The organism is Microcoleus sp. A6-C6 (assembly GCF_036705955.1).
GTDB lineage: Bacteria > Cyanobacteriota > Cyanobacteriia > Cyanobacteriales > Microcoleaceae > Microcoleus.
In genome coordinates, this window is sequence record NZ_JAUBVR010000011.1 from 57,672 (window position 1) to 113,089 (window position 55,418).

The window sequence follows — 55,418 nt, forward strand, 5'->3', positions numbered from 1 at the left end:
TCATCAGAGCCAAACCTCGGTTTAGCCAAGCTTCCCAATTGTTCGGGACGAGTTTGAGAGCGCGATCGTAGGCAGCCACAGCCTCAGGGTAGCGCGAGGCTTGCAGTAATACGCTGCCTTGCCTATACCACATCGCGGGCAAATTTGGATGAATTTGGGTGGCTTTTTTGTAACAGGTTGCTGCTTTATCCCACTCCTGCAATTCCTCTAAAACTCTGCCCTGCTGATACCAAGCTTCGTGCTTTTCTGGATTGATTTCAATTGCTTTGTCGAAAGTTGCGATCGCCTCCGGGTGATTCTGCAAACTTAACAGTGCTGTCCCGCGGAGCATCCAGGCCCAATATTCTTCGGGGTTAATGGCGATCGCTCGATCGCAACAGGCCACCGTTTCTGCCCAGGAGTGCAGTTGCTTGTAAGCTTTGCCCAGATTCAGCCACGCCCGAGTCCAATCCGGCTTAATTTGCACCGCTTTTCCGTAGCAAATGATTGCCGCTTCGTACCTTCCCGAGGCGTACTGTCTATTACCCCGATCGTAATCTGGAAATGCTGCAAAAATTCTTAAAATCGGCGGCAGCAAAGCTGGTTGGGGGTTTGAGGAGTTTTCCGTGGCATTCGTCGAGAAGTCTGGCATACGCCTTACATATATAAAATTTAGTGGGTTAACAAGCTTGCGGTCTTAATATATTAACTTATGCTTTATTTTAACTCGTTGCTGTTTTGAAACCAATCTACCATATCAGGTCTGGTCTGCTGTGACAAATTATGTTTACTTAACTGTATGTGTATAAAATTATGCACTCCCCCCACTTTCGGTAGACGACTGTACAATACAGGCAGGACCAAAATAAATATGTCCTGATTCAGATTTCAAATCAAATTTAATATGTTATTTGTGCACGCACTTTTAGATTTCACGGACTGCTTTACAGATCGTAATTCGGGGTCGATCGACCTTTCCTGCAATTATTGGTACGAAGGCCGTTGTCCTCAAAGCGGCGAGCTGCTGAGACTGCCCCGCAATCGAATGTCTGAGGAGATCGCCAGGGGCTTGATGCAATACCTGGCTGCTGACAATTCCTGCACTACCGAGGGCAAGATGTACGGCATATTGCTGGTGGAGATGCCTTGGGGGGAACAGCGGATTCTGAAAGCATTTTCCGGGATGCTGAACGGTTGCAGCGTTGTTGACGGCTGGGTGCCGCCGATTCCAGGACGATCGCGAGTTGCATTCGAGGAAGCCCGCACGTTGGCCCAATTGGAGGCGATGAAACAGGAACTGATTGCACTGAATCAACTCCCGCAGCGACAGGATTATACGGCTTTATTGGGCGAGTTTGAATTGCAATTGCAAGTTTTGAATGAGCGCCACCGCAATTGCAAGCAGCAGCGAGACGAAAAACGCCAGTTGCTATGTCAAACTATCGCAGGAGAAACACTCTTAATTGCATTGGAAGAACTGAATCAAGCCAGCCGTTTGGAGGGAATTGAACGGAGGCAATTGAAACGGCAGCGGGATCAAATATTGCAGCCACTAAAACAATTAATTGAAGCTGCTGACGGGCGGATGCGGACGCTGAAACAGCAGCGAAAAGAACTTTCCCGCGAACTTCAGACGCAGATGCACGCGGCTTACACTCTGGTGAATTTTTTGGGAAAATCGCGATCGATCCAGGAATTGATGCCAGCTAATTCTATTCCCACTGGCACCGGTGACTGCTGCGCGCCAAAATTGCTGCACTGCGCGGCAGTACACAATTTGAAACCGCTAGCAATGGCTGAGTTTTGGTGGGGGCCGCCATCGGGGGATAAGGTTCAGGGAGAATTTTACGGTGCTTGTGGCGATCGATGTCAGCCACTCATGGGTTTTTTGCTGTCAGGATTGTCGCCAAATCCAAGTATTTCGCAACCGAAAGCTTACCCGGATTTTCAATCGTCGGCTAATCACAAAACTCGGTCACAAGTCCGATCGCAAACATTTTCACATCAGCATTTTAGTGGCGGGTTAGAAGCCCGCCCCACAAGTGAGAAAAATTCTGGTGGAACGGGCATCTTGCCTGTTACCGATCGCAGTACAATCACTGATTACCAGCAAATGCTGCCGATTGTTTATGAAGATAAATGGTTGATTGCGATCAACAAACCCTCAGCTTTGCTGTCAGTTCCCGGCCGTTATTTGGCAAATCAAGATAGCGTGCTAAGTCGCTTGCGGAACTTGTTACCGGATGGGTTAGAACTGACTGCGGTGCATCGCTTAGATTTAGGAACATCTGGGATTTTGCTGCTAACACGGGACAAAGAAACCGCCAGTCAAATCAGGCAGCAATTTGAGAAACGCCAGGTTCACAAAGTTTATGAAGCAGTGCTTTCGGGGACTGTCAACATAGAGGCGGGGACGATCGAACTGCCGATCGCCGAAGACGCGGAAAATTCCCTGCTTCAGCAAGTTGATTGGGAGTTCGGAAAACCCAGCGTTACTCGCTTTCGGGTAATGGCGCAACAGGGAAATTACGATCGCGTGGAGTTTTTGCCACTGACGGGGCGCACGCATCAATTGAGGGTTCATGCAGCGGATGTTCGAGGGTTGGGAATACCGATTTTGGGCGATCGACTGTACGGATGTCGCGCTGCTGCAAGTCGGCTACACTTGCACGCGCGGGAGCTTTCCTTTGAGCATCCGCAGTTGGGATCGAGGCTGCACTTACGGGCGGCGACGCCATTTTGAGAAAAGGGCGATCGCGCACAACGAGCGATAATTGATCGCAAATGTGTGATGCCGTTAGTATTGCGGGCGATCGATGATCGATTCAAGTTATGCTCATAAGCGATCGAACTCTGAATTTCCCTGATTCTTCAGTTGAAAAAATACCAAAACCATGAATACCCCAACAACTTCTCCACTCCTACTCAGTCCCTTCAAATTGGGAGATTTATCCTTAAAAAACCGGGTAGTCATGGCACCCCTGACACGGAGCAGAGCTGGTGAAACGCGGATGCCCAATGCTTTGATGGCAGAGTATTACGCTCAGCGGGCCTCCGCTGGTTTAATCATTACAGAAGCTACGGTGATTTCTACTCAAGCTAATGGTTGGCTGAATACGCCCGGTATTTATTCAGACGAGCAAGGCGAAGCTTGGAAACAAGTTGTGACTGCGGTTCATGCCCGCGAAACACCAATTTTCATGCAGCTTTGGCACTGCGGGCGGGCTTCCCACAGTAATTTTCATGAAAACAATCAATTACCAGTTGCAGCGTCTGCCATCAAAATCAACGGAGAAGGCATTCATACCCCTGCGGGCAAACAACCCTACGAAACTCCCCGCGCTCTCTTAACAGATGAAATTTCGCTGGTTGTGGAAGATTATCGCAAGGCCACAGAACGGGCAAAAATGGCAGGTTTTGACGGTGTAGAAATTCACGCGGCTAACGGCTATTTAATTGACACGTTCCTGCAAACTAAAACCAATCACCGCACTGATTCCTATGGCGGCAAAGTCGAAAATCGCTACCGTTTTCTTAAAGAAATTGTGGAGGCGATTCTGACAGTATTGCCTGCCAACCGAGTTGGAGTTAGACTTTCTCCCAACGGTGTTTACAATGATATGGGTTCTCCCGAATATCGGGAAGATTTTCTGTATTTCGCGGGTCAGTTAAATGCCTATGATTTAGCTTATCTTCACCTGATGGATGGTTTAGCTTTTGGCTTTCATGAATTGGGCACGCCGATGGTGATAGGAGAGTTTCGCGATGTGTTTTCCAAGCCGCTGATTGGCAACTGCGGATATACTCAAGAACAGGCTGAAACGGCCTTGAGCAGCGAAGTTGCGGATTTAATTGCTTTTGGTCGGGATTTTATCAGCAATCCAGATTTGGTAGAGCGTTTTGCTAATGGTTGGCCGCTCAATCCGCCTGCGGAAGTTGGCGTCTGGTATTCTTTTGGCCCGGAAGGTTATATTGACTTTCCTACTTATCAGGAACCGGCAGCTATTTCTTAGTTTAGTCGATCGCACGGGGCGGAGCGATATCAAGTATCGCAACCGCTTTCGTGGGTTAGGAAGCCATGCCAGTAAGATATGCAAAACTCCCAATCAGTCGCCTAACTTGAGCCAAAGCTTCTTCGCCTGCAATCGGTTGCACTGAAGCATCCCGAACCTCGTCTCTGCGTCTTTTTGCTTCAGTAATCCAAACTGCCTGAATTGCTGAGTCGGTGTCGAATTCTCAGCTTTCTACCAATTTGTCTGCAAGGAGTGCCCTTGATTCATTAAGTAAAGATAATATTTATTCTGTCAGTTGCTCGATCGACTGCATAGCTCCTCGCAGAATACTAAAGTCTAAACTTATTGTAACAGTTGAGATCTAGAACGTTTGGGCCTATCCTATTAACCTGAGGGTATCTCAAAAGATCCGAGCTGCTAGCTCAGCTTTTGAGATACCCCAAAATAATCAGTAGCGATCGAAGCATTTTTAAGAAAATGGCACAAAATCACAAGTCAACGGTTATCATTACCGGCGCATCCTCCGGCGTCGGATTATACGGCGCTAAAGCCCTTGCAGACAAAGGATGGCACGTAGTCATGGCCTGTCGCGACGTGCGCAAAGCCGGAGATGCCGCCCAAGAGTTGGGCATACCTCAAGGCAGTTTCACGATTATGCAGATTGACTTGGGCGATTTGGAAAGCGTGCGCCGATTTGCTAGGGAATTCAAGTCAAGCAACAAGCCTCTAGACGCTTTGGTGTGCAACGCGGCTATCTATATGCCTTTGATTAAGGAACCGCTGCGAAGCCCTGAAGGTTACGAGTTGACGATGACTACCAATCACCTTGGTCATTTCCTACTATGCAACCTGATGATGGATAGTATGAAGCCTTCGTATTATCAAGATGCCAGAATCGTGATTTTGGGAACTGTAACTCACAATCCAGACGAGTTGGGCGGCAAGATTCCGCCACGCCCGGATTTGGGCAAGTTTGAGGGTTTTGAAGCGGGTTTCAAAGACTCGATTTCGATGGTTGATGGCAAGAAGTTTGAACCAGTCAAGGCTTACAAAGATAGCAAAGTTTGTAACGTGCTGACGATGCGGGAACTGCACCGCCGCTTTCACGAATCCACGGGGATTAATTTCACTTCGCTGTATCCGGGATGCGTCGCGGATACGCCACTTTTCCGCAATCACTACCCTTTATTTCAGAAGCTTTTCCCGCTGTTTCAGAAGAATATCACCGGCGGTTATGTGTCGCAGGAGTTGGCGGGCGAAAGGTTAGCGATGGTGGTTGCAGATCCAGAATACAAGCAATCTGGCGCTTATTGGAGTTGGGGAAATCGGCAGAAAAAAGATGGCAAATCTTTTGTGCAGAAGGTTTCTCCGCAAGCCCGCGATGATGAAAAAGCTGAGCGGATGTGGGAGTTGAGCGCTAAGTTGGTGGGATTGGCTGACGGGGCCCAAATGGGTGCTGCTAGTGCGGGTCGTTCTGCATAATTCATCTCGTTTCCGGTTGCATCGGAATTATATATTTGAATCGTCGTCAAGAGTGCGATTTCAAGAGTGCGATCGTCCCCGATCGCGAGTGTCAATCACGCGAGTGGGGACGATCGCACTACAAATGCAAAAATGAGCATATATTGTAGGGTGCGTCAAGCCAAAAATCTAATTATTTCTTACACAACCTAAGTCTGACGCACCTTATACATCAAAATTTATGAACAGAATATTTCGCGCGATCGCTCTGATTTTAATCGTATTAAGCTGCATTGCTGCTGTTTTAATTCAGCCATCGCGATCGGCCTTAACCGCACCAACTCCAGCGCAGCAATTCGGGAATCGAGGAGGAAATGTCGCTCAAACAACTAATTTTGAACGGCACTTTCAAGATTTAGGGGTTGAAGGGGCGATCGCCATTTATGACTTCAATAGCGATCGGCTTTACCAACACAACCCGCAACGCAACAGCACAGCTTTTTTACCCGCATCTACATTTAAAATTCTCAACTCCCTGATTTCCTTAGAAACCGGCGTAATTTCCAATGAACTTGCAATTCTAACTTGGGATGGAATTCAAAGGCAAATTCCCGCCTGGAATCGAGACTTGAATATGAGAGAAGCCATCAAACTTTCCGCCGTCTGGTTTTACCAAGTTCTCGCGCGCCGAGTCGGACACGAACAAATGCAAAAATGGGTAGCCAAAGCCGATTATGGCAACCAAAACATTGGGAAAAAAGATGATATTGATAAATTTTGGTTAGAAGGAGAACTGCGAATCACACCCAACCAGCAAATTCAATTCTTGCGCCGTCTCCACAAAAACGATTTACCATTTTCCGAGCGATCGCTCTCTCTAGTTAAAGATATCATGATTGTCGAACAAACTCCCGATTACACAATCAGGGCAAAAACAGGCTGGGCAGGTTTTGGAGAACAAACAAAGGCTCAAATTGGCTGGTATGTCGGTTATTTAGAGCAGAATAAAAATGCTTACTTTTTTGCCACAAACATTGACATTCGCAGTACAAAGGATGGAGCAGCTAGAATCGAGTTAACGCGCCGTTGCTTGAAGGATCTGGCACTGCTTTAAATGCTTTATCTGTTCTCTAATAAAAAGCGTGTCAATAATTTTTCTAAAATCTTACCATTTCATATCTTGAAAAACATTTGCGTGTATCTGTGTTAATCTGCGGTTTCCCGATCGCTCAAAAAATCACGCAATAAGTTTACCAATTAGCAATTACCTTTTTCCCAATCTTACCAAAATTCAAAATCTTTTTAATACTTAACAATTTATTTTGCGAAATGCAGGTGACAACTGCTGTATCAAAAGGCTAAGCTAGTTGCAAGCTTTGGAACTAAGCACGAACCGCAGCCAATTTCACTCGCCTTTAAAATATGGCAAAAGAATTAGCAATAGACACTCGCGGACTCACCAAACAATTCGATCGCCATATTGCCGTCAATGACATCGATTTGCAAGTCGCCGCCGGAGAAATTTGCGGGCTGATCGGCCCCAACGGTGCCGGCAAAACTACTTTGCTGCGAATGTTGGCCGCCGCTGAGGAACCGACTACAGGGGAAATTTACATCAACGGCTGTCCCTTGTTGCGCGATCGATCTAACCCCACTCTCAAACAGCACATCGGCTTTCTTCCCGACGACTTTCCCCTGTACGACGATTTGACTGTGTGGGATTATTTAGATTACTTTGCTCGACTCTACAACTTGCGACAGCCCCGCCGCCGAGAACGCATCTATGCAGTTTTAGAACTCGTGCAATTAACCAACAAACGCAACAGCTTAATTTCCACTCTGTCGCGGGGGATGAAACAGCGCCTGAGTTTGGGACGAACTATTATTCACGAACCGCTGTTGCTGCTGTTAGACGAACCAGTTTCGGGTTTAGATCCGATCGCGCGATCGCAATTTCGCGAAATTATCAAAGCTGTGCAACAAGCCGGCATGACCGTAGTCATATCATCCCACGTTCTCAGCGATTTAGCCGAACTTTGCACCTGGGTAGGGATTATGGAACTCGGTTATCTTGTCGAAAGCGCCCCTTTGCAAGAACTTTATAAACGCCTGGGAAAACAGCAAATTTTCATGGCAACTTTGGGCGATTTAGCAGCGCTGACATCGGAACTCAAAAACTTTCCTTGGGTAGAAAGTTGGGAAATCTTGCCGGAAACTCAGCAGGTGTGCGCTCATTTTTCGGGAAGCCGGGAAGATGCTGCACATTTATTGCGATCGCTCGTCAATGCTAACATTCCCCTCACGGAATTTCACTGCACTCAAGAAAACCTAGAAACTATCTTCCTCAAGATGGGACACAAACAAGCATCTTGACAGTTGACAGCGTTAATCAGTTGACAGTTGACAGTTGTCAGTTGACAGTTGTCAGTTGACAGTTGACAGTTGACAGTTGTCAGTTGACAGTTGAGGGCGACTTTTTCACTCATAACTCAAAACAATTACCTATGAACACAAACATACTAGATACAATTGGTAACTGGAATTCCCAGTTATTCCGAGAACTCAAAGGTCGGCTGAAAATGGGCAAAATTGCGATCGTCAGCGCCTTTTCCCTCAGCGCTCAACTGCTGCTAATCTTGTATTGGCGCGCCCAGCTACCCGTTGCCACTCCTGTCGGTAATTACATTGATTCCAGCAGATTTTGCACCGAATCAAATGACAATGGTAAGCGGATAATATGCATCAAAGATGCGGCAGGAAATTTTATCATTAACTGGCCGTCTTGGTGGCTACAAATATTTGTTGTGCTGAGCATATTTAGTGCGATCGCACTTTTAGTAGCCGGCACTTATCTACTCGTCAGCGACTTAGACAAAGAGGAACGTCGAGGCACACTCAACTTTATTCGCCTCAGTCCCCAATCTGCCACCACAATTTTTCTCGGCAAAATTCTCGGTGTCCCAATTTTACTGTATCTCGCAGCAATTCTGGCTGTACCGCTCCACGTCTACAGCGGATTAGCAGCTCAAATACCTCTGTATCATATTTTATGTTTCGACATAGCAATGGTAGCTAGCTGTGCTTTATTCTACAGCGGCGCGATGCTATTTGGCTTAACAACCAGTTGGTTGGGAGGGTTTCAACCTTGGTTGGCTAGCGCTGCGGTTTTGACTTTTATTACCACAGCTTTTTGTGCACCGTCAGTCGGCAATGCTGCTGATTTGCTGACATTTTTGTCTCCGGCTGCTGTCCTGAAACAGGTAGTTTATCAAGTTAGTCTGTCATCTGATTATAACCTTAATTGGTTCATCGGAGAGTTCGATCGCCTGAAATGGTTTCATTTGCATATTGGCGAAAATTTTGTATCTTTTACCGCCTTATCTTTATTGATTTGTGGGGTGGCAACCTACTGGATGTGGCAGGGATGGCAGCGCCGTTTCCCCAACCCCAGCGCCACTGTTTTGAGCAAGCGACAAAGTTATTTGCTGGTGATTTGCTATCAGTCAATAATTTTAGGGTTTGCACTCCAATCAAATAGGTACTCGATTGACGGTATCGCCTTTTTATTGATTCCAAATTTGATGGTATTTTTAGCTTTAATTGCGGCTTTAACCTCGGAAAGACAAGCTTTGTACGATTGGGCGAGATATCGGAAACAAATCGTTCCCAGCAGTCATAAATCGTGGCGCAGATACCCGATACTAGATTTAATTTGGAGTGAAAAAAGTCCGGCATCAGTTGCAATAGCAATCAATCTCCTCAGTTCGACAGTGATTTTAATACCTTGGCTGCTGGTGAATCCCAACGCTTTTCCGAGCATGATTACCTTCATCAATCTCATCCTGATTTACGCGGCTGTTACCCAACTATTCATGTTCGCAAAAATCCGAAACCAGGCAGTTTTGGCGGCTTGTACAGTCGGAGGCGCTATCTCTTTACCACCAATTATTTTGTATATGCTTTCCCTCACCCCAGAAAAAGCTCCTTTCATTTGGCTGTCTTTAGTATTTCCCGTCTTTGGATCGTCGGCCCTGGAGAGCGCGTCAGGACATACTATTTTGCTCTCAATCCTCGGCCAGTGGACTGTGTTGGTGCTGCTGAATTTGCAATTGAGGCGGCAACTCCGAATCGCTGGGGAATCGGCATCTAAAGCTTTGCTGAAGGCTTGAAAAAATAAAACGGCGGTTTCAAACCGCCTGCTATTTTGGAAACAGTCGGATGTTTCAATTGAGAAGGGAGTTAAGCCAGTCATGGACTTCTCCTTTTTTAATGCGATTTGATGATTCCGAATCAAAGGCATCTTTCAAAACTTCAGACATGACTATTTCATATGCGGGGTGATTGCGTTCTATTAAGTAGAGTTTTTCATAACTCAATTCTGTGATGTCTTCGAGAATAATTGGTTGCGTTGAAATTGCTTTAGGCAGTATACATTTATGAGCTTTTGTCCCAGAAAATTCACCGTGATTCATACTAGCTTTTTTCAATTAAGTGAGGTAGGTGGATCTGGATCGTAGTGCAAGTAATACCAATTTAAAAAATCCTTGCTACAATACTCTTCGTTGAGTTTGTTTCCTCAAATATTATCGCGCGTGCTGGTGCGTCGCTCGCTAGATTTTTCGTCTTTTTTTGAGTAAAATCGATGGCGACACTACGAATCTTTACTCTTTAGTCGGCGTCCGGCTGACATCGTTTGTGTAGACGCGGTTGAAACCGCCGATTTTTTTCGGTTTGTCACTAACTATACTTGCGGCCGCGCCACTGAGTAGGCTGATTTAAAGCAGAAATCAGAATTCGCACAAACGCCAGCGGATCGGCCAAAGGTGACAGCCAAAACAGCCATTTACCCGATGCTTGAGTTGTATCGTAACTCGGAGCGATCGCAAAACACAAAGCCGATCGCACCGCCACCAAAAATACATTCAATCCCCACAGCCAAAACAGCGGAAACGCGCCCACAGCAGGCACAGAACCAGACAACAAATACCACAGCACGATCGGCACCGGCAAACCTTGAACCGCCAACAACAGCCACAAATCGCCCCAAATTTGACCGCTAGAAGCAGCATCTTTCAAATCGAGCGATCGCCCCCACTCATTCCAAGTCTCGATCGCCCCCTCATACATCCGCACCTTCAACACCTTCGCCCCATCCAAAAAACCCACCTTAAAGCCCTTAGCAGCAGCATAGCGAGCCAAAGTCACATCATCGCAAAAAGAACCTTTTGCGACTTCATAGCCCCCTAAAGCCACCAAAACCTCGCGCTTACAGAGGAAACACTGACCGTTTGCCATCACCCGTTCCGGCACATCTCCCCCAGTTCCCGTCGGCCCGAACCGATAAACCAAAGTCATTAACAGCGCAGGTTGCAGCCACAACTCGACCGGATATTTGAGGATAAACTGCGGCGACAGCGAAATCAAATCATAATTTCCAGCAGCAGCCGTTTTGAGCAAACTCGCAATCAAACCCGGATGCGGCTGAGTATCCGCATCTATCCCCAAAATCCACTCGCACTTCTCGGAACTTGCCAAAAAACCCCAATTCAGCGCCCACGGACGACCAACCCAACCCGTCGGTAGCGGATCGTCGTTAATCAACCGAAACCGGGGGTCTTTTTCGGCGGCAGCTTTGACTAAATCCCCTGTTCCATCTACCGAATAGCTGTCAACTACGATCGCCTCTCGGAGCTCGTAACTTTGGCGGCTCAATCCTTCCAAACAAGGCGCAATTCTCTCTGCTTCGTTCAAAGTCGGCACCACCGCCGTACAAGCACCAAGCATATCCAGTGTCGGCGAATCCGGTTCTAGGGGCGGGATGCGCGATGGGCCTTTAATTAAGCGCGACATTAAAAGGGCGGCGGCGGGTAATTGCAGCAGCAGGAGTGCGATAGGGATGATGCTTGTCAAGAGATTTGGGAGGTTGGGGGCGATGGGGGAAATCAATTTAAAATAAGGAAGTTGATCAAATTTTGACTTAAAACATATTACAGCAATTGGGCTTGAAAATATCGCTGAAAAACCCGGTTTCGGCAAGAAACCGGGTTTTTAAAGTAGCTTAAACATTCCTGCTTAGATCGCAATAGGGTTCCTTTAAGCACAATCTGACTTTTAAAAGAGTGAAGTAGGGAGCCTCGGAAGCTTGATATTGTCGGAAAAAACTCACAATCTCACAACTGACGCAGGCCCGCAATAAATGGTGCATCAGAATTAGATTTTCGGTGATGATTGAGAATTACTTTTCCTGACGCACCCTACCGCTAATCTCTAGCTGAAAAAACCCGGTTTCTTGTCAAAACCGAGTTTTTAAACTAGCTGAAAAATTCGTGTAAATTTTTGCCAAATCAGCCGCGATTGCTCATTAGCCGCTTACTTACGCAAAGCGCCCACGCGCTGAGATGGAATTTCAGCTTTGAGAGCAGATTCCAAAGATGGAATTGCTTCAGTTACGTCATCTACTGCGGGTTTTGCAATCCTGCTTAACACGATCGCCGGAACTACACCCAGAAGCACAGCTAGCGATGTCGGGAACCAGAACCGAGAATCCAAGGAAGTGACAGTGATAATTGCTCCGAAAGCAAAGTTTACCAAATAAACAATTAAGGGCAAACTCAATTCCGATCGCTCTAATTTAATCGACGTTTTTCTCCAGAAGAAAGCTGCTACAGACATAAATAGAGCCCCCGTGCCCATCCATCCCGCCAAATTGCGGTAAGGCATCCCAAAGAAAGCCCCAAGTTCCTCAAACTCCCAAAAAGGTACAGAAGTTTGACTCATCGCCGGATCGAGTACAAAATCCCAAGCTGTCAATAATAGAGCGCCAAGGGCGATCGCCCCTATTTGGCGCACCCAGTTCAGTTCGCCTTTACCACCAGCGACTCCAGCGCGAGCAATTATATATGAAACCAGTCCTAGATAAAACCACGACAGGGGAATTGTAAACGGCACCAGCCCTGCAATTTTGTAGCCCAAACCGCTCAAATAGTGGTAATGGCCGAAGGGAAAACCGGTACTGGTTCCCAACAACTCGCTACTCAAAGATAAAAACACCGAAGGCACCAAAAATGCCAGAGTTGCGCCCAAACCCAACGTCCGAAAGGCATAGAGAGCAACCGCTGCTGCACCAAAAATGATATAAACTACTCCACCTCCAGCCATCCCCCATTGGAACAAAGTTTGTCCAGCGGGCGGTAAATTCATCACCAATTCGGGGCGGGGTAAAATCAGCAGCAACCCTGCCAATCCAAAAGCCATTGATAAGACGTGGGCTATCAGGCAAAAGCGCTCAGCAATCAAAAGTTGCTTCATAAGACTCCTCGAAAAAATATCAGATGCAGAAAGCACTCGTTAACAGTTTACAATCTTTAACAATCTTTAACAAAAAACCAACACAAACTGGGCACAGGCATTTTTCCAAGATTTACGCCCAGGGCCGAGAAACCCAGTTTATTAACGGATTGGCTGCAACAAGCCTAGACAAGATTGCAAAAATAGCTGGGACAGGCAAGATGCCCGTCCCACAAAGATGGTTTTTTCTGGTGGCTGGGACTGGCCGGAGAGCCCGTCCCAAAAATTTTTTCCCAGGCGAGGCAGAGCCTCTAGATATCGATACCCAGGAGAAGAACCAATGACCAATGACCAATGACCACTGACCAGTTTACTGCCAATTCCCCACCAGTACGAAAGGCGCCCAGAAATAGGGATTTTGATAATCTGGGTTTTGCAGCAGGGTTAATTGAGCGTTGCGGAGGGCTTCAGCTTTGCTGGTTTTAGCAGCAGCAAGCTGTCGGTAAAACTCAGTCATAAAAATAGCTGTAGATTCGTCGTTGACTTGCCAAAGGGTCGCGACTGTGCTGCGGGCACCCGATCGAATTGCGGCGCCAGCTAAACCCAAAGCCGCCCGGTTATCGCCGGAAGCAGTTTCGCAAGCACTCAATACCAAAAGCTCGATCGGCTGTTGTTTCTCCCCAGTGCGCGATCGCAGCAGTCGATCGAACTCCTTAACATTCACCCGCTCGTCCCAAGTCACAATAAAAGTATCCGCCGCATTCGAGCTAAACTGACCGTGAGTTGCCAAATGGACGATCGGGTAAGACAAAGCTTTCATGCGATCGCGCAACCGCCCGCTGACAAAATCTTGATTTAGCAGCGCACTCGCCGGCATCTGGGCTGAAATTTGTTCAATTTCCTGTTTCACCCCCGGCAAAGCCGAGAAGCCTTGACGCGCTTCCGACAGGCCACCAGTCAGCACTTTTAACTTGACTTGACTCAGCGGTTTCGGTGCCAGCAATTGCAGTCCCGGCGCCAAAGCAATACTGTACTTTTCTATCAAAAACTGTTCGCCATCGTGCAGCACCGCCATTGGCAGATTTCGCAAATAACCATCGAGCACAAATACCAGCGTTTTAATCCCGCTGGCAGTCAAATCCGCCTCTGCGGGGCGGATTAACCAGTCGTAAACCTGTTGAATAGGTGGCAACCTGTCGCGGACAAAAGCAGAAGGCCTAATGGTATTTTTAGCTAGTCTGAAGGCAGTTTCTAACTCGGCTTGAGACTTTTTAGTCGTGTAGCGGCGCAGGGGTTTGCCCGGAATTGATAAAATTACCTCCAAACGATCGCTTAAAATAATTGGATAAATCACCGCCGCCGTCGGATCGATTGCCTCGATCGACTTTGGTTTAGCATCAGCACAAGCATCCCGAAAAAAGTTATCCAATTCCGCCAACTGCAAAGATTCCACCGTTTGGCGCGCCTGTTTCAACTTATCTTGACTGGGGGATTCATCTTGCAAAAGCAGCCCGACTAATTCCCGATAAACCGGTTCGGCACTTTCCCGAAACGAAAATTGCACTTCGGGATTGACTGTCACCAAATCACCGCGCAGAGAAGACAGTACATTCACAGCTTGAGTATATTGAACGATCGCCCCTTCTGCATCTCCCTTAGCTTTCCGAATCCGTCCAAGTTGCCACAATAATTGGTAAGCAATATCGGGAGATTGAAACGCCGGTGCTAAACTCAAAGCCTGAATTGTCAAATTTTCGGCTTTCTCATACTGCTTTTGGGTTTCCGATAGTTTGCCTTTAGCTGCCAGAATGTAAGCTTGTATTCGTTTGTCGCCCAAACTGTTTGCTGGTTCCAGAGAGCGATCGAGCATTTTGTCAATATCGATAAAACTCAAAGTTTTCCCAGGCGACTGAGCTAATTTCATCAAGCTTTGAGCTAGATTAATTTTAGCATAAAGTCCCGCGCGATTCGACGGAAATTGAGCGACTTGAGGTTCGATGGAACGCCACAAAACTTGTGCTTCCGAAGCATTTTGGTTGTCGGCCAACAGACTCAACTGATTCAATCTCGCCTGCATCCCGATAGTTGATTTCCCCGGCATAGCCTCTGCCGATCGAGTATAATATTCTAAGGCAGAGCGTTCCAAATCAGCCCGTTGTGGCGCTTTCAAACTCGGTTGATTGCTTTTCGCCCGTTGAGTATTGCCCAGATTTAGATAAATTGCCGCTTCCTCTTCTTTCAGACTCAAATTGCGAGCCGCTTCCAGTCCTGTTAATAACAATTCATTGGAACGTTCGAGTTGTCCCAAAACCCGCATCACCCTTCCTAAAGCATTAATTGCTCGAGTTTTTTCCAGGGAAAACGATTGATTTTTTAAACTTGTCAAACCTGCGGGCAACACTTCGCAAGTTTTGTTTTCCAGGTTCAAAGAACCTAACAAAATTTTGCAAGCTCTGGGGTAAAGTCCGAGAGTTTCCCAAGCGCGACTTTGATTGATTTGAACTTGAAAAAGTTGGTTTTTGCGATCGATTTGCTCGAATATTTTAGCAGCTTGCGTCCAAATGTCGATCGCATCTTGAGTCTGCCCTCGTTCAAGTTGCAACTGTCCTTGAATGTTGAGAGTTTCCGCCAAAATCCGCTGTTGTTCGGGAGTTTTCGGTTGCGCCCGCACCACCGACAAACTCGAATTCACAGCTTTTTCTGCTGGTTCCCAAAGTGTTAACTGCCCGTAGGTTGCAGCTAAATTGCTCAATGCCGTGGCGCGATCGAGATTTTGACCTTTTGCCTCAAACTGCGCCGCCGCTTCCTGTAACAGCGGTACAGCTTCGGAAAAACGTTCCGCAGCGTACAGAGTTCGAGCTTGTCTCAGAATCTGCACTCCTTGTGGTGACTGAATCTGAGCAACTGCGGGAGGAATCGCCACGGCTAGCAGACAGGATATCAGAAATAAGATAATTGCTTGTCGGAGCGATCGGGTAAACTTCATATAAGCTTAGAGCACTTGTATTTTAAATCGATTGAAAACCCCAGGCCAAAACCTTTGGGAGCGTAGATGAGCACCAATATTTATCCCTGTTGATCCGCCTTGATCCGCAGTAAAAAACATCTTGTCAGCGCGGCGGACAAACAGAATGCGATCGAGGATGGCGATCGTCAGTAGCATTACCCGGATTGTATCCAACCAGTGTAACTTCTCCTTGAGCATTCACCACCCAACCCCGCGCCGGAACAACTTCCCAAGCTTTTTTTCCCGATTCTTCCCGCATTCCTTCTTCCCTCTTCCCTCTTCCTTCTTCTTCCTCCCTTCTTCCTTCTTCCTTCTTCCTTCTTCCTTCTTCTTCCACCCACGGAAACGCTGTTTCTGCGCTGCTGAGGGCATCGTTAGGACTCGGTGCCACTCCCCCTTTCCCAGTAACTGTAAACTCGTTCTCGCCCCCTTCAATGCAGGGATTTGCCGCAATTAATGCAGCCGGATCGACAACATTTTGCGGCAACTCTACTAAACCTTGAGCGGGATTCACCCCAGAGGCGCTGAATGTAACAGTCCCTTGCAAAGCCGGGCCGCTACTTTGGGAAATAGCCGCAATATCGCTGGTAGGAACTAGAGAAGTAGGACTTACTTGCAAATTTGTAAATTGAGCATCTGTTAATCCCAAATTGCCTCGAACCTGTTCACGAGTGGCTGCTGTAAACCCGAAAACATTGGGGACATTGATATTAACCCGACCACCCCCGGCCGATCGCGCATTAGCAGTAATATCGCTATTTTCCTTGGGGAGAGTAGCCAGAATATCGCTTTTAATATTGATACTGCCACCATCAGAAATACTCGCATCCGTTGTAATTCTGCTCCCTCGGCGCAACTGGATATCCCGTGCTTCGAGGTTAATATTTGCTCCTGCACCGGATTCAGTTCTACCGTCAATGCTGCTTTGGTTGTCAAGGGAAATTGAATCTGCTTTCACGTTAATGTTACCAGCCCGAGCCGAGCCCAAGGCTTGCAGATTGAGTGTTCCCCCATTCCGCAGAATCAATTGCCCGACATTCAAATTCAACGAACCTCCGTTAGCCGTAGCATTGGGATTTCTAACGCCAGAGGCAATCCCAACGGAAGTTTGAATTTGACTGTTAAATTGACCTTGACCCCCATTCCCAATTAGCTCTACACGCCCCGCATTGATTGTGATGCTTCCCGCTTCTCCTTTGCCTAAAGATGAAGTAGAAATAACTCCCCCACCCCGGAGAGTCAGTACAGGTGTAGAAATGTTCATACTTCCTCCCCGATTAGCAGCGTTGGCATCAGCGGAAATGAAACTGGGATTTCGACTCCCGTTCGCCAAAACTCCAGAAATACCCTCTATTGTTACTGACTCACTGGCCCTAACTGTCAAATTACCTCCGCGCCCGCCCGTTGTATTCAACGGTTGGTTGCCCACAATCGATCCGCTAGATAAACCAATTCCGCCTCCTTCAGAGATAATCAACCGCTTTGTGTCGATATTAATGTCCCCGGCTTGCCCATTCACACCAACCGCACTTGAGGCGATTAATGTTGCTACGGGACTTCCAGCGGGAGTCCGCAGCACTTCTACTGATTCAGAAGCTTTAATGTTGATATTTCCCGATGCTCCTCTATCGCGTGTAAAGCTAATAAAAACAGCATTATCGCGCACTCTTAAACGTTCTCCCTCAAAGCTGATATTTCCTCCGCTACCCGTACTCCCCAAAAGTGTACCGCTGTTGATTCCAGAACCGACTAGATCGAAAACCTCCGCACGGATGGTGATACTTCCAGCGTTGCCAGTAGCGAATGTGGGGCTACCCAATACAGTTCCATTGTCCATTAGCAATCGTCCCGTCTCGATCAAGATGTTTCCGGCATTTCCTATACCAGTAGTGCCAGAGATCAGAAGAATTTGTGGGTCAAAAGGCTTGAACGAGCCAGATACCAAATACCTAGCACCAAACACTCTATAGCTATCTAATCCAAGGCCGATCGTTTCTAATGAGTCGGTAGCGCGGATGTTGATAGCGCCTCCCGCACCACTTCCTAGTGTCATTGTGGAGATTTGCGCCCCACCTTGGGCCCGAAACTGTTGAGCGTTAATATCGATCGCCCTGCCGTCGATATTTCCCAGTGTCAGTGCATAAATTCGCGAACCACTCAGGCTGACATTTCCACCTCTAATATCCACTTTGCCACCACCCAGTCCGCTGGTGTTAATCAGCGATCCGTTGGTTATTTCAATGTTACCAAAGTTGGAAATATTGTCATAATTTAAATTCAAACCTAGCGCAGTTGGCTCGAAACTAACTAAACCCGGACTCGCCACACTACCCAAGTTAATTTGTCCGGTACTAGCAGTTAAATTACCGCCTGTGAGTTGGATATCACCGCCAACTAAGGCTAAAGTTTGACCGGGAGCTACTGCTAAACCAACAGCGTTGTCAATGGGAAGTTCCGGGGGAAAGAGCCGTTCTCCCTCAACCACAGCCCTTGACTGATTGACAATTGTACCGGGATTGTCTCTAAACCTTAAACCCACAGGAATATTAATTGCTAATAATGGTACTGCGTTGGGATTCGCAGCGTTGAATTCAAAACCATTATTAAACACAACACCCGCAGCAGAGGAACCAATAAATGAACCGCGCAAATCTAACCGAGCATTGGAGCCAAAAATAAGTCCTCTGGGATTGATTAAAAATAAATTAGCATTGCCTTGCACTCCCAATACACCTAAAATATTGGAAGGATTACCCCCAGTAACACGGGTGAAAATATTAGAAATGCCGTTAGGATTGACAAAATATGCTCCTCTGCCTGCACCGACGTTAAATTCCCGGAAACTGTGAAATAAATTTACGCCGCGAGTTGCGCCGCCAGTGATTCTATCTGAGGGTAAATTGTTGATAGTGTCGGGAACAGTGCGCGAACTTTCCGCGCCCAAGCTGCCATCGGGGACGATTTGGGCGAGGCTGAAACTGGGAAAAAAGCACAAGTAACAACTCACAAATAAAAGCTGAATCGTTGCTGAAATATAGTATTTGTCCCGGTTTTTTAGTTCATTAATTTTGGATAGTTGCCAGAAAAAGAGATATTGGAAAACCATAATCAACCTATTGTTAGCTAACATTCGGCGAGAAATTTTCAAGCATAAACTATTTTGAGATCATCGGGGCGGACAACCCGACACTTGCTGCTTCGTGCGCCCTGGAAATTGACCCGCATCGTCAGCAGCCACCAGCGTAACTTCTCCTTGAGCATTCACCACCCAACCCCGCGCCGGAACAACTTCCTGAGCTTTTTTCTCCATTTCTTCCCGCATTCCTTCTTCCCTCTTCCCTCTTCCTTCTTCTTCCTCCTTTCTTCCTTCTTCCTTCTTGCTTCTTCCTTCTTCTTCCACCCACGGAAACGGCGTTTCTGCGCCGCTGAGGGCATCGTTAGGACTTGGTGCCACTCCCCCTTTGCCAGTAACTGTAAACTCGTTCTCGTCCCCTTCAATGCAGGGATTAGCAGCAATTAACGCAGTAGGATCGACCACATTTTGCGGCAACTCTACTAAACCTTGAGCCGGATTCACCCCAGACGCGCCGAATGTTACTGTTCCTTGCAAAGCCGGGCCGGCACTTTGGGAAATCGCGGCGATGTCGCTGGTGGGAAGCAGAGAAGTAGGACTTACTTGCAAATCTGCAAATTGCGCGTCACTGAGATTCAACCTGCTTCTGACTTGTTCGCGCCCCACTGCTGCAAAGCCCAAGACATTGGGGACATTGACATTCACGCGGCCACCTTGGGCCGATCGCGCATTCGCAGTAATATCGCTATTTTCCTTGGGTAAAGCAGCCAGAAGACTGCTGTTAATATTGATATTTCCACCATCAGAAATACCAGCATCGGTAGTAATTAGGCTACCACGTCGCAACTGAATGTTTCGCGCTTGCAGGTTAATATTTGCTCCAGTACCTGATACAGTCGTGCCATCAATTATGCTTTTATTATCCAGAGCAATTGAGTCGGCGACAACGTTAATATTGCCAGCCCTACCTGTTCCTGAAGATTGAACATTAACCACTGCATTATCCCGAATAATCAATTGATTAGCATTCAAATTCAGCGACCCTGCATTTCCGGTAGCATTGGAATTAATAGCATTAAACGCCCTACCAGCCGAGGCTTCAATCCCACTCCTCAACCGACTGTTACTCCCAATACCTTGCACTTTTAAGCGATCGGCATTAATTGTAATATCTCCTGCATTTGCTATACCCAAAGAAGCCGCAGAAATAACGCCGCCATTCTGCACAGTTAGTTTAGGTGTTGAGAGGCGGATATCTCCACCCCTACCAGAACTTGCAGTTTGAGTAACAAAAGAACTTGCTACATAGCCCGCATTCCCCAAAAATCTTGACTCGCCGCTCACTTCTATAGACTCGGAGGCTCTCACTGTTAAATTTCCTCCAGTCCCCCCACTTGTAGAAAACAGGACTTCGCCAAAAATCGCACCAGTCGTTAAACTAATGGTGGCTCCATTAGAAACACTCAACCGCTTAGTGTCGATCGTAATATCCCCACCTTTTCCATTACCATCAAAAGTATTCGTGCCGAGCCGAGTTTGCCCTAAACCTACAGGGAGACTACCCGACAATTCCACAGATTCACTGGCTTTAATCGCAATATTCCCCGATGCTCCATCACTAAGGCTGAAGCTGGCAAAAGCACCGCCATCGCGCAGCATTAACCATTGGGCTTCAACAGTGATGTTTCCGCCTTGACCAGTGCTTTCGTTCGTTGTTCCGTTATAGAGCGTTGAACTGACGAGTTCGACGGTGTTGGCGCGGATAGTCAGATTTCCGCCATTCCCAGCACCAAAGGTGGGAGCACCGGCCACTACGCCATTGCTCATTAACAGCCGTCCGGCTTCAATGTTAATGTCCCCAGCTCTTCCACTACCAATAGTGCTAGTAAACAAAACAATTTGCGAAATAAAAGGGTTCCCTGTTCCAGATGTCTGAAAATTTTCTGTAAGCTGCTGATAGCCCTCAATTCCTAGGCCGATCATTTCTACCAAGTCAGTAGCGCGAATATTAATATTGCTCCCTTTCCCCTCTCCCAGTGTCGTGGTGAAAATTTGCGATCCTTGATCTATTCGTAAGTTTTGGGCATTGATGTCAATACCTCTACCATCAATATTTGCCAGGGTCAGTCCATAAATTCCTGAATTACTGAGAGTTACATTTCCACCCCTGATGTCAATTTTTCCACCTCCTAATCCGCTGGTATTTATCAATGCACCATTCATTTCAATATTGCCGAAGTTCTGAATATTGCTATAGTTGAAATTCAGACCTAAAGCTGTTGGTTCAAATTGCACTAAACCTGGACTTTTGACGCTTCCCAGAAGAATTTGTCCGCTACTGGCGGTAGCGATTCCCCCGTTGAATTGGATATTTCCCCCTACTAGCGCTAAGGTTTGACCGGGGTCTACTGCTAAACCAATATTCTTGAAAATTGGTACTGGTAAGGGAATGTCAGGCGGTGATGGGTTAGGAGCAATTGACTGATTGACAATTGTGCCGGGATTATCTCGAAATCTCAAACCCACAGGAATATTAATTGCTAACAATGGCACTGCATTAGAATTAGCTGCACTAAATTCAAAGCCATTATCAAAGAGAATACCGCTACCAGTTGAACCGATAAATGAACCGCGTAAATCTAACCTCGCATTAGGGCCGAAGAGAATTCCTTTGGGATTAAGTAAAAATAAGTTAGCATTTCCTTGCACTCCCAACACGCCTAAAATATTGGAAAGATTACCCCCAGTAACACGGGTAAAAATATTAGCAATGCCGTTAGGATTGGCAAAATATGCTCCTCTGCCTTCACCGACGTTAAATTCTCGGAAACTGTGAAAGAGATTAGAGCCGCGAGTTGCGCCACCAGTGATTTTATCTGAGGGTAAATTGTTGATAGTATCGGGAACAGTGCGCGAACTTTCCGCGCCCAAGCTGCTGTCGGGGACGATTTGGGCGAGGCCCGAAGTGGGAAAAAAGCACAAGTAACAACTCACAAATAAAAGCTGAATCGCTGCTGAGATATAGTATTTATCTCGGTTTTTGAATTCGTTGATTTTGGATAGTTGCCAGAAAAAGAGATGTTGGGAAACCATAATTAACCTATTGTTAGCTGACATTCTGCGAAAAATTTTCAAGCATAAACTATTTTGAGCTCATCGGGGCGGACAACCCGACACTTGCTGCTTCGTGCGCCCTGGAAATTGACCCGCATCGTCAGCAGCCACCAGCGTAACTTCTCCTTGAGCATTCACCACCCAACCCCGCGCCGGAACAACTTCCTGAGCTTTTTCCCCCCTTTCTTCCCTCGAACCTCTATCCGTTACATCCGTTAAATCCCGTACAGTGCTCGCTGCCGAATCCGTTACATCCGTTACAGAATCCGCTGCCGAACCTTCTGCTTCCACCCACGGAAACGGTGTTTCTGCGCTGCTGAGGGCATCATTAGGACTCGGCGGCACTCCCCCTTTTCCAGTAACAGTAAACTCGTTATCGGCCCCTTCGATGCAGGGATTTGCCGCAATTAACGCAGCCGGATTCACAACATTTTGCGGCAACTCTACTAAACCTTGAGCGGGATTCACCCCAGAAGAACTAAAATTAACAGTACCTTGCAAAGCCGGGCCCCCACTTTGGGAAATCGCGGCGATATCGCTACTCCGAAGCAGAGAAGTAGGACTTACTTGCAGGGCTGCAAATTGGGCGTCACTGAGATTCAACCTGCTTCTGACTTGTTCGCGGCTAACTGCTGCAAAGCCCAAGACATTTGGGACATTGACATTCACGCGGCCACCGGCGGCTGTGCGGGCGTTGGCGGTGATATCGCTGTTTTCTTGGGGAATAGCCAGCAAAGTATTGCTTTTGATGTTGATATTGCCGCCGTCAGAATTGCCTGCATCGGTGGTAATTCGACTCCCGCGCCGCAATTGGATGTTTTGTGCTTGCAGGTTAATATTTGCCCCTGTACCCGATACAGTTGTACCATCAATTCTGGCTTTGTTGTCAAGGTCGATCGCATTTGCGACAATATTGATATTACCAGCGCGCCCGGTTCCCGTAGCCTGCACCGTTACTGTAGCTCCATTTCTGACGGTTAGTCGATCGCGCGCCGTCAGATTCAACGAGCCAGCATTTGCTGTAGCATTGGGATTAGTACCAAAAGTCTTGCCAACCGAAGCATCAATTGTACTGACAAACAGACCGTTATTGCCGCTGCCGCTGACTAAAATGCGATCGGCATTAACAGTAATATTCCCCACATCTCCCCTACCCAAAGAACTCGTAGAAATAATCCCCCCATCCCGCACAGTTAGGCTGGGCGTATCAATCCGAATATCCCCGCCCCGACTAGAGCTCAAAGTTCCAGAAGTCAGCCCACTAGCATTTTGAATTCCGCTGGTCAAAAGTGGAGAAATACCGGAAATTTCCACTGATTCACTCGCCCTAACAGTTAAATTTCCCGCAGGCCCGCCATCCTGAGAAAACAAAAGCCTGCCAATCAATACACCCGTTCCTAATGTAAACGCAGAACCCCCAGAGAGACTCAACCGCTTCGTCTCAACATTAATATTACCAGCACGTCCGGTAGAACCGATAGTTAGTGTGCTAATTCCGGTTGACACAACTGTTCTCGGGCCGCGGTTAGACAATTCGATTGATTCAGCAGCTTTAACATTAATACTCCCAGACGGGCCGCTGCTGTAACTCGTAGTACCCAGAAGAGAACCGTCGCGCATAATTAATTGACTGACATCAATACTAATACCTCCTCCCGCCCCGGTACTTTCTTTCGCCGTCCCGTTGTTGACTCCAGAACCCACCATTTCAAAAGTATTGGCGCGAACAATCAAATTGCCGCCCCGGCCAGCACCAAAAGTTATCCCGCTACCCAGTACCCCATTGTTGAATAGCAAGCGTCCGGTGTCGAAGGTAATACTCCCCCCAGCACCAGCACCTGCACTAGCATTAAACAGCGTAAATAGCGGATCAAACGGGTCTGTGGTTCCCGATACCAGATATGTAATTGCCACCTTTTGAAAGGCATCAACTCCCAGCCCGCTCATTTCTATTGAATCAGCAGCGCGGAAATTGATATTACCTCCGGCACCATCTCCTAGAGTCAAAGTAGAAAATTGCGTGCCGTTTTGCGATCGCAACTTTTGGGCGTCGATATCGATACCTCTACCATCAATATTGCCCAGTGTAATCGCATAAAATCGCGCCGCGTCGAGGGTAATATTTCCACCTTTTAACTCTACTCTGCCGCCACCGATGCCGCTGGTGTTGATGAGTGTTCCATTGGATATTTGAATATTGCCGAAGTTCTGAATATTGTCATAATTCAAACTTAAACTTCCCTGCTGCCGGCCCGATGTCAGTGCCAAATTAACTAAACCGGGACTGGCTATGCTAGTGAGTGAAATTTGTCCGCCACTAGCGGTTAAATTGCCGCCTGGGATTTGGATATCGCCACCAATCAGTGCTAAAGTTTGACCTGGATCTACGGCTAAACCAACTTTATTTGTAATCGGAATTGGCATCGGAGATGCTGGCAGGTTGCTCTTTCCCGTCGCCGTCGATTGATTGACAATTGTACCGGGACTGTCTCTAAATCTTAAACCCACGGGAATATTAACTGTTAAAAGTGGCGGTGGTTGTGGGTTGGTGCTACTGAATTCAAAGCCGTTATTAAACACAACACTGTCAGCGGTTGTACCGATAAACGAACCGCGCAAATCTAACCGCGCATTTTGCCCGAATACAATCCCTTTCGGGTTAATTAAAAATAAATTAGCATTTCCTAAAACTCCCAGAATTCCTAAAATATTTGAGGATTTACCGCCCGTAACGCGGGTGAAAATGTTAGAAACACCGTTAGGATTTTCAAAATAAGTTCCCTGGCCTTCTTTGATATTGAATTCGCGGAAACTGTGAAAGAGATTCGAGCCGCGAGTTGCACCACCAGTGATTCTATCTGAGGGTAAATTGTTGATATTATTGGGAATTGTGCGCGAACTTTCTGCGCCCAAGCTGCTGTCGGGGATGATTTGGGCGAAGGTTTTCGAGGGAAATAGCAACAGAAAAGCAAACAGTAGGCTGGAAGACAGGCGAGACATAGCTTAAATCCTGTTATATAAATAATATCGTTTCCGGTTCCATCAGAATTATATATTTGGATTATATCAGTGCGATCGCCCCAGTGTTCGATTGACTCTCTTTCACCACTAAAGTGGACTTTTCCCAAATATAATAAAGATAGCTTTTTTCAGTGCGACGGCTGAGGAAATCTGTTGCTGTTTAAATATGTGTGTAGAATATGCGTCCGAACGTTGACTCTCAGAAGATAGAACGATTGATGCAAGTCTTGGGTAGAGAAGCTCAGGGTTCAGTGCTTAGAAGCAAAGTTGAGAACTTGATCGAACGTTTTGAACGTAACTCAGAGGAGGAACAGTCATGAGCTTGAATGAGTTGCCGGGAGCGGAGCTAATTCTACCTGGATTCGACGAGCTTCATCATGGTAAGACGAATACAGTTGGGTCATTGTTAGTCGCGATCGCAGCAACGCGCCTAGCCGAAGCCGGCTTAGATGTTCCTAAAGATCGTCTAGCAGCAGAGCCAGAACTGACCCTGTATGCTCTTCTGGAAGATGAACGAGATGATGCCTACCTCTATTACAATGCTTTGCTGAATCGCCTGAATAGCTTTTGCAACGCACTTGAACTTCGTTATATGTCTAGCAAAACCAATTGCAAGTTGTGAATGGCTCAGGCAATGTTGAGGTTACAGGCGATGTAATTTTGCGCGGAGCAGATTGTTTGGACATGACTTGCTATACTTTAGATAGGCTTTAGATAGGAAGGATTAATTAGGGAAACTCAAATGGCAATTAACACTTCTTTAGAGGAACGGCTTGCAGCAGTGGAAGCAGCGATCGCACAGTTGCAGAAGCAAATTGTGGCTTCTCAACCAACGAATTGGTTGCAACAAATTATAGGGTCTTTCAAAGATGAACCTGCCTTTGAGGAGCGACTTGCCTATGGACGAGCGATTCGCCAAGGGGATGAGTCTCTCCTCGAAGCTCAAGATGAGCTATGAAATATTTACTGGATACAGATCATCTGAGTATTCTTCAACGTCAAGCAGGGAGAGATTTTAGCAACCTTTCGACGCGCATAGCTCAGTACCCACTATCAGATTTTGCCGTATCGACTGTAATGTTTCATGAACAGATGCTTGGCTGTCACGCTTATATTAATCGTGCTCGTAACCCGGATGACGTAGTGAAAGGGTATACAATGATGGCGCGGCTCGTTAGTGACTTCAAAGTGTTGCCCCTTGTCTCATTCGATGCAGGTGCGGCTACAACATTTGATCGATTACAGTCACAACGGATTCAACTGGCTCTCGATGGATGCTCGGATCGCGGCAATTGCAATGTTCCGTGGGTTGATTTTGTTAACCCGTAATCATAGAGATTTTGGTAAAGTAACAGGGTTATTGATCGAAGATTGGACAGTTTAAAGCGTCAGTAGAAATAGTCGTCAATCTCGTTGCTTCTCGAATATTCATGCCTTCATACAGCCGATCGCCCATCAACGTTCTAATATAACGTCCGGTGGCGACATCCCACAACTTAATCGTGCGATCGAGGCCGCCACTTAATAAAATTTGACCGTCAGCGCTAAAGATGAAAGTGTTGGGCGAAGCGAAGCGTTCGATCGCACTCAACCCAACCTACAATTTAGAAAGCAAAGTAATTAATCCGAAAGTATAAGCCTTTTTCTTGGAAAGTTCGATCGCCCGATCGAGCATTAATCAAAGGAATACCATAATCTAGACGCACATTCAAGCGATCGCCCATTTGCCAAATCAGCCCCAAACCCGCACCCAACAACTTATCCGAGTCAGGATTCGGTTTTTCTCCCGAATGGTTCCACCCTACCCCAAAATCGATAAACGGAGCAACCTGCAACAATCCTTTGACTTTCGGCACCCGCCAAACCGGGATTCGCACTTCCGCAGATGCGATCGCACCGCTATCAGTTAACAGCAAATCTTGGCGATATCCGCGCACGCTTTGCACGCCACCGATCCCGATTTGTTCGAGGGAAAGCAGCGGGCGATCGGCTAATTGAATGTCAGAACGCACAATCAGCAAGGTTTCCGGTGCTAACAGCCGCACATACTGGGCTTGTCCCCGCCACGACAGAAAGCGACTATCAGGGCTGCTATCGTTCGCAGTAGCGCCCAAAAAATTGGTGCCGACGGAAAACTGCGATCGCGCCGCGAACACTTGACTGGTATTCCGCTGCACGTATTCCTGAAAAAACCGCACCGCCGAAACCCGCGTTTCGCCGCGCTCGTTGGCTCCCGCCGATAGCGCAAATCTTTCTCCCAACAGGAATGTATCGCTTTCTTGGCGCGATAAACTTACTCCCACAGCTAAATTGCGATCGGGCTTTTCGACAATCGGCTGGCGGTAAGTTAACTCGTAAGTGCGGGATTTCCCCTCAATTTCGGCCGCAGCAAAGGGTTCCTCGATCACGTTGGTGCTCGCAGCACTCGCAGCGAACCGAATCGTGCCGTTGCGCGCGTTGACGGGAACTGTGTAGCTACCGTTGAATTCGTTGCTGCCATCGGTGTTAGCATAGGAGACCTCTAACCCGTCGCCCAAACCGAGCAAATTCCCTTGATTGACGCGCACACCGCGCCGAAAACTGCCGACGCTGGGCGATCGATTGTTGTCTGCGAACACTTCACCACTAAAGCTGTCTGCTTCTTTGATCCGCACTTCCAATCGGCTGTTTTCCGGGCGGCTTCCGGCTTGCAATTCGGCGGAAATATTGGCAATTAAGGGGTCGAGTTGCAGCATTTGCAAGGCTTCCAGCAGGCGATCGCGGTTGAGTGGCCTTCTGGTGGCGCGTTCGAGGCGCGATCGCACGTAATTTGCATTTAAACGCTTGTTTCCACTAATCTCAATTGCATCTAATCCGCCTTCGATAATCTGAATTTTTACCACACCTCCTTCTCTGGGAAAGGTTTGGTTGGCGGGAATTAAAGCGCCGGAATTGATGTATCCTGCTGCTACGTATTTTTGAGTCACAGCCGCTTCTGCTGCGATCAGTTCGGCAAAGGTGATTTCGCGCCCCGCAAACTGTTTTGTCACTTCTGCAAGTTCGCGATCGCTAAAAGCTGTGTTTCCCTCAAATTCAAAGCGCAAAACCCGAATTGTACCCGGAATCCCCGGTCTCAAGTCGCCGGGAACTGGTGTGAGCGGGGTTGGTTGGAGGGGAGACGGTGGCGGAGGTTGCGGGGCTGTTGGTACAGGTAATTCCGGCTCTCTGGGTTGAATTGGGTTGGGCAGTTGGCTGAGCTGCGAGTCTCGATCGCCATCCAAACCCGTTTTTTTGGCGCTAATACTTTCTTCTAGTTTACCCTGGTTAGAAAGCTCGGTTTCTTGGGCTTTTGTGGCTAATGTGCGATCGACAGAATTGGCAACTTCCGGCTGTAAATCGGGACTCTCGACAGGTACAACTGGCGCCAAAGTCGATCGGTCTAATTCTTGGGCACGCAAGTCTTCGCGGTGGCTGATCTCGTCAGTGGGAAGCAAAGGTCGATCGGCTCCGCTGCTGACTGCTGCCAAATCCTCAACATTTGAGGTCAAGATTTCAACGTTGCTCGCGGATGTTTTAGCTGGTTTTCCCAACCAAAGTAATCCAAAGATTCCAGCAATTAAAAATAGTTTTTGCGATTGACAGTTCATATGATCGAGTTACTGTTTAGCTGCATTGGGTGGAAATATTTTAAGGAACCTGTGCACCCTATACTCAAAATTAATCTTAACCGAAAACAAGGTAACAACCGTCGCTGCTAACAGTTTCCCAACAGCTAAAAACCAAAAGCTCGATCGAGCTTTTCGTTCATCTGCCACAAATTACGCAGCAACCGGATGCCGATCCGCAAAAATATCTTAACAGTTGACAGTTGACAGGATTTGTCAATATCGTCTTTGTTACCAATTTTTTGGTTGCCATGATCGACTTTGGCGATCCATTTTTGTATTGGCTCGTATCCGACTCGGCGCGCCAGAACTTGGTCAAACCAAACGGCGGAAAATTTGATAGCTTCTCTCATATTCAAGTCTCGATTCTATGCGGGAATTTGCCTGGTAATTCCATCTCAAGTTATACCACTAATTTGACAAATCAATGCAAGAATATTAATATGGTGTGTCGCCATCGATAGTATCCAAAAAAAAGACGAAAAATAAGCAAGAGCGACGCACCATCGACAATATTTGAATAAACAAACTCAAATAAGAGTATTGTGGCAAGGATTTTTTTAAATTGGTATTAGACTATAGCCAGCTTTTAAGCAATAAAATGCTTGGATTTTTTGTCGGTTAATTACAGTTCGTTGTTGTGACAAAAGTATTTTCAACTCCTTGACTGTTGCATCAATTATTTCTTGATAGTTGAATTTCATAAAATATCCCTTAATTTTGTGGTCTTATAGCACTTATTCTGCAAAATGGTATTACCTTGAACTAATGACTAACGTAACTGCCAATTGCCAATGGAAAGGGAGAGGAAAAAAAATACTTTTCCTTTCCATTCAATCCGTTAGATCCCGTACATTGCCCGTTGCCGAAGTTCCTTTAGAAAAGTGACTAATGACTATAAATTTTCATGCTCAAATCTAGCCAAGTCGATCGCGTAATTGGAGCGCTAGTTGAAATATAATCAACTCCAGTTTCCGCAACACTTCTAATAGTTTCTAAAGTAACATTGCCGGAAGCTTCGATTTTTACCCGATCGCTCTCCTGTCTAATTATTGCCACAGCCTGCCGCATCAAATCACAAGACATATTATCTAACATGATAATATCAGCTTTGTGCTGCAATGCCGTTTGTACCTCAGCAAGGGTTTCTGTTTCAACTTCGATTGTCAGCGGATAGGGGATAGAATTGCGGATACGGGCGATCGCCTGTGCAATTCCTCCAGCCGCCGCGATATGATTGTCTTTAATCATCACCGCGTCATCTAATCCCATCCGGTGATTGCAAGCACCGCCTACTTGAGTAGCGTATTTTTCCAACAATCTCAATCCGGGCGTGGTTTTGCGAGTATCGACTAATTGCACGGGTAAATCGGCAATTTTGTCAACATATTTTTTAGTTAAAGTAGCGATGCCGCTCAAACGCATTGCTAAGTTTAATGCTACTCTTTCACCGGTTAGCAGTGCATCGAAATTGCCAGAAATCTCGGCAATTACTTGTCCTTTGTCGCACAATGTCCCTTCTGGTACTTGCGGGATGAAGCTAAGGCGACTGTCTAAAAGTTTAAAAGTGCGATCGGCAATTGGCAATCCAGCCACGACTCCAGCCTCTTTGACAACCCATTTAGCAGTACCTGGAACGCTCTCTGGGGGGAATAAGGCCGATGTTGTGCGATCGCCCCTACCGATATCTTCTAACAGCCAGTTGTGCAATAGGGAGTCCAAAACTATCCAAGGCGGCAATATTGCTGTCATGTTTTCTGTGTTATTCCTGCTACTAGGAACGATAGTCGATCGGGCGATTTTAGGCAAGTTGCAGAATGATGGTGGTGTGAGTGCGATCGGGGGCGATCGGGCTAGATGATGGGGTATTCTGTTGCTGACTATTGGGTTTTGGTGCTTTAATGGAGTAGATGGGCGATCGCGAGTAAAAACAATGATACAGCCAGTCATTTTAGAAAAACTAGAACAACTCCCTGAGTCTCTTCAGACAGAAGTGCTTCATTATATTGAGTTTTTGATTGAAAAGCAGGCTAAAAACTTAAGTCAAGAAAAGCCTACAAAGCGAGGCGGACTTGGAATTTGGAAAGGTAAAATCTGGATGTCTGATGATTTTGATGAACCTCTCGAAGATTTAAAGGATTAATTGTTGTAATTGGTAATATTGCTAATACGAACGTCTACTAGAAATACGAACTATGTACTTATCTGATAAAGAAGTTACCTTAAAGCTTACCTCTCGTCCCTTACGCCTTGTTTATTTAGTTCGCAATCGAGAGGACTTTCAAAATGCAATCATGCTCTACACCCATATCTGGGGAGGATTAACTAACGCAATTATACCAATTCATGAAAATGGTCAAGATATTGAGCTCTTGAAACAGAGAATTATCTCAATTAATCCTGACTTTATTTTTAGCTCCTACGCAAAGAGTCTGGAATCTATATATACAATTCTAGAAGAAACTCTACCAGTCAAGTGTATTTGTTTTATTAACACAGAGCAAGTTCAGCAGCATATTGAAGGAAAGAAAACGATTTTTTTGCGTAATTCTCCTCCTACAAGTTTGGATTGTACAAGTCTATCTCATATTGTTTATGTATTTCAAGAACTTCATAATACTCCTCTAGATGATAGCCGTATTTTGGGGGTAAAAAATTGCAACTTTTATGATTTTGAGCTATCAATACAATCGGGAAAAATATCTAACCGATATAGAACTTTTTTGATACAACATCTGGCAGCTAATTTTTTAAACGCACCTCAAGACTTTGAACAATTAATTAAAAATAGCTTGATGCTTGCAAACGACTATAATCCTATTTGTTTAACAAAAATTAAACTTGGCAAAATACAACCACTCGATCCAATTCAACGACGAATGGATTGTTCAAACCTATTAACTATTTTTTTGGGTGATGACCAAGATATTGATATTGCTGCTGCTTATTGGAATACTCGTTCCTTCAGTGATGAAATGACTAATAAGCTTTATTTGCCAAAATCAGAAGTGCTAGATAATATTGATAAATTAGCTCAAATAATTTTGGAGGGAATGCCTTCAATTGAGACAATATTAATTGTTATTAATACAGACATTGAAGCAGCACAAAATTTAGCCCAACAGGTATACGAAGCTTTTTTTATAGTTCCCCATTTCAGAGTAGAAATTATTTATCAAAATTTCCATTTAATTTTTTCCAGAGGTCAAGCTTATAGCGGGAGTCCTATCAATACAACTTATATTAAATTTGAAGATGGTTCGGTTCGCTTTAGCCCTCCAGTACCAATAGGACATCAAAATACAGAATTCTTGTTTGGCTGGGAAGCAGAAGTGCGTTTAGCATCCAGCAGCAGGTTATTGCTACCTTTCAATAAATCCTCTGCTGTTTTTCTATCGAATAGCCAGCATCAAATCGAATGGGCAGATACAAATCCTTATGGAATGGATCAGTTCCTAGGACTATCAACAAGAGTGAGTAGCGAGGGAATTACTGGAACTGTAAGCTCTAAACAAGACTGCTGCCTTTATATTCCTACTGATGAAATGGTAATTAGCCAAAGGTTTAAGGCTGCTAATTTAAAACTTGAAATTAATGAACACACCCGCTATGCGAAGGGGTTTATTAAACGTTTTGGAGGTTTTAGGAAAACAATTGATTTTGTCAACGATAATGGATTAGGAATCTGTAAAGCATTGGAACGTCGAACAGAGGACAATAATCGACAAGTTCAACAGGGAGGGTACAAGATATGTAATATTTATCAATGGCTTAACAATATAGGAATTAATGACCAAAAAGCTAAAAAGAAGTTTGTCTCAAAACACCTACCTGTATTATTATCAGTCGGTTTAGTTCGTCGTGGTTATAATCTGAGTTGCTCTCATTGTAATCTTACGACCTGGTATCCAATAGAACGAGTACAAGAATTTATTGAATGTGTGGGCTGTGCCGAATCTTTTCAGATTCCAGAACTGGAGAAGATAGACTTTACCTATAAGCTGAATGAATTAGCTTCACACTTTTTGAGGAATGGAGGTGACGCTGTACTGATAACCGCTGCTGTTTTGTATCAACTCATGCCTTATAGCTGGATTCAGTTTGGAGGAAATATTTATCGCCAACGTGAAAAAAATCCTTTTGCCGAAATTGATGTAATTGGGTTAGAAGCAGATACTTTGGTATTAGCAGAGTCGAAATCTTATAGCCACATTGAACAACAGCATCTCGAACAAATTAAAGAGTCTTTGAGAAAGACAATAGAAGTAGCTACTTTGGTCAAAGCACAGGTTGTTTTACTGAGTATTACTACAGCTTCATTCAACTCGGAATTACATACTTTACATACTGTTCCATCCAACTCGGAATTACATACTGTAGTAAGTGAAATTTCACATAAAGCTAAAGATTCGGGAATTGGTGTACATTTAGCTATAAATGGAAAATTGCATCCTTGGGGGAAAGAAGAAAAAAGCGAACTCTACCAGTGGATGAACAGTTTAGATCAACTACGAGTTAATGAAGAAACTCCAGAAGAACAGCTATTAAGTGTTTTTGTAGGAGAATTACCAACCCAGGGCTTTCTTTCTAGCAAGCCATTATTGGATGATGAAGTCATGCAGCGTTGGCGTTTGGAATTAGGGGTAAATCAAGCTAGCCCATAAACAGTGGCGATCGCCCACTATTGACTGCTAAAATAAGGGCGATCGCTTGTGATGATTGTGTTAAAATCAAGACGAGTGAAAGAGGCAATTATTATGACTATTCGTGATATGGCGATCACATTCCCTGTTTAAGCTACAGTAAAAGCTATATTTTATAGCACCACATTAGGTATATTTCCACTACCTAAAACCTGTGTAGCATCTAAAACTTCTATCCCTACCAATAACTCATTTTCCCCAATATTTAAAGCAATTTCGTCAGTTAACTGTAAGGTGCGACACTCATGCTTACCTTCTACAAGTCTAATGTAGAGAGCATCAATTTCCGAATCATAACTAATCTTCATAAATTTTTAGCTCAAAAATAGAATGTATACTACGATAGAATTAGTGAATCAGGTTTCGTAATGAAGTACCCACTGCATACAGTTTCCAAGCCAGTCTCAGGTAGCGAAGTTCAAAAACTTGCCCATGCCCTTAAGACTGGCGGTTATGTTGCAAATGAAGCTGCTTTAGCTTTGGCTCAACGGATTGCGGCTCGTCGCCATCGTCGGAAAGTTGCCAATGCCGCCGAGTAGTAAGTTTGCAGGATCTGATTTTTCCAATTTGCCTGTCAAACATTTGACCCCCGTGTTAAAATCAAGACGACTGAAAGAGGCAATTATTATGACTATTCGTGAGATCGCGATCGCCAAATTGCAGCAACTTCCAGAATCATTTTTGCCAGAAGTCAGCGAGTTCATAGACTTTGTGATGCACAAGCACCAAAATAGAATAGCTGAACCCAAACTCCCAGACGATATTGCTAAAGCTTGGGCAAAATGGTTCGAGGAGGTCGATCGCTTGGAAGTAACGACTAATCAGCCTGAGAGCGAATATCAGCAACTCCTACTCAACAAGTATCGGCAACAAGGTTTAGAGCTATGATCATATACGATGCACGGGTTTTACAACCAGCAATGGTTGGGTTTAAAATAAAGAGGCTATCAACCTATCCCGTATGAGTGAAACTATCTACATTGAAACCAGCATCTTGGGCTACCTAACAGCTCGATCGACCAAAAACCTAATCCTGGCTGCCAATATCGAGGTCACAAAAGATTGGTGGGAGTATCGCCGCAGTGCTTTCACACTGTACGTCTCACAGGCTGTCCTAAACGAGGTAGCACAAGGAGACGCAGAGATTGCGGTTCAACGTATGGAACTCCTTCGCGGTGTTCCATTGCTAGAATTAGATCGAGCTGTCCAAGACTTAGCCGCACAATTTCTTGCACGCAGCAATCTTCCCCCTAAAGCAGATATCGATGCAATTCACATTGCCGCAGCGACCGTTCACGGCTTGGATTACCTGTTAACCTGGAACTGTAAGCATATCGCAAACGCTCAAATCCAGGGAAAACTTGCAGAAATCAGTTTTGATTTCGGATACCAGTTACCCATCCTTTGTACGCCTTATGAACTACTAGGAAATTAATTTATGTTGCAAGATGAAATCGTAGAAGAAATTCACAAAATTCGTGAAGAGTATGCCAAATCTTTCAATTATGACTTGGATGCAATATTTGCAGACTTGCAGAAGAAACAAGCTGAAAGTGGCAGAGAAGTGGTGAAATTGTCGCCAAAGCGCGTTCTAACAGGGCGTTGGATCGGGCGAGGCAAAAATATTCTGTAAAAAAACTAAAGCCCTTTTCCGTTGTTGCGGGAAAAGAGCTTTAGTTTATTATTAACCTGGCACCGAGCTATTTTACCGGGCAGTGACCCGCCGAGTATCTTCGCCATAGTAACGTTTAACAACCGAGTTCGGGATGGATCGGAGTGGTTCCATTACATCATAAGCACCAGGAAAGCTTTGAAAACTTTAAATCCTGTGTCTGCGTTTAGTTTGATGCGCTGCATCTCTTTCGCTCGACTTAATTAGATTAGCAAGCTTTCCCCAGTTTGTCAACCCCTTTGTGAAATTTTTTTTTTCGATGATGTCATGGAGTCGGACGAGGGGCGAGAAACCGGGTTTTTATGAAAATATTTCGTTGCAGGCGACAGATTCCGAAAAAACCCGGTTTCTGGGAGTCGGAGCGCGTCAGCCCAATCACAAATCCAAAAAAGCAGCATCGGTTCCCTGCTCTCGGCGAATCTTCCCGTCCTTTACAAACCACGCCACAACCTGCTTAACTGTTAATTGCTCGATCGCACTTTCAGATTCTGCCGCAATTTGCCTCAACGGTCGCAAAGACGAAACCACCAAATTAGTAAAAAAGTTCTCAAAACTAGCATCAACTTGAATAGACTGTCGAATGCTCTCATCATTCTTAATCCAATCCATCACCTGCTGATTAGACACCTCAGTTATCGGCAAGCCAGTCTCCCCAGCAATTTGTTTAAGCACCCTCAAACCATAAATTGCCAATCGAGTCGAAAACTTTTCCTTCGACGACAGCAGCGCCATATCAACTTCGGCGCACTCTTCCGGCTTTAAAAAATCTGCTAGTGGTTCCATATATTAAAAATTGGTAATTGGTAATTGGTAATTGGTAATTGGTAATTGGTAATTGGTAATTGGTAATTGGTAATTGATAATCGGTAATTATTACTAATGACAACTGTCAACTGTCAACTGTCAACTGACTACTGACTTCTTCTTAGCAATAGAATAACCGCAACGCTGTTCCCCATCAATAATCCAGTGAGTGCGCTCTATAGTACAATCCGGCAACACAGCCGCAAACATTTCCAACTCATTGCCGCAAACACTCGGAAAAGTTTCCGCAACATTAGAAATCGCGCAGTTGTGTTCCATCAACACAAATCGATCGCCCTTAACATCGCCACAGATTCCCACATCTACAGATTCTACAGGATAACACTCAGCCATATAACCTTCAGCCCTGCGAAGCTCCCCCAACTTAGTCACCCGTTCTTCCAACGAACCAGAACCCACCAGCCTGCGGTAATCCGTCGCCTTGCGCTGCCACTGTTTTCGCAGGATACTAATAACTTGCTCACGGCCGACGGTTTCCGCCAACGTATCCAGGAAAGACAATGCAAAATCGCCATAACGATTCGGGAAGCGATCGCGCCCCAGACTGGTAAGCTCATAAATGTGTTGTGGTCGCCCCATCCCAGCCTGAACCGACCGATACTGAATTACGCCCTCCGCCTCCAAATCCTTCAAATGACGGCGAATCGCCTGGGCGCTAATATCCAAAGACTCCGCCAACTCAAGAGCCGTCCCTTGACCTCCCTTGAGCAAAAACTGCAAAATGTCTTGTTTAGTGGAAGTCTGCTGAGTCTGCATCATCTTCACAAAAAAATATTAATTTGACTTTGACAAGATCGCTATTGTTAATGTAGCTTAAAATAATAGTAAAGCAACAGACTTGTTGTTTAACTTAACCGAGCAGTCCAGCAGAACTCGCTCAAACCCAGACAGCCAACCAATTTTGGATTTACGATTTTGGATTTTAGATTTACTCCACCCGCTCACTGTCAAGCTTAGAAATTTTAGATTTACTATTTACGATTTGTTCCGTCCTTAAAGGACAGGGCTTGCACCAAGATTCCCCAATCCAAAATCCAAAATCTAAAATCTAAAATCCCGTTGATTGCCCCGTCTGCCATCTTTGAGAGAATTATCTAGAACACTGAGCACGCAAAATAATGAGTTCTACTACAGCCCAAACCCTAGTCAACCAGCCCTACAAATACGGTTTCGTCACCGACATCGAGTCAGACACCATCCCCCGCGGCTTGAGCGAAGATGTCGTGCGGCTAATTTCCTCCAAGAAAAACGAACCAGAATTCCTGCTGCAATTTCGCCTCAAAGCATACCGCAAGTGGCTGACCATGACTGAGCCCACCTGGCCTCATGTCAACTATCCCGCGATCGACTACCAAAACATTATCTACTACTCCGCCCCAAAACAAAAGCCCAAGAAGCTCAACAGTTTGGACGAAGTTGATCCGGCACTATTAGAAACCTTCGAGAAATTGGGAATTCCCCTATCCGAACAAAGACGACTGGGAAATGTCGCCGTCGATGTTGTTTTCGACAGCGTTTCAATAGCCACAACCTTTAGAGAAAAGCTAGCCAAAGACGGCGTTATATTCTGTTCCATCACAGAAGCCGTCAAAGATTATCCCGAACTAATCGAAAAATATCTTGGCACTGTTGTACCAGTCGGCGACAACTTTTTCGCAGCCCTCAACTCCGCCGTATTCACCGACGGTTCATTCGTTTTCATTCCCAAAGGCGTAAAATGCCCAATGGAATTGTCAACTTATTTCCGCATCAACAACGAAGATTCCGGCCAGTTCGAGCGCACCCTAATTATTGCCGAAGAAAACAGTTCTGTGTCTTACCTAGAAGGCTGCACCGCGCCGATGTTTGACACCAACCAACTCCACGCCGCCGTCGTGGAATTGGTAACAATGGACAATGCCGATATCAAATACTCAACCGTGCAGAACTGGTACGCCGGCGATGCTAATGGTAAAGGCGGAATTTATAACTTTGTTACCAAACGCGGCTTGTGTCAAGGAGTCAATTCTAAGATTTCTTGGACGCAAGTAGAAACAGGTTCCGCAATTACTTGGAAATATCCCAGTTGCGTCTTAGTCGGTGACAACTCTGTAGGCGAATTCTACTCGGTAGCGCTAACAAACCACAAACAGCAAGCTGACACCGGAACTAAAATGATCCACATCGGCAAAAATACTCGCAGCACGATTATTTCTAAGGGAATTTCGGCGGGAAATTCTGCCAACAGCTATCGCGGCTTAGTAAAAATGGGGCCTAGTGCTAAAGGTGCTCGGAATTATTCTCAGTGCGATTCGATGCTAATTGGGGACAACGCTCAAGCAAATACTTTCCCCTACATTCAAGTGCAGAATCATACTGCTAAAGTGGAACACGAAGCTTCTACTTCTAAAATTGGGGAAGAGCAATTGTTCTTCTTCGCCCAGCGGGGAATTTCTGCGGAAAATGCTATTTCGATGATGATTAGCGGTTTCTGTAAGGATGTTTTCAATCAGTTACCGATGGAATTTGCGGCGGAAGCTGATAAGTTGCTGAGTCTGAAGCTCGAAGGAAGCGTCGGATAAAACTCACATCTTGCGCCATTATCAAAAACTGTAGGGGCGGGTTCACCAAAAGCCTTAAAAAGTGTAGACAGGTTAAATAAACCCGCCCCCACCCACCAAAAAGCCCCTGAAGGACTGAAGTCCTGACTACCAACCAAAGTGCATTGAGGAAAAGGAAAAAAAGAGATGATTGTTGAAAATAGTGAAGTAATTCTATCCGTCCGCGATTTAACTGCGAATGTGGATGATATCCAAATCCTTAAGGGTTTGAATCTGGAAATTAAATCGGGTGAAATTCACGCTATCATGGGCCCGAACGGTTCGGGTAAAAGCACTTTATCCAAGATATTAGCCGGCCATCCTGCTTATACGGTGACGGGCGGAGAGGTTACATTTTTGGGACAAAATCTCCTGGAATTACCACCGGAAGAACGTTCTTTGGCTGGCGTGTTTCTGGCTTTCCAATATCCTTTGGAAATTCCGGGCGTTAGCAATGTCGATTTCCTGCGCGTGGCTTACAATGCTCACCGCAAACATCGCGGGTTAGAAGAGTTGGATGCTTTTGATTTCCAAGATTTAATCGAGGATAAGCTGGATATTGTCAAGATGAATCCGACTTTCTTGGGGCGCAGCGTCAATGAGGGTTTTTCCGGCGGCGAGAAAAAGCGCAACGAGATTTTGCAAATGGCGCTTTTGGAACCGAAATTAGCTATTTTGGATGAGACTGATTCTGGTTTGGATATCGATGCTCTCAAGATTGTCGCCGGTGGTGTGAATCAGTTGTCAACTGCTGAAAATTGTATGTTGGTGATTACTCACTATCAGCGGTTATTGAATTACATCATTCCTGATTTCATTCATGTCATGGAAGCTGGCAGAATTATCTTGACTGGCCCGAAAGAGTTGGCGCTGGAATTGGAAGAACGCGGTTATGATTGGGTTGTGGAAGAGGAAGCAGCAGGAGTTGGCGCGCGATGATTAATACTCAGGTTGCTACTAGAGAAATGTTTTTGGCTGGTTTGGTGAATCAGTGCGAAAAATTGGGTGAAGCTAATGGCAAAAGTTCTGCTTACGGGTTGGATGATTTGCGCGACATTGCGACTCAATACGTTCTGTCTGCAAGTTTTCCGACTGTGAGGGATGAAGAATGGCGGTTTACTGATTTGTCATCGCTTTTGCAAATCCAGTTTAATGTGCCCCAGGGTAATCAGTCAGCAATTCAACTGTCTGATATCATTATGCCCGTGAAAGACAAGAACGATTTACCTTTAAGATTGGTATTTGTCAATGGTGTTTATGCGCCGGATTTGTCAACGGGGAATTTGCCGGACTTTTATGTAGGTAATCTATCCAATGTACCGGAAAAATATCAGGCGCGCATTACCGATGTTTTAAGCAAGCACAAACAGCAAACTGAAGTGTTTACAGCCCTGAATACTGCGGGTTTGGCGGATGCTGCGGTGGTGTTCGTGCCGGCCAATATGTCCGTCGAACTGCCGATTCACTTGCTGTTCTTGACCGCACCAGGTGCATCTGCGACGATGTGTCAGCCGCACTGCTTGGTCATAGCTGAGCCTGGCAGCAAAGTTACGCTGATTGAGGATTACACCACAATCGGTAATTTACCCGCTTTTACGAATGCTGTGACGGATGTTTTTGTCGGCGAAAACGCCACTGTGAATCACGTTAGGCTGCAGCGGGAAGGTTTGAATGTTGTTCATGTGGGCAAAAGTGCGATCGAGCAATCGCGCAACAGCAGCTATACTTGTCATGCTATCAGCTTGGGCGGCAAAATATCGCGCCACAATTTAGAAGTATTTCAGCGCGGCGAAGGCACCGAAACAATTCTAAACGGCTTAGCCGTAGCCTTTGGCGAACAAGTAGCAGACACTCACAGTTTAATTGATTTCAATCATCCCCACGGCACAAGTAGGCAATTGCATAAGTGCATTGTCGGTAACAAAGCCCGTGCAGTATTTAACGGCAAAGTTTTCGTTCGCAAAGCCGCCCAATTGACAGACGCCGGACAATTGAGCCGGAATTTGTTGCTGTCGCCGAGGGCGCGCGTTGATACAAAACCGCAGTTAGAAATTGTGGCGGATAACGTTAAATGTTCCCACGGCGCAACTGTCAGCCAGTTAGAAGATGATGAGCTTTTCTACTTGCAAAGTCGTGGTTTGAATTTGGAAAGAAGTCGATATTTGTTGATTGATGCTTTTGCGGCGGAAATTCTCAATATGTTGCCGATTATTGGGGTAGCGAAAATGCTTTCTACTTGTGTGGCTGTGCAAGAATAAAGGAATTAGCCACAGACTGGGGGGTGTTTTCTTGCCTTTGCAATCAAACCCGGAGATCCCCCTAAATCCCCCTTAAGAAGGGGGACTTTGAGAATATTCTTGTCCCCCCTTATTAAGCTACGGTGTACACACATCTCTGTGTAGAACCAAAATCCTCGGAGATCCCCCTAAATCCCCCTTAAAAAGGGGGAATTTGACTCTTGTCCCCCCCTTATTAAGGGGGGCTAGGGGGGATCTCCGGGTTCAAAAATACGCTCTAGAAGCAAGTTTCACAACATTATTAACTCAGAAATTATGACACTTATTCAAGAAAAAACCCTAGCATCAAAAGTTCGCGGCGATTTCCCAATCTTGACTCAAAAAGTCCACGGGAAACCCCTAATTTATTTAGACAATGCAGCTACATCTCAAAAACCCCTAGCTGTACTCAATGCTTGGCGCGATTACTACGAACAATACAATGCTAACGTGCACCGCGGCGCTCACACTCTCAGCGCGAAAGCGACTGATGCTTACGAAGGTGCGAGAGATAAAGTTGCAGCGTTTATCAATGCGGCTTCGCGGCAAGAAATTGTTTACACTCGCAACGCCACCGAAGCGATTAATTTGGTTGCTTATTCTTGGGGTTTGAGCAATCTGCAAGCGGGAGATGAAATTATTCTGTCGGTGATGGAACATCACAGCAATCTGGTTCCCTGGCAAATGATTGCTCAAAAAACTGGTGCGGTACTCAAGTTTGTGGAGTTAACGGAGACTAACGAGTTAGATTTAGAACAGTTTAAAACGCTGATTTTCGATAAAACTAAGTTGGTTTCAATAGTTCACGTTTCTAATACCTTGGGCTGCATCAATCCAGTTCAAGAAATCTGCGAAATTGCCCACAGTTTCGGCGCAAAAGTTTTAATTGATGCTTGCCAAAGCGTGCCGCACATGGTAATAGATGTGCAAGCAATGGATTGCGATTGGCTGGTTGCTTCGGGTCATAAAATGTGCGCTCCGACTGGTATCGGTTTTCTGTACGGTAAACTGGATTTGCTTAGAGAAATGCCTCCGTTTTTTGGCGGTGGTGAGATGATTGCTGACGTGTTTCTCGAATATTCTACCTATGCTGATTTGCCGCACAAGTTTGAGGCGGGGACTCCGGCAATCGGCGAGGCGATCGCCCTTGGTGCAGCAATCGACTATCTTAGTAACATTGGCATGGATCAGATTCACGCTTGCGAAGCCGAATTAACGGCTTATCTGTTCCAACAATTGCGACAAATTCCACAGATTAAAATTTACGGGCCGCAACCGGACAGCAACGGCGAAGGTAGGGCTGCGCTAGCATCATTTACAGCGGGAGAAATTCACCCTCAAGACTTGTCTACCATGTTAGATCAAGATGGGGTCGCGATTCGTTCCGGGCATCACTGCACGCAACCTTTGCACCGCTATTTGAACATTTCATCTACTGCGCGGGCGAGTTTGTATTTTTACAATACCTATGAGGAGATTGATGTGTTTGTGAAAGCGTTGAAAGAGACGATCGACTTTTTTGGCGGGATTATGGGATAAGCTTTATGGGGTGGGTATTTGCCCACCCCCTACTTAGTAATATGATAGATATCAGGTTCACTGAGGATACGAGGTCATGTTAGTGGCAGTGGAACGACTCACTTGTTCAGTAAAATGCCCACCTTCGTAATGACTTCCTTTTCCGTGACTATTGCTACCACCTTTTCGGTGACTTCCTTTTCGATTTGCTGCCTCAGCAGATGTTATAAACAAAGAGGAAGCCAACAGGATTACCAAGCTGAAAACCAAAACCTGTCTCAGAAACTTTAGCATAAAAAATTCCTCGTTTCATTGTTGAGTCTATTTTAGTATAATTAAGCTCAGAAGTAAATCTAAATCGAGTATCTTTATTCAATACGGTAAAATAGAGATTGATCGCAATCCCAAATCCCCAAACCAGAACGCAATCTGGTAAAATAGGGGCTGTCAACCCAAAGGAAAGGCAAAAATACAAAGTGTGTTTGATGAACTAGGTGCATATAGACAAAGCCTAGGTTTACCACCGGCTGGCAGCGAAACCGATAAATCAACGATAGCTAAACTAGAAATAGCTGGTCAAAGTTTTTTTGGCATCAACTCTGGCAGCAACCCGAATCGTCGGCAAATAACCTTTAATGTCAATCCTATCACCAAAACCCACGCTGAAGCCGATGCTTTTCAACAAGCAGCCGATGCGGGAATTAGAGGAGGTAAAGCACGTTTGATTTGCGATCGCGAACTTTGTGCAGCCTGCGGCTTAAGAGGTGGAGTAAACTCTATGGCTTGGCAGTTAAATATAGAAGAATTAGAAATTATTACTCCCAGTGAAAGTAAAACAATAACCGTTAAACCCCCAAATAGAAGGAGGCAATAATGTTTGTGTTAAACCTATCAGCAGAAAAATGGGTTGGCAACCAGGATGAAGGTGATTTAATAGAAAGTCCTACTTGGAGTCAAATAGAACAAGCCATTCGCGAGTTAGATGGGAAAAGTAAAACTTTAGTTACCTTGGGTGCAGATGACGAGTGTTATATGAGCATTGGTGGCGGCGAATCCGGTAAATATGTTGTTAACATAACTTTGGATAACGTTAGCTTCCATAATTTAGTAGATCCCTCAAAACCAGATGCAATAGAAAAGCTAGTTGTCGGCGGACAAGAAGGTAATTATTCTGCCAGGATGTGTGTAAATTTAGAGACGGCTTTGTTGGCAGCTCAAACATTTACAGTATCAGGACAACTTCAAATGTCACTGTCTTGGGAAGAAGAGAAAGAATTAGCGGTGTCATCAAATAAGATTTAACACAATCTAAGTGAAGTCCGATCGCCCTTTCATCCATCTGCGTTCATCAGCATCTATCCGCCTGCATCTGCGGTTCAAAAAAAGAACCCCCTTTTTGATAGTATCTGGGCCCGTGATAAAATAAAACTATAGCTTGCTCAACTCAAGGAGATTTTGAGATGATTGCTACTACTTCAAGTTTAGCCGAACAGAGAACACTGTTAGAAAACATTAGCTGGTCAACCTTTGAAACCTTGCTCAAAGAAATAGGCGATAGCCGAGGTTATCGCATAGCTTATGATAACGGGATGTTGGAAATTATGAGTCCTTTATACGAACATGAAAATCCCAAGATTAAGTCTGACCGCTTCATTTTTATTTTAGCAGAAGAACTAGGCATTGAAATCAAAAGTGCCGGCTCAATGACTCTCAAGCAAAAACGAGCTAAAAAGGGCATAGAACCTGACAATTGCTATTATATCCAAAACGAACCAGCAGTCAGAGACAGGCAAGAACTAGACTTAGAAACTGCTCCACCGCCGGATTTAGCAATTGAAATAGATATTACCAGCAGTTCAATGAATAAATTGGCAATTTATTCAGCACTTCGCGTCCCGGAACTCTGGCTATATAACGGGCGAGTTTTGAAATTTTATCAGTTGGTAGAGACAGAATATGTTGAGTGCGACTTTAGTATTGCTTTTCCCTTTGTATCGGTAGCGGAAATGGCTGTTTTTTTTACTCGCACTCAAACTATGGGAGAAATGGCTTTGCTCAAATCCTTTAGAACTTGGGTTAAGGAGAAAATATAGAAATGTCTCACATCATGAAAAAATTACTAACTACTACAATTGTTTTTCTGTCCACAGCAAATCCTTGTTTCGCGATGACTCCCTCAGAGCTAACAATATTCGCAACCAACTATAAATACAATGAGAAGGCTCCGGTAGTTTATTCTTATTATGACAAAGCTTGTTTAACTACTGTTTCTGTTTATTTGGTAAAAACTATGGATTTAGGCAATGGAAGAATCGGAGGAATTACCGGGAAATTTCTGTGCTGGGGAGGTACTTACACTTATTTTGAAATGACTCGCGGCAACTTAGAATCTATTCGAGCCTTTGCGGAAATAAATGCAGGCAGAAGCGCTCGCCATGCAAACTGGGGTCCAGTGGCTAATCCCGGCGATGGCTTCACTGGCAAGTTGACATCTGTGGCAAAAGCGATTATGGCAAATACAAAATGATTTGTATTTAAAACTCCGTAATTTCAGGATGGATAAATTGATAACCTGCTGCCTTAATCTTTTGATTCGACACCTTCGCATTATAAGGTCGCACGCTAGGACTTCCATCCCAAGTAGCTTTCGGCAGATTATGACGTTCAAAAATGCGATCGAGCAATTCACGACTAGACAGCGACACATCCCCGACTAAATTGTAAATCCCCTGCAATCGATTGTCCAAAGCAAAGGTTAATCCCCCAACAATATCATCTCGATGCACCCAATTTGTAGCATCTTCCCCCGTACCCGGACGAGTGGTTCCAGCCCAGCCTCCAAAGATTTTAACTAATTCTCGCCCAGGCCCGTAAATGCCACCCAAACGAAGAATGCAGGTGTGAAGATTTGGACTCGATGCTGCTAATAAAATTCGTTCTGTTTCGGCGAGAATTTCACCGTTGGGATTGGCTGGCTGTACGGGCGATTCTTCGTTTACCAGTTTACCTTGACAGTCGCCATACACAGAATAAGTACCCGTATAAATCACCTGCTTGACTGTCGGTACTTGCTGTAAAACTGATACCAAAGTTGTCGCAGTCTCTAAGTAACTTTCTCGATAAGCACTAGCATTTGGAGCGCCGACGCACAGCATAACAGCATCTTGGTCTTGCAGTAAACTCGCGATCGCACTTGCATCATTTCCCTTAACTACAACTACCCGCTGGACGACAGCCTCCAATTCACCCACTCGGCTCGCCGTCGTAGTTGTCGCCGTCACGGTACAATCAGATTTGCCCCGTAAATGTCGGGCTGTCGCAGTACCCACATAACCGCAGCCGACGATCGCAACTTTCATGAAAAATTCTCCATTGTGTCATACCCTTTAAGATTATTGCCGATTTTTGCGATCGATTCGAGGTGAGTTTTGTGGTATGATCCAGAGCATCGCGATCCATTGGCATTGGCATAGTATTACTGTTTTCAATTCTCTGAAATACAGGACACGGCAGTGCTGTTTCCCTACCCAAGAAATAGAGGACACGGCAGTGCCGTTACTTTACCCAAGAAATAGAGGAGACGGCAGTGCCGTTTCCCTAGCTCACAACCCAATTTTTTGGTAAATTTTCACTCTTTAAGTGGCTTGCCATCTCGATTGACAACACGGCTTTCACCATCTTTCGCCGTGACATTTTCATAAACTCCTTCATCCCGCTTCACGTACTTGGTGAAACCAGAATTTTTGTAATCGGTGTCGGATGTTGGCTTCAGTAACCTCGGAGCGCTCAGCAAACGGCGTACCGGAGCATCTGCGGGAGTGTCCCCAGGTTCGCATTTAGCTACATCGCACAATTGACCCCAAGTCGAAACTTCGAGGTTCATGCTGTGGGAAACTTCTAGCTGCTGGTTATTTTGGGGACATAAATAATCGTATAGAGGCATACTAATAATCTCGATCGCAACTACTAAAACTACTGATTACAGACTTGTTAGTGCTATTGTAGCTCAAAATTACTAACAATTCAAACCAAAAAATTAAAATTTACTATTTTTAACGGTTGTTAAAACAGGAAATCAGCTATATTATTAAGCCTGTGCAGTTGCTCCTGGATGCGATCGAGATCAAGCCCACAAGTACACTACCCTGAAATCGTCTCATGCGATCGATCGCTCGGCGACTAGCATCAGCCGGCAAGACTTCCCTGAATGCCGTCAAAGGATTTATCGTCATTTTCAGACTGTACCCAAAACACAGATTCTAGGTTTCAAGTTTATTCATCTACTCACCAGCGAGGATTTACCGATGAGCGATTTCAAAGTTACGCCAGAAGTAGAGCTAAATACAGCTCAAATGTTGGAGCGATACCAACTCCAAGACGAGACAATTCTGCGGCGTTGGGCAAAACTGCACGCCATCAACAGCACTCGCGGTTTCTTTTATCCCGGTGAAGTAGATTTGATGGATCACGCTCACCACCACCTTTACAATTTGGGCATGAGCATTGCTGAGTACCAAAGTCTTTTAGATAGGCGACGCAGCAATTCCCAGACATCAGGCGACCAAAATAAAACAGTAGCAACTCAAGTTGCTGACGAAGCTTATGATGCCATAGAAACGCTGACAGAACAGTATTCTGAAGCTGTTGAATTAATGGGAGAACGTATAGCAGATCATTTCATTGATGAACTAGATTTATCTGTGATGCGACACCTTTCTCAAAAAGTGAAAGACCGTCGCAGTCTCAACGGTCAAGCGAAAAAACCCAACCGTTTTCTTCAAGTAATTAAAGCTGTGTTGCAACCAAGTAGCGAAAATACGCTTCTGGTTCCCAAAAAAGATGATGACTCTAGTTTAGAATTAGAACACCATCACCGACTCGGCTAGCCTCCAAAGTTGCTAGGCTAAGTGCTACTTATAGAGGTAAGGTGCGCGCTGCGCACCTACATAATTAGGTTATCTGTCCCGGACTGCGAAGGTAATAAATTTGCCATTTTTAACCAGTTTAATTTACTTTAAATTATCAATTTAAGACTGGAGATAGATGTATTTTGCGCCGGAATTACCTAAAATAGATATTTAATCGGAGCCGTCAATCTAACCAAAGGTAGAGAAATGATTAAATCCTGGATGGTAATCGGAGGTGTCGCCTTTGTAGTAGCACTCGCAGCTAACTTGCTCTCGCCCAGTGACATTCAGTGGTTCAACCGCTTGCAGCGTCCGAAATGGCTAGTATTTGAAAAGGCAATTCCCATCATTTGGACAGTAATTTTTATTTGTGCAGCTTGGTCAGCAGTGATTGTTTGGGAAAAAGAACCGGGAACTCAGGAGACTTGGCTGAGAATGGGTTTGTACCTGCTTTTAGAAATAGTAACCATATCTTATACCTCTGTGATGTGCAAACTTAAGAGTCTAAAAGTCGGGACAATCATCGGCGGAACGGGCGCTATTTTAAGCGTGGTGCTAGCTTTAAGTGTGTTGCCAGTTTCGGAGCCTGCGGCCCTGTTATTGCTGCCTTATATACTCTGGAGTCCGATAGGCACTTACACGACTTGGGCAATGATGCACTTGAATCCGGCCGATGTTTAGCCTTTCATGGAATTAGTCATTTTAATGGGATTGCAAGCATCGGGCAAAAGCACCTTTTTCCGCGACTATTTAGCTGCCACGCACGTTTTGGTCAGCAAAGATTTAATGCGAAACAATAGAAACAAATCGCGCCGACAAATTCAGTTAATTGAAAATGCACTCCAAGCAGGTCATTCAGTCGCGATTGACAACACCAATCCCGCAGTTCTCGATCGCAGACCGCTGATTGATATCGGTCGCACCTATCAGGCCCAAATCATCGGTTACTACTTTGAATCAATAGTCAGCGACTGTTTAGCTAGAAATCAAAAGCGATCGGGCAAATCTCAAGTTCCAGACATAGCAATTTATGCTACTATAAAAAAAATGGTAGTGCCCAGTTACGACGAAGGGTTCGATCGGCTGTTTTCCGTCCGCATAGCAGATAACTTTAACTTAGAAGTAAAAACCTTGCCCGCAGAGGAAGTTATTCATGGACAATCAGATATTTGAAAAAAAAATGCGGGAGCTAGAATACTTTCACAGCTTGCGTTTATTGCCGGAAACTCACACAGTAATTCGCGCCGACGGTCGCAGTTTTTCAAAATTTACTTCCTCAACTTTTGAGAAGCCTTTCGACTTAAAATTCCACGAATTAATGGTGAAAACTGCCAAAGCGCTCCTGTCAGAACTAGGCGGCATTTACGCTTATACCGAAAGTGACGAAATCTCAGTTTTGTTTCCTCCAGATTGGGATTTATTTGACCGCAGCTTAGAAAAAATTGTCTCTATTTCTGCCAGTATTGCCAGTGCAACTTTCACTTGCGCCGCCCAAACAGCAGTCAATTTTGACACCCGCATTTGTTCCGCAGCGAACAAATCGCAAGTAGTAGATTATTTTCTCTGGCGCCAAGCAGATGCAGCGCGCTGCGCTTTGAATGGCTGGAGTTATTGGATGCTGCGAAAAAATGGCGAAACGGGTGAAAATGCAACAGTTATATTAGACAAACAATCGGTGGCTTTCAAAAACGAATTGCTGTTTCAAAACGGAATTAACTTTAACGAACTGCCGGCTTGGCAGCGCCGGGGAACGGGATTGTATTGGGAAAAATACGATAAACCAGGTTATAACCCGATCGAACGCAAAGAAGTTGTGACAGTGCGGCGGCGACTCAAAGTCGATGAAGAGCTGCCCATGAAAGAGGAATACAAAGAATTTATTTACCAATTTTTAAATGTTGGCGATTAACTCGCCAAGGATATCTTGTCAAATCTGGTGGCAATTGATGAATGCTCAGTCGGTTTTAATCGAATGCAAGCTTTGAGACGGGGGTTTAAACCCCCGCCCCATGTCGGGTAAGCAAGTTAGCCTAGGGACTCGGAGGGCTGCTCGGAGGCTCGGTTTCCGGTGGATCAGGAGCCGGAGATTCAGCGGGCGGAGGATTCAGGGACTCTTCCCAAACTTTGATTTGCGATCGCGCTTGCTCAAAAGCGCGAGAACCCGAAGGAATCTTCTTCAAAATCGCGATCGCCCCAGCCAGATCCGACGACGACTGTTCCACACCAAGCGCCAAAATCCGCTGGCTCCACTCATCAATCGCCTCACTCGCCTGCGAGGAGAGGGAACTCGATTGCGGTACCTGACTTGCCAGAGAAATTGCTGTTTGCAAAGCGTCAGCAGTTCCTGATTGAGCCGCTTGACGGGCGTTCTGCAAACCTTGCTCGCCCTGAAATTGAGCCTCCCAAGTCCGAATGTTCGATCGAGCTTGCTCATAGAGCACCCTTCCCGATCGAATCCGGCGCGCCATATCAATCGCCCCCGCCAAATTGCCGCCGGCCGCTAGTTGCTGAGCTCTCTCCAAAAACGGCTGGTCTTGAAGGCGCTGTCTTCTCTCGATCCAAGCTTGAATTTTGCCCTGAGCTTCCCCGTAAAGCGCCCTTCCTTGACCGATCCGAGACGCTTGAGCAACGGCGGCCTCCAGGGAATTTGGATCGCCCGTACTCGCCAAATCGTTAGCTCTTTGCAGGTACGGACTGTCTTCCAGCAGCTCGATTTGACGGCTCAAGCGACCAATTTGACTGCGAACTTCCCCAGAGCGAGGATTTGAGCCTGGGACTGTTTGCAATTGGGCGATCGCAGCCCTCAAATCCTTTACCCCTCCCGGCGCTGCCAGCTTGCTTGCCAAATCCAAAGTTTTCACATCAGCCATTTCTTGCTGCCAGCGACCGGCTAAATCTTGAGCTTGTTGGTACAAAGGGCGACCGGAATTCAACTTTTTAGCGAGTTCGATCGCCTTAGACAAACCATCAACAGATCCCGTCAAAGCCTGAGCTGTAGCCTGAGCCAACTCGTTAAAATCCTGTACTTGTTCCTTTAAATTTGCCGCCTCTGGAATCTTGTTAGCGATCAAGATCGCCTCCTGCCAATCGCCCGCCTGCAAGCGTTTTTGGGCGATACCCAGAATTTTTTTGCTAAATTCCGCGATCAGCTTATTGGCAGCTTGATACAAATAACTTTTTTGCTCAATTCCCTGAGCCAGCTTAATCCCCGTCACCAGATTGTCGAGTCCTCCCTCCGAGGCTGTATTTCGGGCTTTGATCAACTTATTGCCTTCAGCCTTTGTCGTCTCAATTGCCTGAGTCAGTTCCTCGTACTTAGTCGATTCCCAGAAAGTATTTCCCGTATCCAACAGCAGATTAGCTTCGCGGAAAGCTTCGCCCCACTCTTCCTGACGCAAGTGGTCTTCGGCCGTGCGATAACGTTTCTCTGCATCGTTCCATGTAGACTGCCACTTTTCAATCTGCTTTTGCACCGTCGGGTAAGCGGGAACGTTTTGAGGAACCTTGCGGGCGATCGCGATCGCCTCTTCCAGCTTTCCTTCTTGGAAACTAGAATTTCCCAACCTGATAATATCCTGAGACCAGCGATCGATCTGACCATTAATTCTCGATCGCAGCGGGTGGTCTTGTGGCAAAGCATTCACTAATTCGATCGCGCGCAGCAAATCATCCACCGTCCGCTTGCTAGCTGCTTCTTGAGCGCAAAAAAAGCGATCGTTAGCAGAAGCCGTCGGCCAAAAAATCTTCGAGCAATTCGACTGCGAAGTCAGGTTGAGCAAAGACGAAATTGCCACAAACCCCATACCCATCGACAGCAGCAAACTCACCGCCAGCCAAAACTGCCACTTCTTTGACCAGATCAGCCACCAAGGATTGTGTTCCCCCGGCTGCCAGTTTTCCCCAGACTCTTTCGGCTGCTGTTCCAGATGCCCTCCCGGCAGTTTTCCCGAAGTAACCAACTCTCGGATCTCTTTAAGTCGCTCAGCGCGGTTTTTCCTGGCGGGAATTGGCACTAGCGAGGAAGTATCCTTTGTTGACTCCAAGGATTCTGATGCAGACCAACGGCCTGGTGTTTTGCGATCTTGACTCATAAATCTCCGCTCACCACAAATAGCAACCAGCCAGTGTTAGTTATTTCAAAACTGCGATCGCTACTATCTACTGCTTTATAAAATGTATCCATCACTTTGACATACTCTCGCAGGCGGAACACTGCAAGAGCCGATCGCCTGCGCCGCGCCAATCAAAATTTCGTGATTAGGTAATTGATAATGCGTAATTGGCAATTGGTCAAGGCCCAAGCCTAACTCGCACTCAATAGAGCCAATTACACATTATCGTCTCAAGAACCGGAGTTCGATCGCAAATCGTCGATCAGTTCAGCCAATTCGTCGCTGTTAGCCTTGTAAACCTCATTGCAGAAATGGCAAGTAGCCTCAGCCCCGCCATCTTTTTCGATCATATCTTGGAGTTCCGCTTCGCCCAACATTTTGAGAGCTCCCAAAACTCGATCGAACGAACAGCCGCAGTGAAAGCGCACCATCTGAGTTTCCGGGAAAATTTCCAGCCCCATATCACCCAGTAACTCTTCGAGAATCTGATGCAGCGTTTTGCCCGATCGTAACAACGGCGTAAAGCCCGAAAGTGCAGCCACCCTAGATTCCAGAGTTTGCACCAATTCTTCATCCGCTGCCGCCTTCGGCAGAACCTGCAACAGCACGCCCCCAGACGCTTGCACCCCGTCAGCCCCCACAAACACCCCCACAACCAGAGCCGAAGGCGTCTGCTCCGAAGTTGCCAAATAGTGAGTCAGATCGTCCCCAATTTCGCCGGAAACCAATTCTACCGTACTTGAGTAAGGGAATCCGTATCCAACGTCGCGCACCACGTACAAATAGCCGTCACCGATAGCTCCGCCGACATCAAGTTTGCCCTTAGCATTGGGCGGCAATTCCACTCCCGGATTGCTGACATAACCTCGAACCGTGCCATCAAGTCCCGCATCAATCAGCAGTCCACCGAGCGGCCCATCTCCTTTGATGCGAATATTGACTCTCGATTCGGGTCGCTTCATACTGGAGGCGAGTAACAGCCCTGCCGACATCGTGCGTCCGAGGGCGGCTGTAGCGACGTAGGAGAGCTTGTGCCGCTGTCTTGCTTCTTCGGTGAGGCGGGTGGTAATGACAGCTACAGCGCGAATTCCGCCGTCTGCGGCTGTAGCGCGAATTAATTGATCGGCCATGAAAAACCCTACTTTTGCGTTTTGATACTTCCTTCAACTATTTTAGAAGCTCTTGAAGCTTGTCGCAGGAGATAGGGGCATCTGTAGGGAAACGGCAATGCCGTCTCCGGCCCCGGAGGAAACGGCAATGCCGTCTCCCTACCTTTCAGGTATTATTTGAGATTCAAACAACTCGGAAATCGCTAACACCAATTAGGCTGGCGGTGACTCCAGTTAAAGAAGCAACTAATTCTCCACTTCCCTTCAACTTAATCAGCGCACTGTTATTGTCCTGAGTTATTTCTAACTGATTAAAACTCAAGCCTCCAGACAATCCGAGTAAATCTTTACCCTTGACAAAATCAGCAATCAAGTCAAATCCCAGATTAGGATTTAACACAAAAGTGTCATTTCCCAAACCGCCAACTAAACTGTTATTACCCGAACCTCCAAACAAAATATCATCACCTTCGCAACCGAGAAGCGTATCGTTACCTAAGTCTCCATAAATCGAATCGTTGCCCTTACCGCCATCGATTAAATCGTTACCTTGGCCGCCGTAAATGACGTTATCTAGCTCACCGCCGCACAAAGTATCATCTCCCAGTTGTCCGAAGAGAGTATCATTACCTTGACTACCGAGAATTACATCATCTCCTTTGCCACCGTAAATTAAGTCATTTCCTTTACCACCGTCGATAAAATCATTGCCTTGATTGCCAAAGATTAAATCATCATCTTCTTTGCCGTTAATTAAATCATTATCCTGATTTCCGAAGATCACATCCTCACCAAAACCACCAAGAATGATATCGTTTTCTTTGCCGCCAAACAGGATATCGTCTCCTGTATTACCATCAATGAAATCATTGCCTTCATTGCCGTTGAAAATATCCTGTAACTCACCGCCAAACAAGTTATCGTTGCCTTCTTTAGCATCGAAGATATTGGGGTTATTGCTGCCAAAATAAGCTTCGTTTGCGGGAGTCCCAATTAGCAAACCACCACCATTGATAATATTATCAATTTGTTGGTTTGGTTGGTTGAGATTGGGATACTTAATTTTGTCGCAAATGCAGTCTGTATCCTCTTGGTTAACAGGCGTTGGAGTTGGTACCGGTGCAGGCGTTGGCGCGGGTGCGGGTGCAGGCGTTGGGATTGGTAAAGGTGCAGGCGTTGGCGCGGGTGCGGGTGCAGGCGTTGGGATTGGTAAAGGTACAGGGTTTGATACCGGTGCTGGTGCGGGTGCAGGCGCTGGTGCGGGTGCAGGCGCTGGTGCGGGTGCAGGCGCTGGTGCAGGCGCTGGTGCGGGTGCAGGCGCTGGTGCAGGCGCTGGTGTTGGCGTGGGAGTGGCTGTGACTGATGCTGAAATCGGGAAATCAAAGGGATTTTCATCGCTGTCATCATTGACAAATTGCAACGTACCTGATAAGTTTCCTGCTGTCGCTGTATCTACTTGAACTTGCAAAGTCGCACTACCGGCGGCTGCGACACTTGCGGGTAAGTTTCCAACTAGGCTAAATCCGGTTGGTAAAGTCAGGTTGCTGAGATTTAAAGCTGCTGTACCGAGATTGTTTACGGTAAAGGTTTTGTTGAGAGTACCGCCGATTGTGGCACTACCAAAATCGATCGCACTTACAGTACCATCAACAATATCCGTTGTCCCATCTAATACTTGAATTTCTGGTGCAGCAGTTGCTGTGACGGTGGCTGAAATCGGGAAATCAAAGGGATTTTCATCGCTGTCATCATTAACAAACTGCAACGTACCCGTTTTATTTCCGGCTGCTGTCGTATCTACTTGAACTTGCAAGTTAGCACTCGCGCCTCCCGCCACACTTGCTGGTAAGGTTCCGACAATGCTAAATCCGGTTGGTAAAGTCAGGTTGCTGAGATTTAAAGCTGCTGTACCGAGATTGTTTACGGTAAAGGTTTTGTTGAGAGTACCGCCGATTGTTGCACTACCAAAGTCGATCGCACTTACAGTACCATCAACAATATCCGTTGTCCCATCTAAAACTTGAATTTCGGGAACAGCCGTTGCTGTAACTGATGCTGAAATCGGGAAATCAAAGGGATTTTCATCACTATCATCATTAGCAAATTGTAACGTCCCATTTTTCGTCCCTACGGTAGCTGTATCTACTTGAATTTGCAGATTAGTTGTTCCATCTACTGCTAACGTTGTTGGTAAGCTTCCTACTAAACTAAATCCCGTTGGTAACGTCAGATTACTCAGGTTTAAAACCGCTGTACCAATGTTCTTAACCGTGAAAGTCTTACTGAGATTACCGCCAATTATTGCACTACCAAAATCAATCGTACTTGTCGTACCATCGACAATATCTGTTGTGCCGTCTAATACTTGAATTTCTGGTAATGGTGTTACATCGTTGTCGGTAATGGCAACGTCACCTGTTGTCGTAGTTCCTAAAGTAACACCGCTAGAAGGAGTAGAAATTGTGAAAGTACCTGTTTCACTTCCTTCGATTAGTGCATCATCATTAACATTAACGGTAAATGAACCTGTGGTTTGACCGGCGGGAATGGTAATGCTAGTAGGAATTGTACCAGTAAAGTCGGCAGCAGTTGCAGTTCCAGAGAGTGCAACATTTACTGTTTGATTCCCGACAACTGCTTGAGATGCTGTGGCGGTGACGGTGATAACTGGACTTCCGGTTTCTGTAGTTGTGACTGGAGAAACGGAGAGGTTTACTGTGGGGAAGTCGTTGTCGGTAATCGCAACGTCACCTGTTGTCGTAGTTCCGAGTGTGATACCGCTAGAAGGAGTAGAAATTGTGAAAGTACCTGTTTCACTTCCTTCGATTAGTGCATCATCATTAACATTAACGGTAAATGAACCTGTGGTTTGACCGGCGGGAATGGTAATGCTAGTAGGAATTGTACCAGTAAAGTCGGCAGCAGTTGCAGTTCCAGAGAGTGCAACATTTACTGTTTGATTCCCGACAACTGCTTGAGATGCTGTGGCGGTGACGGTGATAACTGGACTTCCGGTTTCTGTAGTTGTGACTGGAGAAACGGAGAGGTTTACTGTGGGGAAGTCGTTGTCGGTAATGGCAACGTCACCTGTTGTCGTAGTTCCGAGTGTGATACCGCT

Annotated in this window: 47 protein-coding genes, 1 rRNA gene and 2 pseudogenes (1 of these 50 only partly in view); 27 read left to right on the forward strand and 23 right to left on the reverse strand. The window is 45.8% G+C overall.

The window, feature by feature from the left end; genetic code table 11:
- Positions 1 to 631, reverse strand: partial view of a tetratricopeptide repeat protein gene (locus QUB52_RS07095; protein ID WP_265234320.1) — the beginning only. The gene continues 1,052 nt to the left of window position 1, outside the view; 631 of the gene's 1,683 nt are visible here — the first part of the coding sequence; it begins with the start codon at positions 629 to 631; its stop codon lies off the left edge, out of view.
- Between the two features lie 252 nt (positions 632 to 883).
- On the opposite strand from QUB52_RS07095, the gene QUB52_RS07100 reads away from it, so the two are divergent.
- Positions 884 to 2,722: an RluA family pseudouridine synthase gene (locus QUB52_RS07100; protein ID WP_265234319.1), complete on the forward strand. Its 1,839-nt coding sequence runs from the start codon at positions 884 to 886 to the stop codon at positions 2,720 to 2,722.
- Between the two features lie 151 nt (positions 2,723 to 2,873).
- Positions 2,874 to 3,992 (forward strand): alkene reductase, encoded by a 1,119-nt coding sequence (locus QUB52_RS07105; RefSeq protein WP_332972640.1) that lies wholly within the window; start codon positions 2,874 to 2,876, stop codon positions 3,990 to 3,992.
- A gap of 55 nt (positions 3,993 to 4,047) precedes the next feature.
- Here the strand turns inward: QUB52_RS07105 and QUB52_RS07110 are convergent.
- A pseudogene (locus tag QUB52_RS07110) lies at positions 4,048 to 4,197 on the reverse strand (hypothetical protein); the annotation flags it as partial.
- Positions 4,198 to 4,469: 272 nt separating this feature from the next.
- On the opposite strand from QUB52_RS07110, the gene QUB52_RS07115 reads away from it, so the two are divergent.
- The 4 genes from QUB52_RS07115 (at position 4,470) to QUB52_RS07130 (ending at position 9,622) form a co-directional block, all read left to right on the forward strand.
- On the forward strand, positions 4,470 to 5,474 hold the full coding sequence (locus tag QUB52_RS07115; protein WP_265234317.1) for a protochlorophyllide reductase: 1,005 nt from the start codon (positions 4,470 to 4,472) through the stop codon (positions 5,472 to 5,474).
- A 220-nt stretch (positions 5,475 to 5,694) separates the two neighbouring features.
- Entirely contained in the window at positions 5,695 to 6,567 is an 873-nt protein-coding gene (gene blaOXA / locus QUB52_RS07120; protein WP_332972641.1) for a class D beta-lactamase, read from the forward strand.
- Between the two features lie 308 nt (positions 6,568 to 6,875).
- Entirely contained in the window at positions 6,876 to 7,826 is a 951-nt protein-coding gene (locus QUB52_RS07125) for an ABC transporter ATP-binding protein (protein WP_332969262.1), read from the forward strand.
- Positions 7,827 to 7,957: 131 nt separating this feature from the next.
- The gene (locus QUB52_RS07130) at positions 7,958 to 9,622 is read left to right on the forward strand and encodes a hypothetical protein (RefSeq protein WP_265234314.1); all 1,665 of its coding nucleotides are present in this window, start codon (positions 7,958 to 7,960) and stop codon (positions 9,620 to 9,622) included.
- Between the two features lie 54 nt (positions 9,623 to 9,676).
- On the opposite strand, the gene QUB52_RS07135 is transcribed toward QUB52_RS07130, so the two are convergent.
- From QUB52_RS07135 to QUB52_RS07165, 7 genes are all read right to left on the reverse strand, one after another.
- Positions 9,677 to 9,925: a hypothetical protein gene (locus QUB52_RS07135; RefSeq protein ID WP_265234313.1), complete on the reverse strand. Its 249-nt coding sequence runs from the start codon at positions 9,923 to 9,925 to the stop codon at positions 9,677 to 9,679.
- Between the two features lie 265 nt (positions 9,926 to 10,190).
- Positions 10,191 to 11,399: a 2'-O-glycosyltransferase CruG gene (gene cruG, locus QUB52_RS07140; RefSeq protein WP_442923170.1), complete on the reverse strand. Its 1,209-nt coding sequence runs from the start codon at positions 11,397 to 11,399 to the stop codon at positions 10,191 to 10,193.
- Between the two features lie 423 nt (positions 11,400 to 11,822).
- Positions 11,823 to 12,761 (reverse strand): gamma-carotene 1'-hydroxylase CruF, encoded by a 939-nt coding sequence (gene cruF, locus QUB52_RS07145; protein ID WP_265234311.1) that lies wholly within the window; start codon positions 12,759 to 12,761, stop codon positions 11,823 to 11,825.
- A 349-nt stretch (positions 12,762 to 13,110) separates the two neighbouring features.
- Complete coding sequence (locus tag QUB52_RS07150; RefSeq protein ID WP_332972645.1) at positions 13,111 to 15,726, reverse strand: CHAT domain-containing protein; 2,616 nt, start codon at positions 15,724 to 15,726, stop codon at positions 13,111 to 13,113.
- A 124-nt stretch (positions 15,727 to 15,850) separates the two neighbouring features.
- Positions 15,851 to 18,877, reverse strand: a complete 3,027-nt coding sequence (locus QUB52_RS07155) for an S-layer family protein (RefSeq protein ID WP_332976140.1) — start codon at positions 18,875 to 18,877, stop codon at positions 15,851 to 15,853.
- Positions 18,878 to 18,913: 36 nt separating this feature from the next.
- Positions 18,914 to 21,937, reverse strand: coding sequence for an S-layer family protein (locus tag QUB52_RS07160; RefSeq protein ID WP_332972647.1), 3,024 nt, complete (start codon positions 21,935 to 21,937; stop codon positions 18,914 to 18,916).
- Between the two features lie 36 nt (positions 21,938 to 21,973).
- Positions 21,974 to 24,934, reverse strand: coding sequence for a two-partner secretion domain-containing protein (locus QUB52_RS07165; RefSeq protein ID WP_332976141.1), 2,961 nt, complete (start codon positions 24,932 to 24,934; stop codon positions 21,974 to 21,976).
- 337 nt (positions 24,935 to 25,271) lie between these two features.
- Between QUB52_RS07165 and QUB52_RS07170 the strand changes: the two genes are divergently transcribed.
- The 3 genes from QUB52_RS07170 to QUB52_RS07180 all read left to right on the forward strand — a co-directional run bounded on the left by QUB52_RS07170 (position 25,272) and on the right by QUB52_RS07180 (position 26,284).
- Positions 25,272 to 25,577 (forward strand): hypothetical protein, encoded by a 306-nt coding sequence (locus QUB52_RS07170; protein ID WP_332969726.1) that lies wholly within the window; start codon positions 25,272 to 25,274, stop codon positions 25,575 to 25,577.
- A 120-nt stretch (positions 25,578 to 25,697) separates the two neighbouring features.
- Complete coding sequence (locus QUB52_RS07175; RefSeq protein ID WP_332972649.1) at positions 25,698 to 25,913, forward strand: hypothetical protein; 216 nt, start codon at positions 25,698 to 25,700, stop codon at positions 25,911 to 25,913.
- Positions 25,910 to 26,284: a type II toxin-antitoxin system VapC family toxin gene (locus QUB52_RS07180; protein WP_332972650.1), complete on the forward strand. Its 375-nt coding sequence runs from the start codon at positions 25,910 to 25,912 to the stop codon at positions 26,282 to 26,284. Before QUB52_RS07175 ends, QUB52_RS07180 begins: the two co-directional genes overlap by 4 nt.
- Positions 26,285 to 26,312: 28 nt before the next feature.
- On the opposite strand, the gene QUB52_RS07185 is transcribed toward QUB52_RS07180, so the two are convergent.
- The 4 genes and pseudogenes from QUB52_RS07185 to nadC all read right to left on the reverse strand — a co-directional run bounded on the left by QUB52_RS07185 (position 26,313) and on the right by nadC (position 30,351).
- Entirely contained in the window at positions 26,313 to 26,546 is a 234-nt protein-coding gene (locus QUB52_RS07185; protein ID WP_332972651.1) for a WD40 repeat domain-containing protein, read from the reverse strand.
- A gap of 13 nt (positions 26,547 to 26,559) precedes the next feature.
- Complete coding sequence (locus tag QUB52_RS07190) at positions 26,560 to 28,581, reverse strand: ShlB/FhaC/HecB family hemolysin secretion/activation protein (protein WP_332972652.1); 2,022 nt, start codon at positions 28,579 to 28,581, stop codon at positions 26,560 to 26,562.
- Between the two features lie 161 nt (positions 28,582 to 28,742).
- A pseudogene (locus tag QUB52_RS07195) lies at positions 28,743 to 28,997 on the reverse strand (penicillin-binding transpeptidase domain-containing protein); the annotation flags it as partial.
- Positions 28,998 to 29,487: 490 nt separating this feature from the next.
- On the reverse strand, positions 29,488 to 30,351 hold the full coding sequence (gene nadC / locus QUB52_RS07200; RefSeq protein WP_332972653.1) for a carboxylating nicotinate-nucleotide diphosphorylase: 864 nt from the start codon (positions 30,349 to 30,351) through the stop codon (positions 29,488 to 29,490).
- A 181-nt stretch (positions 30,352 to 30,532) separates the two neighbouring features.
- Here nadC and vapB point away from each other — a divergent pair, with 181 nt between their 5' ends.
- Both vapB and QUB52_RS07210 read left to right on the forward strand, forming a co-directional pair.
- Positions 30,533 to 30,742: a type II toxin-antitoxin system VapB family antitoxin gene (gene vapB / locus QUB52_RS07205; protein WP_332972655.1), complete on the forward strand. Its 210-nt coding sequence runs from the start codon at positions 30,533 to 30,535 to the stop codon at positions 30,740 to 30,742.
- Between the two features lie 52 nt (positions 30,743 to 30,794).
- Positions 30,795 to 33,263: a hypothetical protein gene (locus QUB52_RS07210; protein ID WP_332972656.1), complete on the forward strand. Its 2,469-nt coding sequence runs from the start codon at positions 30,795 to 30,797 to the stop codon at positions 33,261 to 33,263.
- Positions 33,264 to 33,415: 152 nt separating this feature from the next.
- On the opposite strand, the gene QUB52_RS07215 is transcribed toward QUB52_RS07210, so the two are convergent.
- Complete coding sequence (locus QUB52_RS07215) at positions 33,416 to 33,610, reverse strand: DUF2283 domain-containing protein (RefSeq protein WP_332972657.1); 195 nt, start codon at positions 33,608 to 33,610, stop codon at positions 33,416 to 33,418.
- A 60-nt stretch (positions 33,611 to 33,670) separates the two neighbouring features.
- On the opposite strand from QUB52_RS07215, the gene QUB52_RS07220 reads away from it, so the two are divergent.
- From QUB52_RS07220 to QUB52_RS07235, 4 genes are all read left to right on the forward strand, one after another.
- Positions 33,671 to 33,841: a hypothetical protein gene (locus tag QUB52_RS07220; protein ID WP_332972659.1), complete on the forward strand. Its 171-nt coding sequence runs from the start codon at positions 33,671 to 33,673 to the stop codon at positions 33,839 to 33,841.
- A gap of 88 nt (positions 33,842 to 33,929) precedes the next feature.
- The gene (locus QUB52_RS07225) at positions 33,930 to 34,190 is read left to right on the forward strand and encodes a hypothetical protein (RefSeq protein WP_332972660.1); all 261 of its coding nucleotides are present in this window, start codon (positions 33,930 to 33,932) and stop codon (positions 34,188 to 34,190) included.
- A gap of 73 nt (positions 34,191 to 34,263) precedes the next feature.
- A complete protein-coding gene (locus QUB52_RS07230) occupies positions 34,264 to 34,737 on the forward strand; it encodes a type II toxin-antitoxin system VapC family toxin (RefSeq protein ID WP_332972661.1) in 474 nt (157 codons plus the stop codon).
- A 3-nt stretch (positions 34,738 to 34,740) separates the two neighbouring features.
- Positions 34,741 to 34,935, forward strand: a complete 195-nt coding sequence (locus QUB52_RS07235) for a hypothetical protein (protein WP_332972663.1) — start codon at positions 34,741 to 34,743, stop codon at positions 34,933 to 34,935.
- A gap of 54 nt (positions 34,936 to 34,989) precedes the next feature.
- Here the strand turns inward: QUB52_RS07235 and rrf are convergent.
- The 3 genes from rrf to sufR all read right to left on the reverse strand — a co-directional run bounded on the left by rrf (position 34,990) and on the right by sufR (position 36,558).
- Positions 34,990 to 35,106: ribosomal RNA gene (gene rrf, locus QUB52_RS07240) — 5S ribosomal RNA — on the reverse strand.
- A 243-nt stretch (positions 35,107 to 35,349) separates the two neighbouring features.
- On the reverse strand, positions 35,350 to 35,757 hold the full coding sequence (locus tag QUB52_RS07245) for a hypothetical protein (protein WP_332972664.1): 408 nt from the start codon (positions 35,755 to 35,757) through the stop codon (positions 35,350 to 35,352).
- Positions 35,758 to 35,877: 120 nt separating this feature from the next.
- On the reverse strand, positions 35,878 to 36,558 hold the full coding sequence (gene sufR, locus QUB52_RS07250) for an iron-sulfur cluster biosynthesis transcriptional regulator SufR (protein WP_332972665.1): 681 nt from the start codon (positions 36,556 to 36,558) through the stop codon (positions 35,878 to 35,880).
- A gap of 359 nt (positions 36,559 to 36,917) precedes the next feature.
- Here sufR and sufB point away from each other — a divergent pair, with 359 nt between their 5' ends.
- The 8 genes from sufB (at position 36,918) to QUB52_RS07290 (ending at position 44,699) form a co-directional block, all read left to right on the forward strand.
- Positions 36,918 to 38,360: a Fe-S cluster assembly protein SufB gene (sufB, locus tag QUB52_RS07255; RefSeq protein ID WP_332972667.1), complete on the forward strand. Its 1,443-nt coding sequence runs from the start codon at positions 36,918 to 36,920 to the stop codon at positions 38,358 to 38,360.
- A gap of 165 nt (positions 38,361 to 38,525) precedes the next feature.
- Positions 38,526 to 39,317 carry a Fe-S cluster assembly ATPase SufC gene (gene sufC, locus QUB52_RS07260; RefSeq protein WP_332972668.1) on the forward strand — a complete coding sequence of 264 codons (792 nt, stop codon included), beginning with the start codon at positions 38,526 to 38,528 and terminating at the stop codon, positions 39,315 to 39,317.
- Positions 39,314 to 40,636 carry a Fe-S cluster assembly protein SufD gene (gene sufD, locus QUB52_RS07265; RefSeq protein ID WP_332972669.1) on the forward strand — a complete coding sequence of 441 codons (1,323 nt, stop codon included), beginning with the start codon at positions 39,314 to 39,316 and terminating at the stop codon, positions 40,634 to 40,636. The genes sufC and sufD overlap by 4 nt, the downstream gene beginning before the upstream one ends.
- Before the next feature lie 294 nt (positions 40,637 to 40,930).
- The gene (locus tag QUB52_RS07270; protein WP_332972670.1) at positions 40,931 to 42,193 is read left to right on the forward strand and encodes a SufS family cysteine desulfurase; all 1,263 of its coding nucleotides are present in this window, start codon (positions 40,931 to 40,933) and stop codon (positions 42,191 to 42,193) included.
- A 457-nt stretch (positions 42,194 to 42,650) separates the two neighbouring features.
- On the forward strand, positions 42,651 to 43,046 hold the full coding sequence (locus tag QUB52_RS07275; protein WP_332969742.1) for a deaminase: 396 nt from the start codon (positions 42,651 to 42,653) through the stop codon (positions 43,044 to 43,046).
- The gene (locus QUB52_RS07280) at positions 43,046 to 43,474 is read left to right on the forward strand and encodes an Imm1 family immunity protein (RefSeq protein ID WP_332969743.1); all 429 of its coding nucleotides are present in this window, start codon (positions 43,046 to 43,048) and stop codon (positions 43,472 to 43,474) included. The genes QUB52_RS07275 and QUB52_RS07280 overlap by 1 nt, the downstream gene beginning before the upstream one ends.
- A 158-nt stretch (positions 43,475 to 43,632) precedes the next feature.
- Positions 43,633 to 44,265 carry a Uma2 family endonuclease gene (locus QUB52_RS07285; RefSeq protein ID WP_332969745.1) on the forward strand — a complete coding sequence of 211 codons (633 nt, stop codon included), beginning with the start codon at positions 43,633 to 43,635 and terminating at the stop codon, positions 44,263 to 44,265.
- A gap of 2 nt (positions 44,266 to 44,267) precedes the next feature.
- Positions 44,268 to 44,699, forward strand: coding sequence for a hypothetical protein (locus tag QUB52_RS07290; protein ID WP_265234290.1), 432 nt, complete (start codon positions 44,268 to 44,270; stop codon positions 44,697 to 44,699).
- Between the two features lie 7 nt (positions 44,700 to 44,706).
- Here the strand turns inward: QUB52_RS07290 and QUB52_RS07295 are convergent, their stop codons facing one another.
- Entirely contained in the window at positions 44,707 to 45,531 is an 825-nt protein-coding gene (locus tag QUB52_RS07295; RefSeq protein WP_265234289.1) for an SDR family oxidoreductase, read from the reverse strand.
- A gap of 269 nt (positions 45,532 to 45,800) precedes the next feature.
- On the reverse strand, positions 45,801 to 46,115 hold the full coding sequence (locus tag QUB52_RS07300) for a zinc ribbon domain-containing protein (RefSeq protein WP_265234288.1): 315 nt from the start codon (positions 46,113 to 46,115) through the stop codon (positions 45,801 to 45,803).
- 361 nt (positions 46,116 to 46,476) lie between these two features.
- Between QUB52_RS07300 and QUB52_RS07305 the strand changes: the two genes are divergently transcribed.
- The 4 genes from QUB52_RS07305 to QUB52_RS07320 all read left to right on the forward strand — a co-directional run bounded on the left by QUB52_RS07305 (position 46,477) and on the right by QUB52_RS07320 (position 48,988).
- Complete coding sequence (locus QUB52_RS07305) at positions 46,477 to 47,058, forward strand: hypothetical protein (protein ID WP_265234287.1); 582 nt, start codon at positions 46,477 to 46,479, stop codon at positions 47,056 to 47,058.
- A 228-nt stretch (positions 47,059 to 47,286) separates the two neighbouring features.
- Positions 47,287 to 47,760, forward strand: a complete 474-nt coding sequence (locus QUB52_RS07310) for a TspO/MBR family protein (RefSeq protein ID WP_265234286.1) — start codon at positions 47,287 to 47,289, stop codon at positions 47,758 to 47,760.
- 6 nt (positions 47,761 to 47,766) lie between these two features.
- Positions 47,767 to 48,252 carry an AAA family ATPase gene (locus tag QUB52_RS07315; protein ID WP_265234284.1) on the forward strand — a complete coding sequence of 162 codons (486 nt, stop codon included), beginning with the start codon at positions 47,767 to 47,769 and terminating at the stop codon, positions 48,250 to 48,252.
- Positions 48,233 to 48,988 carry a tRNA(His) guanylyltransferase Thg1 family protein gene (locus QUB52_RS07320; protein ID WP_265234283.1) on the forward strand — a complete coding sequence of 252 codons (756 nt, stop codon included), beginning with the start codon at positions 48,233 to 48,235 and terminating at the stop codon, positions 48,986 to 48,988. Before QUB52_RS07315 ends, QUB52_RS07320 begins: the two co-directional genes overlap by 20 nt.
- 121 nt (positions 48,989 to 49,109) lie before the next feature.
- On the opposite strand, the gene QUB52_RS07325 is transcribed toward QUB52_RS07320, so the two are convergent.
- From QUB52_RS07325 to QUB52_RS07340, 4 genes are all read right to left on the reverse strand, one after another.
- Positions 49,110 to 51,170 (reverse strand): hypothetical protein, encoded by a 2,061-nt coding sequence (locus tag QUB52_RS07325; protein WP_332972672.1) that lies wholly within the window; start codon positions 51,168 to 51,170, stop codon positions 49,110 to 49,112.
- Positions 51,167 to 51,322, reverse strand: a complete 156-nt coding sequence (locus QUB52_RS07330; protein WP_265234281.1) for a hypothetical protein — start codon at positions 51,320 to 51,322, stop codon at positions 51,167 to 51,169. Before QUB52_RS07330 ends, QUB52_RS07325 begins: the two co-directional genes overlap by 4 nt.
- 99 nt (positions 51,323 to 51,421) lie before the next feature.
- The gene (hslO, locus tag QUB52_RS07335; RefSeq protein WP_332969753.1) at positions 51,422 to 52,321 is read right to left on the reverse strand and encodes an Hsp33 family molecular chaperone HslO; all 900 of its coding nucleotides are present in this window, start codon (positions 52,319 to 52,321) and stop codon (positions 51,422 to 51,424) included.
- 163 nt (positions 52,322 to 52,484) lie between these two features.
- Positions 52,485 to 55,418, reverse strand: a 2,934-nt coding sequence (locus tag QUB52_RS07340; protein ID WP_332976143.1) for a choice-of-anchor D domain-containing protein, incomplete at its 5' end; no start/stop codon positions are given.

What these genes read in the sequence shown, in the direction of transcription:
- QUB52_RS07100 (WP_265234319.1), top strand. Translation starts at nt 884, where the DNA reads ATGTTATTTGTGCACGCACTTTTAGATTTCACGGACTGCTTTACAGAT.
- QUB52_RS07105 (WP_332972640.1), top strand. Translation starts at nt 2,874, where the DNA reads ATGAATACCCCAACAACTTCTCCACTCCTACTCAGTCCCTTCAAATTG.
- QUB52_RS07115 (WP_265234317.1), top strand. Translation starts at nt 4,470, where the DNA reads ATGGCACAAAATCACAAGTCAACGGTTATCATTACCGGCGCATCCTCC.
- blaOXA (WP_332972641.1), top strand. Translation starts at nt 5,695, where the DNA reads ATGAACAGAATATTTCGCGCGATCGCTCTGATTTTAATCGTATTAAGC.
- QUB52_RS07125 (WP_332969262.1), top strand. Translation starts at nt 6,876, where the DNA reads ATGGCAAAAGAATTAGCAATAGACACTCGCGGACTCACCAAACAATTC.
- QUB52_RS07130 (WP_265234314.1), top strand. Translation starts at nt 7,958, where the DNA reads ATGAACACAAACATACTAGATACAATTGGTAACTGGAATTCCCAGTTA.
- QUB52_RS07135 (WP_265234313.1), bottom strand. Translation starts at nt 9,925, where the DNA reads ATGAATCACGGTGAATTTTCTGGGACAAAAGCTCATAAATGTATACTG.
- cruF (WP_265234311.1), bottom strand. Translation starts at nt 12,761, where the DNA reads ATGAAGCAACTTTTGATTGCTGAGCGCTTTTGCCTGATAGCCCACGTC.
- QUB52_RS07150 (WP_332972645.1), bottom strand. Translation starts at nt 15,726, where the DNA reads ATGAAGTTTACCCGATCGCTCCGACAAGCAATTATCTTATTTCTGATA.
- QUB52_RS07155 (WP_332976140.1), bottom strand. Translation starts at nt 18,877, where the DNA reads ATGTTAGCTAACAATAGGTTGATTATGGTTTTCCAATATCTCTTTTTC.
- QUB52_RS07160 (WP_332972647.1), bottom strand. Translation starts at nt 21,937, where the DNA reads ATGTCAGCTAACAATAGGTTAATTATGGTTTCCCAACATCTCTTTTTC.
- QUB52_RS07165 (WP_332976141.1), bottom strand. Translation starts at nt 24,934, where the DNA reads ATGTCTCGCCTGTCTTCCAGCCTACTGTTTGCTTTTCTGTTGCTATTT.
- QUB52_RS07170 (WP_332969726.1), top strand. Translation starts at nt 25,272, where the DNA reads ATGAGCTTGAATGAGTTGCCGGGAGCGGAGCTAATTCTACCTGGATTC.
- QUB52_RS07175 (WP_332972649.1), top strand. Translation starts at nt 25,698, where the DNA reads ATGGCAATTAACACTTCTTTAGAGGAACGGCTTGCAGCAGTGGAAGCA.
- QUB52_RS07180 (WP_332972650.1), top strand. Translation starts at nt 25,910, where the DNA reads ATGAAATATTTACTGGATACAGATCATCTGAGTATTCTTCAACGTCAA.
- QUB52_RS07190 (WP_332972652.1), bottom strand. Translation starts at nt 28,581, where the DNA reads ATGAACTGTCAATCGCAAAAACTATTTTTAATTGCTGGAATCTTTGGA.
- nadC (WP_332972653.1), bottom strand. Translation starts at nt 30,351, where the DNA reads ATGACAGCAATATTGCCGCCTTGGATAGTTTTGGACTCCCTATTGCAC.
- vapB (WP_332972655.1), top strand. Translation starts at nt 30,533, where the DNA reads ATGATACAGCCAGTCATTTTAGAAAAACTAGAACAACTCCCTGAGTCT.
- QUB52_RS07210 (WP_332972656.1), top strand. Translation starts at nt 30,795, where the DNA reads ATGTACTTATCTGATAAAGAAGTTACCTTAAAGCTTACCTCTCGTCCC.
- QUB52_RS07215 (WP_332972657.1), bottom strand. Translation starts at nt 33,610, where the DNA reads ATGAAGATTAGTTATGATTCGGAAATTGATGCTCTCTACATTAGACTT.
- QUB52_RS07220 (WP_332972659.1), top strand. Translation starts at nt 33,671, where the DNA reads ATGAAGTACCCACTGCATACAGTTTCCAAGCCAGTCTCAGGTAGCGAA.
- QUB52_RS07225 (WP_332972660.1), top strand. Translation starts at nt 33,930, where the DNA reads ATGACTATTCGTGAGATCGCGATCGCCAAATTGCAGCAACTTCCAGAA.
- QUB52_RS07230 (WP_332972661.1), top strand. Translation starts at nt 34,264, where the DNA reads ATGAGTGAAACTATCTACATTGAAACCAGCATCTTGGGCTACCTAACA.
- QUB52_RS07235 (WP_332972663.1), top strand. Translation starts at nt 34,741, where the DNA reads ATGTTGCAAGATGAAATCGTAGAAGAAATTCACAAAATTCGTGAAGAG.
- QUB52_RS07245 (WP_332972664.1), bottom strand. Translation starts at nt 35,757, where the DNA reads ATGGAACCACTAGCAGATTTTTTAAAGCCGGAAGAGTGCGCCGAAGTT.
- sufR (WP_332972665.1), bottom strand. Translation starts at nt 36,558, where the DNA reads ATGATGCAGACTCAGCAGACTTCCACTAAACAAGACATTTTGCAGTTT.
- sufB (WP_332972667.1), top strand. Translation starts at nt 36,918, where the DNA reads ATGAGTTCTACTACAGCCCAAACCCTAGTCAACCAGCCCTACAAATAC.
- sufC (WP_332972668.1), top strand. Translation starts at nt 38,526, where the DNA reads ATGATTGTTGAAAATAGTGAAGTAATTCTATCCGTCCGCGATTTAACT.
- sufD (WP_332972669.1), top strand. Translation starts at nt 39,314, where the DNA reads ATGATTAATACTCAGGTTGCTACTAGAGAAATGTTTTTGGCTGGTTTG.
- QUB52_RS07270 (WP_332972670.1), top strand. Translation starts at nt 40,931, where the DNA reads ATGACACTTATTCAAGAAAAAACCCTAGCATCAAAAGTTCGCGGCGAT.
- QUB52_RS07280 (WP_332969743.1), top strand. Translation starts at nt 43,046, where the DNA reads ATGTTTGTGTTAAACCTATCAGCAGAAAAATGGGTTGGCAACCAGGAT.
- QUB52_RS07285 (WP_332969745.1), top strand. Translation starts at nt 43,633, where the DNA reads ATGATTGCTACTACTTCAAGTTTAGCCGAACAGAGAACACTGTTAGAA.
- QUB52_RS07290 (WP_265234290.1), top strand. Translation starts at nt 44,268, where the DNA reads ATGTCTCACATCATGAAAAAATTACTAACTACTACAATTGTTTTTCTG.
- QUB52_RS07295 (WP_265234289.1), bottom strand. Translation starts at nt 45,531, where the DNA reads ATGAAAGTTGCGATCGTCGGCTGCGGTTATGTGGGTACTGCGACAGCC.
- QUB52_RS07300 (WP_265234288.1), bottom strand. Translation starts at nt 46,115, where the DNA reads ATGCCTCTATACGATTATTTATGTCCCCAAAATAACCAGCAGCTAGAA.
- QUB52_RS07305 (WP_265234287.1), top strand. Translation starts at nt 46,477, where the DNA reads ATGAGCGATTTCAAAGTTACGCCAGAAGTAGAGCTAAATACAGCTCAA.
- QUB52_RS07310 (WP_265234286.1), top strand. Translation starts at nt 47,287, where the DNA reads ATGATTAAATCCTGGATGGTAATCGGAGGTGTCGCCTTTGTAGTAGCA.
- QUB52_RS07315 (WP_265234284.1), top strand. Translation starts at nt 47,767, where the DNA reads ATGGAATTAGTCATTTTAATGGGATTGCAAGCATCGGGCAAAAGCACC.
- QUB52_RS07320 (WP_265234283.1), top strand. Translation starts at nt 48,233, where the DNA reads ATGGACAATCAGATATTTGAAAAAAAAATGCGGGAGCTAGAATACTTT.
- QUB52_RS07325 (WP_332972672.1), bottom strand. Translation starts at nt 51,170, where the DNA reads ATGAGTCAAGATCGCAAAACACCAGGCCGTTGGTCTGCATCAGAATCC.
- hslO (WP_332969753.1), bottom strand. Translation starts at nt 52,321, where the DNA reads ATGGCCGATCAATTAATTCGCGCTACAGCCGCAGACGGCGGAATTCGC.